Genomic DNA, 42,297 nt, shown 5'->3' with positions numbered 1-42,297 from the left:
CCCACGCCAGCCGGGTCGAGCCCTTGCGCCCGGAATGGCCGATCTGCGCGCAAATCTTGGCTTGGGTTTCTTCGTGAACAAAGTCGGTGAGGCGCGTGTAGGCTTCGACCTGGTCGGGCCCGATGCAGGGACAGCCGGGGGTGATCCGGCCTTCCTTGCTGACGCAGAGCATTTCCGTGAACACCATCCCCGCGCCGCCCTTGGCACGTTCGGCGTAATGCACGAAATGCCAGTCGGTCGGCATCCCGTCCTTCGCCTTGTACTGGGCCATGGGCGAGACGACGACGCGGTTCACCAGTTCCATCCCGCGCAGCCTGAACGGCGCGAACATCGGCGAGCGATTGGAATTGCCGCCCGCCTTCTTCTGGAACCACGCTTCGGCCGTGGCCAGCCACTCCGGGTCACGCAGGCGCAGGTTCTCGTGGCTGATCCGCTGCGACCGGGTCAGCAGGGCATAGTTGAACTGCATCATGTCGAGGTCGAGATACCGCTCGATCTCCTCGAACCACTGGGTAGAGTTCCGCGCGGCCGAGGTCACCCGCAGCACCTGCAGCTTCCGCTCTTCCTGGTAGTCGTGCAGTGCCTGATCCAGCGGCTTCGGCGACGACAGCTTTTCCGCCAGCGCGATGGCCGACTCCATTCCCAGCTTGGACCCGGACCCGATCGAGAAATGCGCCGTGGCCGAGGCATCGCCGAGCAGCACGACATTCTCGTGATACCAGCTCTCGCAGGTCACGCGCGGGAACTGGATCCAGGCCGACCCGCGGATGTGCGCGGCGTTGGTCATCAGGGGATGACCGCCAAGGTGATCTTCGAAGATCTTCTCGCAGAGCGCGATGCTCTCCTGCTGGCTCATCGTGTCGAAGCCGAAGGCCCTGTAGGTCTCGGGCCCGCATTCCACGATGAAGGTCGCGGTGTTGTCGTCGAACTGGTAGGCGTGGGCCCAGATCCAGCCGTGCTCGGTCTTTTCGAAGATGAAGGTGAAGGCATCGTCGAATTTCTGATGCGTGCCGAGCCAGACGAAGTGGTTGGCCCGCATGTCGATCTCGGGCTGGAAATGCGCGGCATAATGGCTGCGGGTTTTCGAGTTCAGCCCGTCCGAGGCCACCAGCAGGTCGTTGTCGCGCCGCAGCTCTTCGATCCGGTCTGGCGTGATGTCGGTTTCGAACTCGATCGTCACGCCGAGGTCGCGCGCCCGCTGTTGCAGCAACAGGAGCATCTGCTTGCGCCCGATGCCGCAGAATCCGTGGCCGGAGGAGGTCATCGCCTCGTCCCCCCGCACCACCTTGACGTCGTCCCAATAGGCGAAGTGGTCGCGGATCATCTTCTCGCTGACGGGATCGTTCTGGTCGAAGTTCGACATCGTCTCGTCCGACAGCACGACGCCCCAGCCAAAGGTGTCGTCCGGCCGGTTGCGTTCATAGACCGTGATGTCATGCGCCGCGTCGCGCAGCTTCATCGAGATGGCGAAGTAGAGGCCCGATGGTCCCCCGCCCAGAACAGCGATCTTCATGGCCGAGTCTCCCTGATTTTCGAGGTCAGGGTATCGTCCCGGACAGTTATTTCAAGTATAAAATATTTAGACCTAAGGTTTGACTTCGGCGACGGGAGCCGCGCACGGGACACCGGCCCGCGGAGGATCCTTCCGGGTTCGGGTCGGGGTGTTCGGGGGCGCGTGGCGGGCCGCTCAGAACGCCTTGAAGGTCAGCGTTGTGTAGCTTCGGACGATGCCGTCGATGCCGCTCAGGTTGACATCGACGAAGCGGCCGATGTCGTCGCCGTCCGGGACGTAGGCCTTGATCAGCAGGTCGAAATTGCCGCTGGTCGAATAGATTTCCGAATGGAACTCACGAAAGACGATTGCCTCGGCCACGTCGTAGGTCTTGCCGATCTCACACTGCAACTGGATGAAAACGCACTGCATGTCGGGCTCCTTCTTGATGGGCGTGGCACTGCCCCTTTGTGCCGGGGCAGGGGCGCACGGTAAATACTCAAAACGCATGAGGTGGGGGGACGACATGGCAGCGTCGTTGTCACCTGCCTATCCTGCGTCCCGCCCGGTGAATGCGCCGGACGGCTCGTGTGATATCGCACGGCCTCCGGCTCCGCAGCACGTCACATCTTCAGCCGGAACCGCTGGATCTTACCCGAATCCGTCTTCGGCAGCGCCTCGGTGAACACCACCGAGCGGGGATATTTGTACGGCGCGATCTGTGCCTTGACGTGTTCCTGCAGCGCCTTGACCAGCTTCTCGCCCGCCTCGTGCCCCTCGGCGACGACGACATGCGCCTGGACGATGGTGCCGCGATCCTCGTCCGGCTGGCCGACGACGGCGCATTCGACCACGGCGGGATGCGAAAGCAGGGCCGCCTCGACCTCGGGACCCGCGATGTTGTAGCCCGAAGAAACGATCATGTCGTCGTTCCGCGCCGCGAAATGCAGATATCCGTCCTCGTCCATGACGAAGGCGTCGCCAGTGATGTTCCAGCCGTCCAGAACGTAGCTCTTCTGCCGGTCATCCGCCATGTAGCGGCAGCCGGTCGGACCACGCACGGCCAGCCGCCCGACCTGGCCCGGCGGGACCTCGTTCCCGTCGTCGTCGATCACCTTGGCCTCGTAGCCGGTAACCGGCTTGCCGGTGCAGGCGGGGCGGTGATCGTCGAAACGGTTGGTGATGAAGATGTGCAGCATCTCGGTCGCACCGATGCCGTCCAGCATCGGTTTGCCGGTCTTGGCCATCCACTCTTCATAGACCGGCGCGGGCAGGGTTTCCCCGGCCGAGACGGCAGCGCGGAGCGAGGACAGGTCTGCCCCTTCCTCCATCGCGCGCAGCATGGCGCGATAGGCCGTCGGGGCGGTGAAGCTGACCGTCGCCTGATACTTCTGGATGATCTCGATCATGTTGGGCGGGCTGGCGTTTTCCAGCAGGGTCGCCGCCGCGCCGAAGCGCAGGGGAAAGACAGCGAGGCCGCCGAGCCCGAAGGTGAAGGCGAGGGGCGGCGAGCCGACGAAGACATCCTCGGGCGTGACGCCCAGCACCTCTTTCGCGTAGCCATCCGCGATGATCAGGATGTCGCGGTGGAAATGCATCGTCGCCTTGGGCGATCCGGTCGTGCCCGAGGTAAACCCCAGAAGCGCCACGTCGTCCCGGCCCGTCTTCACGGCATCAAAGCGGACGGGCTTTTCCAGCGCCAGCCGGTCAAGTTCGGCGTCATGGTTCGAGGTGCCGTCGAACCCCACGACCTTTTCCAGGTATTCCGATGTCTTGGCGCAGGTGGCCATCTCGTCCATCAGCCGCGTGTCGCAGAAGGCGAACTGGATATGCGCCTTGTCGACAATGGCGGTGAGTTCGCGCGCGCGGAGCAGGGGCATGGTGTTGACCACCACCGCGCCCGCCTTGGTCGCCGCCAGCCAGACCGCGACCATCGCCGGGTTGTTGGCCGACCGGATCAGAACCCGGTTGCCTGGCTGGATGCCCAGGTCGGCGACCATCGCGTGGGCAAGGCGGTTGGTCCAGTCGGCAAGCTCCTTGTAGGTCCTTCGCCGACCATTGCCGATCAGTGCGGTGCGGTCCCCGAACCCCTTGTCCACCATCGCATCGGTCAGCTCCACGCCGACGTTCAGGTAGTCGGGATAGTCGAACCCGTCCAGACGGATGTCCGGCCACTGGTCCGCAGGGGGCAGGTTGTCGCGCGTGTAGGTGTCGACATGGGCCGAGGGGCCGAGGTCGATGGTCTGATGTGCAGTCATGCTTCCGGTCTCCCTGTGGCCCGACGTTGTGCCGGTCGTTCTTTCAGCCCGCCGCCGCGTCCAGCGTCTGGCGGGCGATGATCACCTTCTGGACGTCCGACGCGCCTTCGTAGATCCGGAGCGCCCGGATCTCGCGGTAGAGACGTTCGACCGTGTTGCCGGACCGGACGCCGTCCCCGCCGTGCAGCTGGACGGCGGCGTCGATGACCTTCTGCGCCTCGTCCGTGGCAAACAGCTTCGCCATCGCGGCCTCGCGGCTTACACGCGGTGCGCCACTGTCCTTGGTCCATGCAGCGCGATAGATCAGCAGGGCCGAGGCATCGACGCGCAGGGCCATCTCCGCGATATGCGCCTGCACCATCTGCAGATCGGCCAGCGGTTTGCCCTGCACTTGCCGGGCGGTGACACGGAACGTCGCCTCGTCCAGCGCGCGGCGCGCAAAGCCGAGCGCGGCGGCGGCCACGGTTGTCCGGAAGACGTCCAGCACCGACATGGCGATCTTGAAGCCCTGACCCGGTGCGCCGATCAGCGCGGACTTGGGCAGGCGCGCGCCGGTGAAGCGCAGCGTGGCCAGCGGGTGCGGCGCGATCGTGTCGAGCCGCTCCGCGATCTCGAAACCAGGCGTGTCGGCGGGCACGACGAAGGCCGACAGCCCCTTCGCGCCCGGCCCTTCGCCGGTGCGGGCAAACAGCGTGTAGACATCCGCGATCCCGCCGTTCGAGATCCATGTCTTTTCGCCGTCCAATACCCATGCATCGCCGTCGTCGCGGGCGGTCATGGTGGAGTTGGCGACATCCGAGCCGGATTGCGGCTCGGTGAGTGCGAAGGCGGAAATCGCGCGCCCGGAGCGGGTCAGGGGCAGCCACTCGGCCTGCTGGTCGGGCGACCCGAAGAGCGAGATCGCGCCGGTCCCGAGCCCCTGCATGGCGAATGCGAAATCGGCCAGCCCGTCGTGACGGGCCAGCGTTTCGCGCGACAGGCACAGGGTGCGCACGTCCAGCGGCCTGGGGTCTGCCGGATCGACCGCACTCGGGTCCAGCCAGCCGTCCGCGCCCAGTTTCGCGACCAGCGCGCGGCAGGCGTTGTCGGTGTCGTGATGGTCGATCTCGCCCAGCCCCGCGCACCAGTCGTCCAGCCCGAGGGCATGGTCCTTGTGGGCGGGCGTCAGGAACGGCCAGTTGAGATAGCTGCGATCCGCCATCAGTTGCCCTCGAACACCGGTTTCTGCTTCGCGACGAAGGCGTTGTAGGCGCGGGTGAAATCCTCGGTCTGCATGCAGATCGCCTGCGCCTGCGCCTCGGATTCGATCGCCTGCTCCAGCGACATGGACCATTCCTGCTGCAGCATGGTCTTGGTCATCATGTGGCCGAAGTTCGGACCCTCGGCGATCTTCCGGGCCCATGCCACGGCTTCGGGTTCCAGATCAGCGGCCGGGACCAGACGGTTCCAGAAGCCCCATCTCTCGCCCTCGTCGGCATTCATGGCGCGGCCGGTATAGAGCAGTTCGTTCGCACGCCCCTGTCCGATGATCCGGGGCAGCATGGCGCAGGCGCCCATGTCGCAACCGGCCAGACCGACGCGGGTGAAGAGGAAGGCGCATTTCGCCTCGGGCGTCGCGATCCTCAGGTCCGAGGCCATGGCGATGATCGCCCCCGCGCCGACGCAGACGCCGTCGGCGGCGGTGATGATCGGCTTGCCGCAGTTGATCATGGATTTCACCAGATCGCCGGTCATCCGGGTGAACTGCAGCAGCTCTTTCATCGACATCTTCGTCAGCGGGCCGATGATGTCGTGCACGTCGCCGCCGGACGAGAAGTTGCCGCCGTTCGAGGCGAAGACCACGGCCTTGACCTCGTCATCGAAGCGCAGGTCGCGGAACCAGTCGCGCAACTCGGCATAGCTGTCGAAGGTCAGGGGGTTCTTGCGGTCCGGGCGGTCCAGCCGGACGGTCGCGATACCGTCCTCGATGTTGCACAGGAAATGTTTCGTGTCGGCCCTCATGGGGTCTCCTCCTCGTCGTCGTGGCGGCGGATGCCGTCGAAATGGTCCGAGAACATGCGCGCCTCTTCCGGTGTGAAGCCGGCGAGCAGTTCGTTGATCCAGGTCTCGTGCGCGGCGGCCTGCGCGGCAAAGACCTCCTGTCCCTTCTGCGTCAGCCGGACGAGAGAGGCGCGGCGGTCGCCGGGCACCTGCACCCGGATGACCAGCCCTTCCTCGGCCAGCCGGTCCACGATGCCCGTGACATTTCCGTTGGAGACCCGCAGCACGCCGGAAAGCGCGCTCATCTTCAGGCCGTCGGCATAGCGGGCCAGGGCGGCCATGACGTCGAAGCGGGGCAGGGTGGAGGCGAACTCCGTCCGCAGCCTCTCGCGCAGCTGCGCCTCGACGTTGCGGGTGGTCTTGAGCATTCTCAGCCACATCCGGAGACGCTCTTTCGAGGCGGCGTCGGGGGCGGAGGCGCGGTCACTCACGATGTCGGATTTCTGTTCGGCCACCTGTCGCTCCGCCATGGTTTCCGGGGTGATTGCGAACAGGCTAGGCAGCGCCAAAAAATATTTCAAGCAAAAAAGGTTTTAGCTTGAAATACATTTCGAGCCGCGTAACGATGGCTTCAAACAGGGGCGTCCGCGCCGGCATGATTGGCCTGATCGCCCTGTAAAACAAGACCGAATTGGGAAGTATGCGATGGTGGCCTTCGCTGTGACAGACTGGGATGACGCCTATGAAAACGGCGCCAACATCCCCGGCGGCTCCAACTACCCGGCCGCGTGGGAAGAGCCCTCTGCCTCTTTCCGCGCCACTTCCGACAACCGCCTCGATATCGCTTACGGTCAGGGCGAGAGGCATCGCTACGACCTCTTCCTGCCCCAGGGCGAGCCGCTCGGCCTGTTCGTCTTCGTTCACGGCGGATACTGGATGGCGCTGGACAAGTCCTACTGGTCCCACCTCGCGGCCGGGCCGGTTGCGCGGGGCTGGGCGGTGGCGATTCCGTCCTATGATCTGTGCCCCGCGGTGACGATTGCCGAGATCACCGCACAGGTCGGCGCCGCGATCGCCCATGCGGCCGGAGAGGTCGCCGGCCCGGTCGTCCTGAGCGGCCATTCGGCGGGCGGACACCTCGTAACCGCCATGATGTGCCATGACACGCCGCTGCCCGGCGCCGTGCGGGACCGGATGGCGCATGTGCTCTCCATCTCGGGCGTGCATGACCTGCGCCCGATGACGCAGATGTGGCGGCGCGAGGCGCTGCAGCTCGACATGGAGTCCGCGGCGGCACAGAGCCCGGTGCTCAAGCGGCCGCTGGACGGCGTGCAGTTGACCACATGGGTCGGCGGCGGCGAGCGACAGGAATTTCTGCGTCAGTCGGCGCTGCTGTCGAACATCTGGCACGGGCTGGGATGCCTGACGCAGGATGTCGTCCAGCCGGACCGCCACCACTTCAATGTCATCGACGGCCTCGCCGATCCTGACAGTCCGATGCTGCGCACCGTGCTCGGCGCGGCGGAGGAAAAGTTGATCAGAAAATAACTTGCATGTGCAGTGCGATGCGCCGCTCAATGCTGGGTGTCGCGCTCACCAAACAGGCCAGGCGCAATAACAGACGGCAAAGCCGCAGACTTCAACCAGGGAGTTCGTAATGAACCACAAGACCAAACTGCTTGCCTCCACACTGCTGGCCATGGGGATGACCGCCCCGGCCTTTGCACAGGACGTACCCGCATCCGCCAATGACGGCGTGCTGAAGATCGGCCTCGTCTACACCCTCTCCGGCCCGCCCGCGGCGCTCGGCACGCAGGCGCGTGACGGCTTCATGCTGGCGGCCGAGAAGATGGGCGACATCGGCGGGATGAAAACCGAGATCATCATCATCGACGACGAAGGCAAGCCCGACCTCGCCGCCGAGAAGGCTCGCGAGCTGGTCGAACGCGAAAGCGTCGACTTCGTCGTCGGCCCGATCTTCTCGAACATCCTGATGGCGATGGTGCAGCCCGTCACCTCGACCGGCACGATCCTGATCTCGACCAACGCCGGCACCTCGACCCTTGCGGGAGAGTCCTGCAACCCGAACTTCTTCACGACATCCTATCAGAACGACCAGAACCACGAAGTGATGGGCGCCTATGCCGAGAAGATGGGTTACAAGAACGTCTTTCTGATGACGCCGAACTATCAGGCGGGCAAGGACAGTCAGGCGGGGTTCAAGCACTCCTACACCGGCGCCACCGCGGGCGAGGTCTATACCGAGCTGGGGCAGCTCGACTTCTCGGCCGAGCTGGCGCAGATCGCGGCCTTCCAGCCTGACGCCGTCTTCACCTTCATGCCCGGCGGCATGGGCGTGAACCTCGTCAAGCAATACGCGCAGGCGGGGCTGACCTCGATCCCCTTCCTGTCGGCCTTCACCGTGGACGAAACCACGCTGCCCGCCACGCAGGACGCGGCCGTCGGCATGCTGGGCGGCGCGAACTGGGCGCCCGACATGGACAACGAAGCCAACAAGGCCTTCGTCGATGCCTATATCGCCAAATACAACGCCGTGCCCGGCACCTACGCGATGCAGGCCTATGACGCGGCCCAGCTGATCGACAGCGCCGTCAAGAAACTGGGCGGCGACCTCAAGGACCGTGACGCCCTGCGCGCCGCGATCCACGAGGCGGACTTCGAAAGCCCGCGCGGCGACTTCTCGTTCGGGTCCAACAACTTCCCGATCCAGGACTTCTACCTGGTCGAAGCGGTGAAGCGCGACGACGGGATGTATGGCACGTCGATCAAGGAGAAGATCTTCGACGACTACGTCGATAACTACGCCGCCTCCTGCAAGATGTGATCTGAGACTGCGGCCGGGAGATCACGACCATGATGAACCTGTTTGTCCTGCAACTGCTCAACGGGGTCCAGCTGGGTGTCCTGCTGTTCCTCATCGCGGCGGGACTGACGCTGGTGTTCGGGATCATGGACGTGATCAACCTGGCCCATGGCGTCCTCTACATGGTGGGCGCCTACCTGATCGCCACCTTCGCGGCGGCGACCGGCAGCTTCTGGTGGGGTCTCCTGCTGACGTTGCCGGCCGCCGTCGTCGTCGGTCTGGTGGTCGAATTCGTCGTAATGCGACGATTATATGCCCGCTCGCACCTCGATCAGGTGCTGGCGACCTTCGGGCTGGTCATGATCGCCAACGAGGCGGTCAAGATGATCTGGGGCACCTCGCCACTGTCGGTGCCCATGCCCGAGATCTTCTCAGGCTCCGTTCCGCTGATGGGGCCGCTGAAATACCCGGTCTACCGGATCGTCATCATCGCAGCGGGCCTCGCCGTCGCACTCGGCCTGTTCGTGATGGTCAATTACACCCGTGTCGGCATGCTGCTGCGCGCCGGGGCCACCAACCGTGACACCGTCTCGGCGCTTGGCGTCGACATCAACCGGCTGTTCGCCATCGTCTTCACCCTCGGCGCCGTGCTGGCCTGCCTTGCGGGGGCCATGGTGGCGCCGATCCTGTCGGTCGACACCGGCATGGGGGAATCCGTCCTGATCCTGACCTTCGTGGTCGTGGTCATCGGCGGCATAGGGTCGATCAAGGGGGCCTTCCTCGGCGCGCTACTGGTCGCCACTGTCGATACCATCGGCGGGGTCTTCGGTCCGATTTGGCTCCGCAGTTTCCTCGACCCCTCGGCCGCCGGCCAGATGGGGCGCGTGCTGGCGCCGATGCTGGTCTACATCCTGATGGCCGTCATCCTGTTCGCCAAACCCGCCGGCCTCTTCGGGAGGCGCGCATGACCGAGCTGACCGCAACCGCGACGCCCGCCAACCGGCCCGCGCTGTCGGGCAGGGTCAAGGCCGCGCTGGTGCTGTTCGTCCTGTTCGCGCTGATGCCGCCGGTGGCCTCGGCCCTCGACGACCCGTTCTACGTGCTCATCGGCACCCGCATCATCGCCTATGCGATCGCGGCGATGGCGCTGGACCTGATCCTGGGCTACGGCGCGATGGTCAGCTTCGGCCATGCCGCCTATCTCGGCTTCGGAACCTACGCGGTGGCGATCCTGTCGCGCCACGGGATCAATGACCTGTTCCTGCAGATTGTCTTCGCCATGGGGATCTCGGCCGTCTTCGCCTTCGTCACAGGGGCGATTTCGCTGCGCACGCGGGGCGTCTATTTCATCATGATCACGCTGGCCTTCGGGCAGATGGCCTTTTTCTTCTTCATCTCGCTTTCCGCTTATGGCGGGGACGACGGGGTGGCGCTGGCGCAGCGGTCGACTGTCCTCGGGATGGACCTGCTGGAGACGAACTTCGGGCTCTACTACGTCTCGCTGGCCCTGCTGATCGGGCTCTTCTTCCTCTGCCACCGCATCGTCGGCTCGCGCTTTGGCCGCGTGCTGACCGGGGTCCGGGAAAACCCGACCCGGATGGAAGCGATCGGCTTCTCGCCGTTCCGCTACCAGTTGACCGCCTTCATCATCTCGGGCTGCATCACGGGCGTCGCCGGCGTCATCCTGGCCAATCAGGCGCAGTTCGTCTCTCCGGCGTTCATGTCCTGGCACAAGTCGGGCGAACTGATCGTCATGGTCGTGCTCGGCGGTGTCGGCACCCTTGCCGGTCCGATCGCCGGGGCGGTCGCGGCACTGATGCTGGAAGAATGGCTGGGCCATTTCTCGGACAACTGGAAACTCTATTTCGGCATCTTCCTCGTGCTGATGGTCCTGTTCTCGCCCCACGGGATCACCGGTGTGCTCAGAAAGATGGGTCTCGTGAGGGGGCAGGAATGACATCGCTCACCGTCACCGGCCTGAACAAGAGTTTCGGCGCACTGAAGGTCACCGACGACGTCTCGCTCTCGGTCGAGCCGGGAGAGTTCCACGCCATCATCGGGCCGAACGGGGCGGGCAAGACGACGCTGATCTCGCAACTGTCCGGCCAGTTGCGCAGTGACAGCGGCGCCGTCCGTCTCGGCGATCACGACGTGTCGCGTCTGAGCATGCCCGAGCGCGTCAGGCTGGGGCTGGCGCGGTCGTTCCAGATCACCTCCGTCCTGCCGGGCTTCACGGCGCTGGAAAACGTCGCGCTGGCGGTGCAGGCGCGCGACGGTTCGTCCTACCGGTTCTTCGGGCGGGTCTCCGACGAGTCACCGCTGAACGGCGAGGCCATGACCGCGCTGCGCGAGGCGGGGCTGGATCGCCGGGCGCATGTGTTGGCGAAATCGCTCAGCCATGGCGAACACCGGCGGCTGGAACTGGCCATCGCGCTGGCGACACGGCCCAAGGTACTGCTGCTGGACGAACCGCTGGCGGGCGTGGGTGGCGAAGATGCCGAGGCCTTCATCGAGAACCTCCGCAAGCTGAAGGGCCGCTTCACAATGGTCCTGATCGAACACGACATGGACGCCGTCTTTGCGCTGGCGGACCGGGTGTCGGTGCTGGTCTACGGCCGCATCATCGCCACCGGCGCGCCTGAAGAGATCCGCAATGACCCCGAAGTGCGCGCCGCCTATCTCGGCGAAGAAGAAGGGGAGGCCGCCTGATGCTGGAGGTCAACGGGCTGGAGGCCGGCTATGGCGAAAGCCAGATCCTGTTCGGCATCGACTTCCGCGTGGGTCAGGGCGAGGTCGTCACGCTTCTGGGCCGCAACGGCATGGGCAAGACCACGACGATCAAGTCGATCTTCGGCCTGGTCAAGCCGCGCGCGGGCAGCGTCAAGGTCGGGGGCAAGAACCTGACCGGCGCCGATCCGCACCGGATCGCGATGGCCGGTCTGGGCTATGTCCCCGAGGGGCGTCAGATCTTTCCGACTCTCTCGGTCGAAGAGAATCTCCGCGCGACGGCCCGCCCGGGCAAATGGACAATAGACCGGATATACGAGTTATTTCCCCGCCTGCGTGAACGACGCCGGAACATGGGCAATCAGTTGTCAGGTGGTGAACAACAGATGCTGGCCATCGGTCGCGCCCTCATGACCAACCCCCATTTGGTCGTTCTGGACGAGGCGACAGAGGGTCTTGCGCCCCTCATCCGAGCTGACATCTGGCACTGCCTGAGGCGCCTCAAGGACGAGGGCGAGGCCATTCTTGTCATTGACAAAAATGTGGATGCGCTAACCAAATTCGCGGATCGCCACGTGGTGATCGAGAAAGGCCGTGTCGTCTGGACCGGGACGACCGCCGAAATTCTCGCGACCCCCGAGGTGAAGGACCGCTTTCTGCATGTCTGATCTGATAGGAGCCCTTGAGATGAAACCCGGCGTCACCCGTTCCAATTCCGGCATCGAAGATATCAGCTGGAACATCCTCGGCCAGACCTACGTGCCGAAGCAGAAATCCAAGAACTCGATGGCTTGGCACGCGACCCTGCCAAAGGGCACCTTCGTGCCGCCGCACATCCACCCGACGCAGGACGAATTCATCTACGTGCTCGAAGGGCGCTTCGACGTGATCCTCAACGGTGTCGAGGCCTATGCCGAACCCGGCGACCTGATCCGCCTGCCGATGAACGTGCCGCACGGCATCTACAACAAGACCGACCAGACCATCAAATGCCTGTTCTGGGTCTCTCCGACCCGGCGGCTCTACGACCTGTTCTGGGCGCTGCACAACCTCGGCCCCGACGCCAACCCGGCAGACGTTGTCGCGGTCTCCGCCCAGCACGAGGTCGACTTCCTCCCGCCTGAGGAGGACTGATCCCATGAAGGTCCTGATCGCAGGGGCAGGGATCGGCGGGCTGACCACGGCCCTGATGCTTCACGCCCGCGGCATCAAGGTGAAGATCTACGAGACCGCCCGCGAGGTGCGCGAGGTCGGCGTCGGCATCAACGTGCTGCCCCACGCGATCCGGGAACTCGCCCAGCTCGGTCTGCTCGATGCGCTGGACGATGTCGCGGTGCGGACGCGCAAGCTCACCTACCTCAACAAGCAGGGGCAGGAGGTCTGGTCCGAACTGCGCGGGATGCATGCGGGTCATGACGTGCCGCAGTTCTCGATCCACCGGGGGCGGCTGCAGAAGGTCATGTACGACGCCGTGATCGACCGGCTCGGAAAGAAAGCGGTCAAGACCGGCCGCCGGCTGGCCGGCTTCGTGCAGGACGAGGCGGGCGTCACCGCCCATTTCGCCGACAGCGTGACGGGCGGGCCGGGCAAGTCGGTGCGCGGCGACGTGCTGATCTGCGCCGACGGCATCCATTCCGCCGGCCGCAAGGTCTTTTACCCCAACGAGGGCGCGCCCTCGTGGCAGGGCGTTGCGATGTGGCGCGGGGCCACCATGATGCCGGTCTGGGAGGATGGCGAGAGCATGGCCATCGGCGGTGGCCTGGGCGGCAAGTTCGTCCTCTATCCGATCGCGCCCGCGAAGAACGGCAAGCAGCTGATGAACTGGGTGGTGAACGTCCGGATCAAGGACCCCGCCATATCGTCGCCGCCGCCCGACAACTGGTCGCGCAAGGCCCCGCTGTCGCTGGTTCTGCCTCATGCGCTGCGCTTTCACGTCCCGGGGATGGATATCGGCAAGCTGGTGCGCAAGACGACCGAGATCTTCGAATATCCCATGGCCGACCGCGATCCGCTGCCGCGCTGGACTTTCGGGCGGGTCACGCTTCTGGGCGATGCCGCGCATCCGATGTATCCCGTCGGCTCCAACGGTGCCTCGCAGGCGATCCTGGATGCCCGCTGCCTCGCCGATGCACTGGCGCGGGCGGAACACCCCCGCGCCGCGCTCTATCAGTACGAGAAGGAGCGCCTGCCCAAGACGGCAGAGGTCGTGCGCACCAACCGCATCGGTGGACCCGAACGGGTGATCGACGAAGTTGAAAAGATCGCGCCCGCCGGGTTCGAGTCGATCGACGACGTCCTGTCCTACGAGGACCGCAGGGCGATTGTCGGCGGCTATGCCAACATGGCCGGTTTCTCGCGGGTCACGGTGATCCGGCGGGCCTCCTGACAGGCGACATAGGGCCCGCGACGCATCAGGGGGAGGGCGTCATGAGCAGTTACGATCCGGGCGGGGAGGGCGCGAAGATGTCCTTCGCGCAGGACATGAGCTATATCGACTACCTCGGTCTGGACCCGATCCTCGGGGCGCAGGCTCCGCGGTCTGATGCCCATGACGAGATGCTGTTCATTATTCAGCACCAGACCTCCGAACTCTGGATGCGGCTGGCCCTGCACGAACTGTCTTCGGCGCGCGAGGCGCTGAACCGTGGCGAGGTCCGCCAGGCGTTCAAGATGCTGACCCGTGTCGCCCGCATCTTCGACCAGCTCAACGGGGCGTGGGACGTGCTGCGGACCATGACGCCGAGCGAGTACACCAAGTTCCGGTCGGAACTGGGCGCATCCTCGGGGTTCCAGTCGCACCAATACCGGCTGATCGAATTCATCCTCGGCAACCGCAACCGCGCGATGATGAAGGTGCACGAACACCGGCCCGAGCTGCACGCGATGCTGGAGCAGGAGCTGCGCACGCCCACGCTTTACCACGCCGCCCTGCACATGCTCGAGGCGGAACTCGACGTGCGGTTCGACCCTGCGGTCTACCGGATGGAAGACCCGCACAGTGCCAGCGAGGCGGTCACCGAGGCATGGCTGACCATCTACCGCGCCCCCGACGACCACTGGACGCTCTACGAACTGGCCGAGAAGCTGGTCGACCTCGAAGACTACTTCCGCCGCTGGCGCTTCAACCATGTGACCACGGTCGAACGCATCATCGGCTTCAAGCGCGGCACCGGCGGGACGTCGGGCGTTCAGTACCTGCGGCGTATGCTCGAAGTGGAGCTCTTCCCCGAACTCTGGTCCCTGAGAGGTGCCCTGTGACCAAGCCCGTGAGCCTGCCCGTGAAGGAGCGGTTTCATCTGCCCGAGGGCGTGATCTACCTCGACGGCAATTCGCTCGGGCCGCTGCCACGCGGGGTGGAGGACGCGGTATCGAAGATGATCACCGACGAATGGGCCGCGCATCTGATCAAGGGCTGGAACGTCGACGACTGGATGGCGCAACCGATCCGTGTCGGCAACCGGCTGGCCGCAATGCTCGGCGCGCCGGACAACGCCATCGCGCTTGGCGACACCCTGTCGATCAAGGTCTACCAGGCGCTCGCCTCGTCGGTCGAGATGCGGCCCGATCGGCGCGTCATCCTCTCCGACAGCGGCAACTTTCCGTCCGATCTCTATATGGCCGAAGGGCTGATCCGGCTGCTCGGCAACCGGCACGAATTGCGCATCGTCGCCCCCGAGGAGGTAGAGGCCGCGATGACCGACGAGGTCGCTGTCGCCATGATCACGCAGGTCGACTACCGCACCGGGCGGATGCACGACATGGACCGGATCACGCGCGCGGCCCATGCGGCCGGGGCCGTCATGCTCTGGGACTTGGCGCACAGTGCCGGTGCCGTGCCGGTGGACCTGACGGTCTGCGAGTGCGAATTCGCGGTCGGCTGCACCTACAAGTATCTCAACGGCGGTCCCGGCGCCCCGGCGTTCATCTATGTCCGGCCCGACCTCATCGAGACCACGAAACCCGCGCTCAGCGGCTGGCTGGGTCACGACGCGCCCTTCGCGTTCGAGCCGTCCTATCGCCCCGCCGTCGGGATCGAACGGATGCGCGTCGGAACGCCGCCCGTCATCGCTCTGACCGCGCTGGAGCGCGCGCTGGATGTCTGGGAGGGCATCGAGATGGCCGATCTCCGCGCGGCCTCACTCCACCTGTCCGAGGTCTTCATCGCCGGGGTCGAGGCGCGCTGCCCGGATCTTTCCCTCGTCAGCCCGCGCGACGGGCGCGAAAGGGGGAGCCAGGTCTCCTTCGCATTCGAGCATGGCTATGCCACGATGCAGGCCCTTATCGCCCGCGATGTCATCGGCGACTTCCGCGCACCCGACATCATGCGCTTCGGCTTCACCCCGCTTTATCTGGACGAGGCGGACGTGCGACGCGCCGTCGACATTCTGGCGGAGGTGCTGGACCGGCGGCTCTGGGATCGCCCGGAGTACAGACAGACGAACAGGGTCACCTGATCCGACGGTCACCGGCGGCCGCGGCGCGGCTCGACTGGGACGTCTTTTGGTCGGAGCGGGCTCTGCCTCAAACTGGAGGAAGATACGGGTCTCGGGTCAAAAAGTCGGGAATCGAGCGACTGGCACAGCTGGTCAGTTACATAATCAGGGTTATGGGTCGGACGGAATCTCCGGTGATCATTCCTCTAGTGAACTCGTCGGACCAAGCTCTGCCGGGGGCGGATAATGCGTCCGCGGGCTGATCCATTTCAGGGTCGTGAGGTCAGAGAGCGCGTTCAGCTGCGCCGCCGCGCTGAAGCACCAAACGGGGGCGCATGGCCCTCCGGTTGCCGTCAAGACGGACAAGCAGATGGTGCTGCGGGCTACACCCTGTTCAAAGAAACGATGTTCCCCTTTGCTTTGGCGTGAACCGCGTCCGTCGAAACCCCGAGGGCAGGCTGCACGGAGCCCCGGCACTGTGCCGTTGTAATAACGTAAACGTTATCATCCGGGATTCATACAGCTCTGCCATCCGACACCGGCCACGCGGAAGGCGACTCCGGCCAAGAATTACGGTTCCAAACCCGTCAATGCGACCCTGCGTCACGCGAAGAAATGGCATCGGACGATACGGAAAAATCCCCACAAACTTTATCAATCTGCTGGAATCATCTGCCGTCGTTGCGCATGAATGATGACCAAACATTCAAGTGGGCTGCCAACGTGTCACTCTTCCTTATCGTCGCCCTGCCTTTCCTCGGCGCGCTCCTTCCCGGAGTGATGAATTCGGCCGGCCGGTCGGCATGTGCCGGGGTGACCTTCACCGTCACGCTGGCGGCCTTTGTCGGCCTTCTCACCAACCTGCCGGCGGTGCTGGCAGGCCGCGTCGTGACCGCCGGCATCGACTGGATGCCCGCGCTCGGGCTGAACGTGACACTGATGCTGGACGGGCTGGGCTTTTTCTTTGCGCTGCTCATCCTCGGCATCGGTCTGCTGATCATCGCCTACGGGCGGCACTACCTCAGCCGCGAAGACAACATGGGTGAGTTCTTCACCTACCTCCTGCTGTTCCAGGGCGCGATGGTGGGGATCGTCCTGTCTGACAACATCCTGCTGCTGCTGGTGTTCTGGGAACTGACCTCGCTGTCGTCCTTCCTGTTGATCGGCTACTGGAAGCACCTGCCCGAGGGCCGTCAGGGCGCGCGGATGGCGTTGACCGTGACCGGCATGGGCGGACTGGCGATGATCGGGGGCATGCTGATCCTCGGCAATATCGTGGGCAGCTACGATCTGAGCGTCATCCTGCAGAACCGCGAGATGATCCAGGCCAGCCCGCTCTACCTGCCCGCGCTGATCCTGATCCTGCTGGGCTGTTTCACCAAGTCGGCGCAGTTCCCTTTCCACTTCTGGCTGCCGCATGCGATGGCCGCGCCGACGCCAGTCTCGGCCTATCTGCACTCCGCGACCATGGTGAAGGCGGGCATCTTCCTGATGGCCCGCATGTGGCCGGTGCTGTCGGGCACGCCCGAATGGGTAGCCATCGTAACCACGGCGGGGCTGATCACCATGGTGCTGGGCGCGGTGATCGCGCTGTTCAAGCATGACCTCAAGGCGCTGCTGGCCTTCTCGACCGTCAGCCACCTCGGCCTGATCACCATGCTTCTGGGCACCGGCACGGCCTTCGGAGCCATGGCGGCGGTGTTCCACATCCTCAACCACGCGACGTTCAAGGCCGCGCTCTTCATGTCCGCGGGCATCGTCGACCACGAGGCACACACGCGCGACATCCGCCGCCTTGGCGGGCTGCGCGCGCTGATGCCGGTGACCTTCGTCATCGCCACCCTCGCAGCGCTCTCAATGGCCGGGATCCCGTTCCTCAACGGCTTCCTGTCGAAGGAGATGATGCTGGAAGAAGCCCACCACACGGTGCTGTATGGCAGCCATTGGCTGGTGCCGGTGCTGGCGACCGCAGGCTCGCTCTTTTCGGCGGCCTACTGCTTCCGCTTCATCGGCCACACCTTCCTGGGGCCGGTGCGCGACGACTATCCGCACAAGCCGCACGATCCAGGTCCGGGCATGTGGCTGCCGCCCGCGATCCTCGTCGTGCTCGTGGTCGTCATCGGCGTGGCGCCTTTCCTCGCCGAGCCCTTCGTCAAGATCGTGACCGCCTCGGTCCTCGGCATGGCGGGCGAAGTGCCCGAAGCGCATTTCAAGATCTGGCACGGGCTGGTCCCGGCGCTTTACATGTCGATCATCGCGGTTGTCGGTGGCCTGTTGCTGATGACCGTCTTCAAGCCCCTCCTGCGGCTCTGGGAGGCGACACCGCGCCCCGAGGCGAAGGTGATCTTCGAAGCCATCGTCGAGGCCGCCGCGCGCGTCTCGCAGGTGGTCATCCACGGGCTGCACAACGGGTCGTTCACCCGCTACGCCATGATCGCCATGGTGACGATGATCGCGGCCGGCTACCACGCATGGGTCACCGGCGCGGTCGGCGAGGCCACGCGCACCATGCAGGCCGCGGGCCCCGTGCCGATCGCAGGCTGGGCGATGCTCGTGGCCGCGACCGTGGCGCTGGTGATACTGCATCGCAACCGCCTGCTGGCACTGATCCTGATCGGCATCGTCGGCCTGATGGTCTCGGTCGGCTTCGTCTACCTCAGCGCGCCCGACCTCGCGATGACCCAGTTCACGGTCGAGGTCGTGACCATCATCCTGCTGCTGCTGGCGCTGAACTTCCTGCCCAACCGAACCCCTGTCGAAAGCACCACGCTGCGCCGGGTGCGCGATGCGGCCATCGCGGTCGCCGGGGGCCTCGCGACCTTCGCCCTGTCCTGGCACTACCTGCTGCGCGACGCGGTCTCGACCCCGATCTCGGAATTCCACCTGGCAAATTCCTACAAGGGCGGCGGCGGCACCAACGTCGTCAACGTGATCCTCGTCGACTTCCGGGGCTTCGACACCTACGGCGAGATCATCGTGCTCGGCATCGCCGCGCTGCTGATCTACGCCCTGACTGAGACGCTGCTCGACGGGCCGGTGCGGCGCAGGCTGCTGAACCGCGAGCCGGACCAGCCGCAGGCCGGGGACCGGCATCCGATGATGATGGTCGTTGTGACGCGCGTCATCATGCCGGTGGTCATCATGGTCGGGTTCTACATCTTCCTGCGCGGCCACAACGAACCCGGCGGCGGCTTCATCGCCGGTCTGATCGTGTCGATCGGCGTGGTGATGCAGTACATGGCCAGCGGCTTTGCCTGGACCTCCGCCCGGCTGAAATACCCCTATCACGGGGTGATCGGTGCGGGCGTGCTGGTCGCGGGCTTTACCGGGATGGGGTCGTGGTTCGTGTCCAAGCCCTTCCTGACCTCGGATTTCACCTATGTCCGGATCCCGCCCTTCGACAAATTCGAACTGGCCACCGCCGCTCTCTTCGATCTGGGCGTGTTCCTCGCGGTCGTGGGCGCGGTGATGCTGTCGCTGGAAAGCTTCTCGCGGCTGGCGCGCCGGACGGATACGCCGGACACCGAATACCCGATGGACATCGACCCGTCGCGCACCGAGGGTCCGCTCGAGAACGTCACGGCACTGAAGGAGGGCAACTGACATGGAACTGATCGTTGCCTCCGCCATCGGCGTGCTGACCGCGGGGGGTATCTACCTCGTCCTGCGTCTGCGCACCTTCCCGGTGATCCTCGGGATGTCGCTGCTGACCTACGCGGTGAACGTCTTCCTCTTCGCCTCGGGCCGCCTGACCATCGGCGCGCCGCCGATCCTGTCCGATGACGTGACCGTCTACACCGACCCCCTGCCCCAGGCGCTTGTCCTGACCGCTATCGTGATCTCGTTCGGGATGACGGCTGTCGTGGTGATGATCGGCCTCGGCGCCTTCCTCGGATCCGACGACGACCACGTCGACGACCAGCCGCAGTCCGCCGGGACGGAGCAGCAGACATGAGCCACTGGATCATCCTGCCAATCGTCCTGCCCGCGCTGATGGCCCCGTTCATCGTGCTGGCCGCGCGTTATCACATCGGCATCCAGCGCGTATTCTCGGTGTCGGGCGTCGTTTTCCTGATCGGCCTGTCCGCCGCCCTCGCCTGGGAGGTGTCGGACGGATCCGTCATCTACTACCGACTCAGTGACTGGGCCGCGCCCTTTGGCATCGTTCTCGTCGGGGATCGGCTGTCGACCATGATGGTCCTGCTGACCTCGGTGCTGGCGCTCTTCGTGCTGCTCTATGCCATCGGCTCGGGCTGGGACAACCGGGGCCGCCATTTCCACGCGCTGTTCCAGTTCCAGCTGATGGGGATCCTCGGGGCCTTCCTGACGGGCGACCTCTTCAACCTGTTCGTCTTCTTCGAGGTCCTGCTGATCGCCTCATACGGCCTGATGATCCACGCCGGTGGCAACGACAGACTCAAGGCTGGCGTGCAGTATGTGCTGTACAACCTGATCGGCTCCACGCTGTTCCTCTTCGCGCTCGGTTCGATCTATGCCGAGACCGGGACGCTCAACATGGCCGACCTCGCACAGCGCGTGGCCGCCATCGGGCCCGAGGAGACGGTGGGCATCCGCGTCGCCGCCGTGCTGCTGCTGCTGGTCTTCGCGATCAAGGCGGCGCTGGTGCCGCTGCACTTCTGGCTGCCGTCGAGCTATGCCGAGGCCCCTGCCCCGGTCGCCGCGCTTTTCGCGATCATGACCAAGGTCGGCGCCTATGCGATCATCCGTGTCTACACGATGATTTTCCCGCCTGATCTGGAGGTCACGTCGAACCTGCTGGAAACCTGGTTCATGCCGGCGGCGCTGATCTCCTGCGGGATCGGTGCGGTCGGGGTGCTGGCGGCACGCCGGGTGGACCGCCTTGTGGCGTTCGCGGTCGTCGGCTCCATGGGCATGGTGATGATCGCCATCGCGCTGTTCAGCCCGGCGGGCATCGGCGCGGCGCTCTACTACATCGTCCACTCCACTCTTGCGGCGGCCGTGCTGTTCCTGATCTCGGACCTCGTCCGCACCGGGCGCGGCAATGTCGAGATCACGGCGCAGATTCCGATGGCGGGGACCTTCCTCACCGCCGGCATGTTCTTCGTCGGCGCCATCGCGATGGCCGGCCTGCCGCCGCTCTCGGGGTTCCTCGGCAAGCTGCTGGTCCTGCAGGCCTCGGTCGGGGACGACCTCGTGGTCTGGATCTGGGCGGTCGTGCTGGGCTCCAGCCTCGTCAGCGTCGTCGGCTTCGCCCGCGCGGGCAGCACGGTCTTCTGGAAGTCGCACGGCACCACGGACGCAGAACCCGCGGCCGAGGACGCCGTCCGCCCCTCGGTCCTGTCCTACACGGCCGTCGGCGGGCTCTTCGCCCTGCTGGTGGCGCTGACCTTGTTCGCGGGCCACGTCCACGCCTACACCACCGCCATCGCGACGGATCTGTTCGCGCCCGAGGCCTACACCTCGACGGTCCTCGACACGCCGGGCAAACTCAGCACGCCGAAAGAGGGGCACTGACATGTTGATGCGCGCCTACCGCTGGCTTCTGCCGCACCCGCTGCTGACCATCGTCCTCGCCCTCGTCTGGGTCATCCTGCAGAACGGGATCAGCGCGGGCATGGTCGTCTTCGGCATCCTGCTGGGGATCATCATCCCCTGGATGACCTCGATCTGGTGGCCCGACACGCCCAAGGGGTTCCGGATGGGGCGGATGGTGACCTACACCTTCCTCGTGATGTGGGACATCGTCGTGGCGAACATCCAGGTGGCGTGGATCGTCCTGACCGTGCCGAACGCCAAGCTGAAGCCGGCATGGATCGTCGTCCCGCTGGAACTCAAGCAGCCCGAGGCGATCACCGTTCTGGCGGGCACCATCACCCTGACGCCGGGCACCGTGTCCTCGGACCTGTCGGACGAGGGGCACAGCCTGCTCGTCCACGTGCTGCACACCGACGACCCCGACGCCGTCCGCGACGACATCAAGACCCGCTATGAACGCAGGCTGCTGGAGATATTCTCATGACCTCCGCCTCCGGATTCCTCGACATCGCCCTTGGCGTTGCGCTCGTCACCCTCGTGGTCGGCCAGGTCCTCTCGATGGTGCGGCTGGTGCTGGGCCCGACGACCGGCGACCGCATCCTCGCGCTCGACACCATGGTCATCAACGCGCTCGGCCTCGTGGTCGTGCTGGGCATCCAGCAGGGCGTGAAGGTCTATTTCGAGGTGACGCTGCTGATCGCCATGCTCGGCTTCGTGTCCACCGTCGCGCTGGCGCGCTTCATCCTGAGGGGGGACATCATCGAATGACACTCGCTGTCGCCTTCACCTACGCCGCCGGCGCGTCGCTGCTGATCGGGTCCTTCTTCATCCTCGTCGGCGTCATCGGCCTGCTGAAGTTCAACGACCCGATGACCCGCCTGCACGCCCCGACCAAGGTCGGCACAATCGGCGTCGGCATGCTGCTGCTCGCCTCGATCTTCGCCTCCGTCGCCGAGGGCAGCGGCACCATGCACGAGCTGCTGATCATGGCGTTCCTGTTTGTCACGGCGCCCGTCTCGGCGAACTTCATCGCCAAGGTGAACATCCACCTGCGCAACTGCGATATCCCCCCCGCGCCGCCGCAGGACGACACCTGGTCGACGCTGGCGGACCAGCGCCTCGGCATCGACAACGCGACGCCCGGGGCGAAGGTCAGCGAAAGTTAGGACCCGTCAGGTTGCCGAGAGACCACGGACGTTGGGGCTGACACGGTATCAGCCCTGATCGGTCGGTCGCGGGCCGTCCAGTTCGATGCGTATGCGATCCAGCGCATCCTGCGTTACCGGTATCCGGGGCAGGTATTCGGGAAGGTACCGGCGCAGGTAGGTGACGGCACAGGCCGTCGCCTCGGCGCGGTAGGCTTCCGTGATCTGTCCGTGATATCCGTAGGACAGCGCCCAGATCCCGTCCATCGCCGCCGCCGACATTTCCAGCCAGTGCGGCAGGTCGGGCATGTTCTGGATGTCGAAATAGGCCTCCAGCATCCGTGCCCGGCTGCGGGCCAGACGCGCGTTCCCGGTGAAATCCGCGCTGCGGACCGCGGCCGAGACACCGGCGCCCAGAAACAGGCGCAGGGCGGCCGGGCGGCTGTTCTGGAACGCGGCTGCCGCCTTGTGCTTCCTCTCCAGAAGCTCCTGCCAGGATTGCGGCTCCGGATCGCTGAGCGGCAGGATGGACCGTTCGTAGATCTCGTCGTTGAAGCGCAGCGCAAGCGCGACGTAGACGGAATTGCGGTTCGGGAAGAAGTAATAGACCGAGGCGAGCGAGATCTCGGCCTGTTCCGCGATCTGGGCCAGACTGATGTCCTCGTCGCCGCTGTCCGACAGCAACCGTTCGGTCGCGTCGAGGATCAGGTGATACCGCTCGATCCCCCGTCGCCGCATCGGCCGGTTCTGGGTCAGTTCGGCCTGCAAATTTCTTGATGTGTTCAAAACCCGGCTCCCTGCGGACGCGGCGCCAATCTAAAGGGCAAGATCCCGCGTCACAAGTTTGCGGTCCTCCTTGGGCCAGGGGCGGATTGTCGCCGCCCCCGGCATGGCGGCTGCGCTTATTGCAGCAGCCAGTTGGTCCAGCGCTCGCGCAGCTCGTCGCGGTTCGCGCCGATCCATTCGAAATCGGGATCGACCAGCAGCTCGTAGTTCGCCGGGTAGGTGGCGTAGAGCTTCTGCTCTTCCTCCGGCAGCTGGCTGAGGCCGATGGTCGAGGAGGTTGCGTAGCCGACCGCCTGGATGAAGCCCGGATGCCCCTCTGCCGCGCCATAGAAGAAGTTGATGAAGTTCATCGCGCCCTCGGGGTTCGGCGAGTCCTTCAGCACGGCGAGGTAGCCGGTGTCGCGGATCGCGCCGTCCCATGCCATCGCGAAGGGCGAGCCGTCCTGGATCACCTTCAGCGCCCGGCCGGAATAGGCCATCGTCATGGCGATCTCGTTGTCGCGCATGATCTGCTGGACCTGGTTGCCGGTCTTCCACCAGACCGCGATATGCGGGCGGATCTCCTCGAGCTTGGCATAGGCGCGGTCCAGGTCGAGCGGGTAGAGATCCTCCTTGGCCACGCCGTCGGCCAGCAGCGCCACGGTCGGCAGCCACCAGTCGCGGTCGCCGGTGTCGGGCAGGCCGCGCGGTCCCGGGTAGGTTTCGACATCCCAGAAATCAGCCCAGCTGTCGGGCGGGTTATCGGCGTATGTCTCGGTGTTGTAGGTCAGGACCATGCCGCCGGTGGTGCGGGCGATGCCCTTGGGCTGGCAGGCGCCGGGCAGCGCGTATTCCTTGACGTTCTCCAGCGTGTCGCAGGGGATGTCGACCAGCATGTCTGCCTTGCCGACAAGGTCGGGACCGGTGGCGGTGACGATGTCGAACTCGACCTGCCCGGTGCGGACCATGCCCTCGGCCCGGGCCCACTGGTCGGGGACCTCGATGTCGAAGGGGATCACCTCGGTGCCGGTCGCCTCGGCGAAGGGCAGGTAGAACCACTGTTCCATCTCGTTGCGCATCAGGCCGCCCGTCGTGGCGATCACGATTTCATCGGCCTTGGCGGCCGTCCCGGCCGTCAGCACCGCGAGGGCCAGCAGCGCGGCCCGTTTCGTCGTCTTCATTTCAACCTCCTTGTCGTTGCCTTGATGGGCCGGATCATGCCTCTTTGGCGGGCATGCTCCGGGATTGGGCCATCCGCCGCAGGATCGCCGCGGAGACCAGAACGAAGATCGAGATGCCGGTGAGCAGCACGGCGATGGCCGGGATCACCGGGGTGAGGTTCTGTTCGATGTTGTCGAACATCATGCGTGGCAGGGTCTTGTCGCGGATGCCCGCCAGGAAGAACGAGATCACCGGTTCGTCGAAGGACAGGATGAAGGCGAAGAGCCCGCCCGACAGCACGTTCGGCAGGATCAGCGGCAGCGTTACCAGCCGGAAGGCATCGAAGCGCGAGGCGCCGCAGCTCATCGCCGCGTCCTCGAGCGTGGCGTCGACCGAGCTGAGCGCGGCGGCGACGGTGAAGACGACGAAGGGCATGGCGATGATGGCATGGGCCATGACGTAGCCGGTGACGGTGCCCGACAGCCCGGTCTGCCGGAAGAAGAGGTAGAGCGCGACGGCCAGCGCGATATGCGGCACCACGATCGGCGCGATCAGCAGCCCCTGGAACAGGGTGCCGAGCCGCCCTGCCCCGCGCATCAGCGCGTAGGTCGCCATGGTGCCGACGACCACCGTCACGACGGAGGTCAGCACCGCGATCTTCAGCGAGAAGACCGAAGCCGCCATCCAGCGGGAATTGCCGAAGAAGGCGCCGAACCAGTCGAAGGTGAAGCCCTCCGGCGGGAAGGTCAGGTAGTCCGGTTCGCTGAAGGCCATCGGCAGGATCACCACGATGGGCGCCAGCACGAAGATCAGGACGAGGTAGACATAGGCCATCAGCAGCAGGCGGCCGGGGGTCGGGCGGTTGCTCATACCTGCCCCCCTAGCATCCGGTCGAACCGGAAGACGCGGCTGAAGACCAGCGTGATCGCGGTGACGAAAAGGGTCAGCACGCCGACCAGGGCCGCGGCAAAGGGCCAGTCGAGGAACTCGCGCAATTGCTGCGAGATCAGCGTGGCGATCATCATCTCCTGCGGCGAGCCGAGCAGCGCGGGGGTGATGAAGTAGCCGAGCGCCGTGAGGAAGACGAGAATGAAGCCGCCGAGGACGCCGGGCATGGCCAGTGGCAGCGTCACCTCGATGAACCCGCGGAGCGGCCCGGCCCCGCAGATCGCGGCGGCGCGGCCGTAATCCTGCGGGATGTTGCGGAGGGCACCGTAGATCGGCAGCACCATGAAGGGCATCAGCACATGGGTCATCGCGACCACGACGGCGCCCTGCGTGTAGAGCAGCCGGACCGGCGCGTCGATGATGCCGATCGCCTGCAGCAGGTCGTTGACGATCCCGTTCCGTTGCAGGAGCACCGCCCAGGCGGCGGTCCGGACAAGCACCGAGGACCAGAAGGGCAGCAGGATGCAGGCGGTGATGAAGACCGCCATGGCACCGCCCGAGGACACCATCGCCATCGCCACCGGGAAGGCGAGGAACAGCGACAGGATCGACACCAGCAGCGCGATCCAGAGCGTCCGCAGCAGGACCTTGCCGTAGACCGGCGTGTCGAGAATGCGCTCGTAGTTCTGGAACCCGAGCTCGGGCTCGGTGACCGAGATCGAGAGCAGGCTGATGAGCGGGTAGAGGAAGGCGATGCCGATCAGCATGAAGAACGGGGCCATCAGCAGCGTGATGCCGGCCTTGGACAGGTTCCGCCCGTCGGGCTGCATGAAGCTGGACAGGCTCATGCGGCGGCCTCTCCGTAGACCAGCAGGGCGTCGGGGTCGAAGGCAAGGCCGATTCGCTCGCCCTCCGACAGCCGTGGCAGGCCGGCCGAGGGGATGCGGGCGCGAATCTCGGTCCCGTCCGCCAGCCGCGCGATCAGCAGGGTGCCGGCCCCGGCATAGACGACTTCCTCCAGCGTGGCGGCAAGGGCGCCGGGCGCGTCGGGTGCGGTGACGCGCAGGCGTTCGGGCCGGATGGCGAGGGTGGCGGCGCCGGTCGGAGCGGTGCCGATCAGCGCAGTGTCGGGCGGGGCCAGCCGGTCGCCCTGTGCCAGCACCAGACCGCTGCCGTCCCATTGGGCGGGGATCATGTTCATCTCGCCGATGAACCCGGCGGAGAAGAGGTTGGCGGGCCGCTCGTAGAGCTCACGCGCGGGCGAGATCTGCTGGATCTTGCCGCCCCGCAGGATCGCGACGCGGTCGGCCATGGTCAGCGCCTCGCCCTGGTCGTGGGTGACGAAGACGACGGTCACGCCCAGCTCGGAATGCAGTCGCTTGATCTCGAGCTGCATCTCCTCGCGCAGGTTCTTGTCGAGCGCGGAAAGCGGTTCGTCCATCAGCAGCAGCCGCGGCTGGTAGACGATGGCCCGCGCCAGTGCCACGCGCTGCCTCTGCCCGCCGGAAAGCTGCGAGGGCATCCGGTCGCCGTAGCCTTCCAGCCGCACCACCTCCAGCGCCTCGGCGGCGCGGCGGCGGCGGGCGGCCTTGGCCTCGCCCCGCATCTTCAGGGGGAAGGCCACGTTGTCGAGCACCGACAAGTGCGGGAAGAGGGAGTAGTGCTGGAACACCATACCGATGTTCCGCTTCTGCGGCGGCATCCGGGTGCAGTCGCGCCCGTCGATGGTGATCGCGCCACCCGTCGGCACCTCGAACCCGGCGAGCATCATCAGGACAGTGGACTTGCCGGAGCCGGAGGGGCCGAGCAACGCCAGGAACTCTCCGCTGGGGATGTCGAGCGAGAGGTCGTCGACGGCCTTGAGCTGGCCGAAGCTCTTCTCGAGCCCGCGCACCGAGATTTCGGCCCCTGCCATCTGCGTTCCACTGTTCGTCATGCGTCCCCGTGTCGATTCTGTGCAGCCTCGTGATGGAAACGTAGACGATGATATAGCAGATAGCCTAATAAAATTCAGCTTTCTCCTCCGCCTCGCCTTGTTGGGCCGGAAAAATCAGCACCCGCCAGAGAAGCGAGTGATGCCACATAGGCCGCTAGAAACGCCGTTATCAGGGGGTTATCGGCAAAAACTTCATTGATTACAGCGATCTGCAAGCTCAACCGCGCCGGCGCCCCATACCTGTATAAATGTGAACTATCTGCAAGTATGTTCCAACAATGCCTTGACGACGCGGGGTCGAGTCGGATTTCTGATATATCGAAACGGCAACATGGCGCACCGATCCATACCCTGAGCGGCGTACTTGAACGGGGCCGGGGCCGAGGCGCATGATCTCTGTCGCCTGCGCGGCGTGCCTGACCTGAAACCCGGATGAAGGGAACCGACGACATGACCCGATCCAAGTTCCGCTTCCCCGAAACCGGCCCCCATGCCGTCGCGCCCTGGGGCGTGCGGAAGGGATACGGGGACGAGCATTTCCTCTCCGACTACCGCTTCCAGGCCCCACGCGAGGACCCGGAGCTGGCCGAGGTCTTCGTCTACACGCCCCGCATGTCCTACGATCCCGGCGAGACGGTGGAGTTCCACGGCTCGACAACCGCCGACACGTGGACGCTGCAGATCTACCGTGACGGCCACGCGCCCGCGATGGCGCACGAGGCGTTCGACCTGCCCGGGACCTTCACGAAGACCTCCGAGACCGCCTACATGGACGGCTGCGACTGGCCGGTCCTGCATTCCTGGAAAATCCCCGAGGGGCAGCGGCCGGGCTTTTACCGTGTTGTCTCGACCTGCATGCGGAAGGACGGCGAACGCTTCGTCCAGCACCATTTCTTCGTCGTCCGCCCGACGCCCGAGACGCGGCAGGGCAAGATCCTCTTCATGCTCGCGACCGGCACCTGGACCGCCTACAACGACTGGGGCGGGGCGAACCATTACTTCGGCACCTGGGGGCCGAACGGGAACGAGGGCTCGCCGCATCTCAGCCTGCACCGGCCCTGGACGCGCGGGATGCTCTGGCTGCCCAAGGGCGCCGCGCGGATCGCGCAGAACCGGATGCCCGAGATGAACGACCTGCCGGGCTATCCCTCCAAGGAATGGGGCTATTCGCACGGGTTCGGCCAGTATTACGCGGCCGCCGGATGGGCCCAGTTCGACCGGCATTTCGCCGTATGGGCGGAACGGCAGGGCTACGGCTTCGACATCATCACCCAGACCGACCTGCACCTGCGGCCCGAGATCCTGGACGACTACACCTGCCTCGTCACCGTGGGCCATGACGAATACTGGTCGTGGGACATGCGCAAGACGGTCGAGGATTTCGTCGAGCGGGGCGGCAACTTCTCGCGCTTCGGCGGCAACTTCCTCTGGCAGATCCGGCTTGAGGACGACGGCGCGCGGCAGGTCTGCTGGAAGACCAAGGCGCCCAAGATGGACCCGGTGCGCGACGATCCGCAGCAGAAGCACCTGCTGACCGCCTCGTGGGAAAGCGGCGGCGTCAGCTGGCCCGGCGCCTCGACCGTCGGGGTGAATGGGTGCCATGGCATGTACGGCTCCTGGGGCGGCTTCGCGCCGCGCGGGTCGCGCGGGTTCACCGTCTACCGGCCCGAACACTGGGCCTTCGAGGGCACCGACCTGCGCTACGCCGATGTCTTCGGCGCCGAGGCCGGGATCTTCGGCTACGAGGTGGACGGGCTGAACTACACCTTCGAGCGGGGGCTGCCCTACCCCGTCGCCGATCCGGGTGTGCCGGAGGGGATCGAGATCCTCGCCATGAGCCCCGCCGTCCTCTTCGAATACGAACACGAGGGGCCTGGCTACCGCTACTATGTCCGGGATTCCGACCTGGTGGGGCTCGCGGAGCTGGCGGCGGAGGACACGCCCGTCGCCCGCAGGAACTACCAGTACGGCTCCGGCATGGTGACCAGCATGAAACGCGGGCGCGGCGAGGTGCTGACCGCCGGGTCCTGCGAATGGATCATGGGGCTGACCCGCCGCGACCCGTTCACCGAGACGATAACCCGAAACGCTCTGGACAGGTTCGGCGGCGAGGCGTGACACTGGCCGCAGGGAGGACGACATCATGACACGCAAGGCGCACCGGGTATGAGCCCGGCCTACGGTATCCTCTCGGACGATTTCACCGGCGGTCTGCTGGTGGCGAGCTATTTCGAGGAAGCCGGGATCGAATGCCCGGTCTTCTTCGACCCCGAAGCCGCGGGCGAGGCCCGGACGCAGGCCCCCATCGTGGTCATCGCCTCGCGCACCCGGCTGGTTCCGGTGGAAGAGGCGAAGGCCGAGATCGCCCGCGCTCTCGACGCGCTCGACGCCCTCGGCTGCGGCACCGTCGCCTACAAGGCCTGCGCCAGTTTCGATTCCACCGAAGAGGGCAACATCGGCCCTGCCGCCGACATGCTGGCCGATCGTTACGGCGATCTGCCGGTCCTGATCAGCGCGGGGTTCCCGGAGTTTCGCTGCACCGTCCACCAGGGCCACCTGTTCTACCAGGGCATGCTGGTGAACGAGTCGGTCAAACGGTTCGATCCAGTGACGCCGATGCCCGATCCGAACCTCGTGCGGTTCCTGTCGCACCAGACCGAAACGCCGCTCGGCCTCGTCACGCATCTGGATCTGTTGAAGGAAGGCACTGCACGCGCCGCGCTCGACAAGCAGGTTGCGGCGGGGCACCGGCATGTCCTTCTCGACTGCTCCGACGCGGGCGATGTCGAGATGAGTACGACCCTCGCCCTCGACCGCCGCAGCATCGTGGCAAGCGATCCGCTGGTGGTGTCCCTCGGCCTCGCCCTCGGGCGCGGGCGGGCGGGGGCCGCAGAACCGCCGCGCCACGCGAAGGGACCGGCGGTGGTTCTGGGCGGCAGCGTCGGCCCGGTGGCGGAGGCTCAGCTGGCGGCGTTCGAGGCAGAGCATCCGGTGCTGCGGCTGGACCTCCTGGCCGGCGACGAGGCGGGGCTGATCGCGAAAGCGCTCGACTGGGCCGCCGCGCGGATCGGCACGCCCTTCGGCATCACCACCTGCGCCGACGAGGCCGGGGTGAAGGCCGCGCAGGCCGAGCTCGGACGGCTGGGGGCCGCCCGGCTGGCGGAGCGCATTCTGGCGGGTGTCGCTCGGGGCCTGCACGACAAGGGCGTGCGCCGCTTCATCGTGGCGGGGGGCGAGACCTCGGGCTCGATCGTCACCGCGCTCGGCATCCGGTCCGTCCGGCCCTTCCCGCGCGGCCCGAACGGTGGCGGGTTCTGCGTGTCGGAGGGGGACGATCCGGTGTCCTTCTTCCTGAAGTCCGGAAAGCTGGGCACGACGGACGTCCTGCTCCGCGCGCTCGAGGAAATCGAAGAGGGAAGCCGATGAAGACCGAAGCAGAGATCCGCAAGGCGCTCGTCCACTACAGCCGTGAATCCGTCGCGCGGGGCCTGTCGAACGCCACCGCCGGGAACCTGTCGGTCCGGTTCGGCGACGGCATGCTGATCACACCCTCGGGTATCACGCCCGACCGGATGGAAGAGGACCAGATCGCCGAGGTCGCCTTCGACGGCACGTTCAAGGGCAACTGGAAACCCTCCAGCGAATGGGCCCTGCACGCGATCCTCTACCGCAACCGGCCCGAGGCGCAGGGGATCGTCCATGCGCACCCCACTTATTGCGTCGCCCTGTCGACCCTGCGCGAGCCGATGCCGTCCTTCCACTACATGGTCGCCTCCTTCGGCGGCAACGAGGTGCCCTGCGCGCCTTACAGGACCTTCGGGGGGCCAGAGCTTGCGCAGGCCGTGGCCGAGACGATGGGCACGAAATACCGCGCCTGCCTGATGGCCAACCACGGGATGATCGCGTTGGCCGGCAGCCTCGGCGGCGCCTTCGACCTGACCGAGAAGCTCGAGGTGCTGGCGCGTCAGTACCAGCTCGCCCGGACCATGGGCGCGGTGAAGATGCTCACGGACGAGGAGATGGCCGAGGTGCACGAGGCCTACAAGAGCTACGGCTACGGCAAACCCGGCGCGGTGAAGGGCTGACGCTACTCCGGGTAGCGTGGCGTCCTCAGCCCCGCCGTCTCGCCGCCGTCGACCGGCAGGACCGCGCCGTTCACGTAGGAGGACTTGTCGGACAGCAGCCAGGCGATGACCTCGCCCACCTCCTCCGGCCTTGCGATCCGCCCGGCCGGAATCCGCAGCTCCAGTTCCCGCCGCCGCCGGTCATCCGACAGCACCCGCCCCATCATCCGCGTGCCGATCTGCCCCGGACAGACCGCGTTGAACCGGACGAGGTGCCCCAGCTCCAGCGAAAGGGCCTGTGTCAGCCCGATCACGGCGGCCTTGGATGCGGTGTAGATCGCCAGCTCCTCCTCTCCCGCCTTCCCGGCGATTGAGGATATGTTGACCACGGCCCCCTGCCCCGCGATCAGCCCGTCGAGCGCCAGCCGCGTCATCAGATAGACGCTGCGCGCGTTCACGTTCATCACCTCGTCCCAGTCGGCCAGGCTCGTCTCCATGAAGACGTGCCGCCGTCCGAGGCCCGCGTTGTTCACCAGCCCCGCGATCCTGCCGCCGCCAAGCTCCATCGCCCGGTCGACCAGCGCCCTGCACTCCGTCTCGACCGAAACGTCGGTCCGCAGGAAGTGCATCCGCTCATGCGCGGCCGCGAGCGCCTCGCCCGTCTCGCTGTCACGGCCCGCGATAAGAACCTCGCGCCCCTCGGCGATGAGTATCTCTGCCGCGGCCCTCCCGATGCCATGCGTTCCGCCCGTCACGATGATCATGTGCTGCCCTCCCGGTTCTCGCAGGTGTGAGCCAGACCCTGCGTCTTAATATATCAAAATGCACTGCCAATATTACCCAGCTTCGGCGTCTGGCGCCCAGGAGGTGGCATTTGCGCGATGTTGATCCGAGTTTTGGCTGGTTTTTTGGCGACGCAGCTAGGATGATCGGCTTCATGATATATCCGAATCGGGGTCAAGCCGGCGTGGCTGGACTTTCGCGGTGATCGGAGGCCGTGCCTCAGGAGCGGCAACGGCTGACTTCGCGGGGCGTCAAAAGTATCAGGCCTGAGTCTGTCTCCGGGGCTTCCGGAGATAGCTGAACATTATATCGCTAAATCGAGCCGCCGAGATGAGATCTCGCTTCCCGCGAGGCTGTCTTCCTTGATCCTGTCGATGCTGATGAGCGTCTCATCGGAAGGCTTTCGATCAAAAATCAAGGCACTTCCAGATTTTTCGAGTTTTAAGTTGCGCCAGAAATTTTCGCTCTCTAGGCTCGGATTAGCTGCAGATAATTCAGAAAACGGGGGCCAGCATGTGGAGCAACGCCAAGGACCGCGCCCTGCGCGAGCGTGCGGCCCAGGTCATCCCCGGCGGCATGTATGGCCACCAGTCGACGCTGCTCCTGCCCGAAGGCTATCCGCAGTTCTTCACCAGGGCCGAGGGCACGCGGATCACCGATGCCGACGACAATACCTACATCGACTTCATGTGCGCCTATGGCCCGAACCTGCTGGGCTACCAGCATCCGGAGGTGATGGCGGCCATCCAGCGACAGCAGGCGCAGATCGACACCTCAACCGGCCCGTCTCCGCTGATCGTGGATCTGGCCGAAGCGATGGTGGGCATGATCTCCCACGCCGATTGGGCGATGTTCTGCAAGAACGGATCCGACGCCACGACGATGGCGCTGATGACCGCGCGGGCCTGTCGTGGCAAGCGCAAGGTGCTGGTGGCGACCGGGGCCTACCACGGGTCACTCCCCTGGAGCACGCCGCGCCCCGGCGGGGTCGTTCCCGAGGACCGCGCGCACCTGATCTACTACACCTACAACGACCCGCAGGCCCTGACCGATGCGGTTAAGCAGGCGGGCGACGACCTCGCCGGTATCTTCGCCACGCCATTCCGGCACGACACGTTCCACGACCAGACCCTGCCCGACGCCGAATACGCCCGGACCGCGCGAAAGCTGGCGGACGAACATGACGCGCTGCTTGTCGTGGACGAAGTCCGTGCCGGCTTCCGCATGTCCCGCGATTGCTCGTGGGAAACGATCGGCGTTCGGCCCGACCTGTCGGCATGGGGCAAGGTCCTTGGCAACGGCCAGCCGATCTCGGCGCTGCTCGGCAACGACCGGGCGCGTGAGGCGGCGTCGAACATCTTCGTCACCGGCTCCTACTGGTTCTCCGCCGTGCCGATGGCCGCGGCCATCGAGACCATGCGGATCATCCGCGAGACCGACTATCTCGAACACATGCAGAAGATCGGCACCCAGTTCCGCACCGGCCTCGTTACACAAGCGCAGGACTTCGGCTTCACCCTCCGCCACACCGGGCCCGAGACGCTGCCGATGGTGCTTTTCGAGGAGGACCCCGACTTCCGCCTCGGCTACGCCTTCTGCGCGGCGGCGATGAAGCGGGGCGTGTACCTCTCGCCCTACCACAACATGTTCATCAATGCGGCGATGACCGAAGCGGACATCGCCGAGACCCTCGAGGCGACAGGCGCCGCCTTCGAGGAGATCAAGCGGAACCGTGACACTCTCAAGCCATCGCAGGTTCTGATGGCCCTGATGGGGGCATAAGCGGTCGAAAATCACGCGCCGACAGGGAAACCCGCAATGACCTACCACCCCCGAAAGGGCCTCGCGGCCCTCTTGCTCGCCGGAAGCGCGCTGATCGCGCCGCCGGCCCTCGCGCAGGACAGCGATACGCTGGTGATCGCGCGCTCGATGGACGTGAACTCGCTCGATCCGAGCCGCGCGTTCTGCGACACCTGCCAGTTTTACCTGACGGCGGTCTACGAGACGCTGGTGACGCTGGCCCCCGACAACCAGTCCCTCGTGCCGAACCTCGCCGAGAGCTGGGAGGTCAACGATGACTTCACCGAGTTCACCTTCATGCTGAAGGACGCGACCTTCGCCGACGGTTCGCCGGTCGAGGCGTCTGACGTGGTCTGGACCTTCAACCGGCTGAAGAACGTCAAGGGCTCGCCCTCGTTCCTGATGGACGGGCTGACCGGGGCCGAGGCGGTGGACGCGAAGACGGTGAAGTTCACCGTGGACGCGCCGAACTCGGAATTCCTGAACAAGGTCTCCGCCCCCTACACCGGCATCATCAACGCCGAGGTGGCCGAGGCGAACGGCGCGGTGTCGGACGAGACCGCCGCCGAGGCCGACAAGGCGGAACCGTGGTTCCTCGCCAACTCGGCAGGCTCCGGCCCGTTCCAGCTGGCCAGTTACTCGCCCGAGGCCGAGCTGCGTCTGGCACGGAACGACTCTTACTACGGCGAGGCCCCGGCCTTTTCCGAGGTTGTCGTGACCCAGATACAGGATGCCGTCAGCCAGGCGCAGGCTCTGGAGACCGGGCAGGTCGACATCGCCATGCAGATCGACCCTGACACGGCGCAATCCATCCGGTCCGGCGACGTGACGACCGAGGTGATCCCGTCCTACAACTTCGTCTACATCGGCTTCATCCCCGGCGCGAAGGGCATGGACGGCAAGCTGACGGCTGAGGTGCGCGATGCCCTCGCCTCCGCCATCGACTACGACGGGATGCTCGACTTCACCGTCGGCGGCAACGGTGAGAAGCAGGCGGCACCGATCCCGAACGGCTTCCCCGGCACCGCAGGCCTGACCCCGCGCTCGCAGGATGTCGAGAAGGCGAAGAAGGTGCTGGCCGATGCGGGCCTTTCGGACCTCAAGCTGGTCGCGGGCTATCCGAACGACAACGTCTACGGCGTCGACTTCAACATCATGATGCAGAAGGTCCAGCAGGACTTCGCCGCCATCGGGGTCGAGCTGGAGCTGAAGCCGCTCACATGGGCCGTCTGGCGGGATGAACTGGGCGCGGGCGAATGGCCGGTGACGGCGATCTACTACGCGCCCGACTACTACGGCTCGGGCCAGTACGTCGCCTATTTCGGCATGATCGAGGGCTTCCCCTGGGTCGGCCGCGCCAGCGTCGGCAAGCCTGAACTGGTGGTGAACCCGGCCGAGGCCGATCTCTACGCCAAGGCGCTCGCGTCTTCGGGCGACGACGCGGATGCAGCCTATCAGGAACTTGGCGAAGCGATGATGGAAGATGCGATCATCATCCCGCTCGTCGCGCCGAACCTCGTGCTGGCCTACCGCAACGACATCGCCGGCGTGCGCTACTCCGCCTGCTGCAACCTGCCGCTGGCCGAAATCACGCGGAACTGAGGACGGATGCTCGCCTATATCGTCAGACGGCTGATCGCTATTCCCTTTCTGCTGCTTGGCGTGGCGAGCGTCTCCTTCGTTCTCTCGCAGATGACCAAGGGCGACCCGCTGGCCGCCCTTGTCCCCGAACGGATGATGTCGAATCCCGAGATCGTCAACGCGGTCAAGGCCCAGTGGGGCCTCGATCAGCCGCTGCCGGTCCGCTACGTGACCTACATCGGCAACCTGCTGCAGGGCGACCTCGGGACGTCCTTCACCACCCGCCGCCCCGTCTCTACCGACATCGCCGAACGCCTGCCCGCGACGCTGGAACTGGTGATCGCCGCGATGATCATCGGGACGGCTTTGGGGCTGACTCTCGGCCTTCTCTCCGCCCGTTTCCGGGGGAGCGCGACGGACGGGATCTCGCGGATCTTCGCGCTGATCGGTTCCTCGCTGCCGATCTTCTGGTCTGGGCTGATCCTGCTCTACATATTCTCGGTCCGCTTCAGCATCGTCCCCGGCACCGGCCGTCTGCCGCCCCGCGTCACGCCGCCGCCGGACGTCACCGGCTTCTACACCATCGACGCCCTTCTGGCGGGGGACCTGTCGCTCTTCGGACAGGCGCTGGCGCATCTCGCGCTGCCCGCCTTCGTGCTGGGCTGGGCCGTCACCGGCATCATCACCCGGATCGTCCGGTCATCGCTGATCGAGGGTCTCAGCCAGGACTACGCCCGCACCGCCCGCGCCAAGGGCGCGCCGGAGCGGACCGTCCTTATCGGCCACGCCCTGCCGAACGCGATGATCCCGCTGCTCACCATCCTCGGCTTCACCTTCGCCTACCTGATCACCGGCGCTGTCCTGACCGAGGCGATCTTTGCCTGGCCCGGCATCGGCTCCTACGCCGTCCGCGCCGCCGCCTCGCTCGACTACCCGGCCATCGGGGGCGTGACCATCGTGGGCTCCGTCGCCTTCCTGCTGGCGAACCTGCTGACCGACATCGCCTATGCCTGGGCGAACCCCCGGATCAAGGTGCACTGACATGGCGATGACCTCTCCCGACACCGCCGGTTTCTCCCCGCGCCGCCGTTTCGAGGGCACGCGCGACATCTGGCGCCGCCTGCCGATCACCGCGAAGATCGGCGCGCTGATGCTGCTGTTCTGGATCCTCACCGTTCTGACCGTCAGCTTCTGGCCCCTCGCCGACCCGCTCGCCATGGTCGGCCGCCGCCTGCAACCACCCTCGACGGCGAACTGGCTGGGCACGGATGCCCTCGGACGCGATGTCTTCGCGCGGACAATGTACGGCGCGGTTTGGTCGATCCCGATCGCCGTCGTGGTGGTGGCCTGCGCGGTGCTCATCGGCTCGACCCTCGGGGCACTGGCGGGCTTCTTCGGCGGCTGGAGCGACAGTATCATCATGCGTCTGGTCGATGTGACCGTCTCCTTTCCGCCGATCCTGCTGGCGATGGCGGTGGCCGCCGTCCTCGGGCCGGGGCTGGCGAATGCCTCCATCGCCATGGTCATCGTCTGGTGGCCGATCTACGCGCGGTTGATGCGCGCGCAGGTGTTGGAGAAACGCGAGAACGAGCATGTCGAGGCCGCCGTCGCGGGCGGGGCAGGCAGCCTCCGGGTGCTCGGCGTCCACATCCTCCCGCTCTGCTGGGCGCCGACCCTGATCAACGCCACGATGGACTTCGGCCAGGTCGTCCTGCTGGCGGCATCGCTCAGCTTCATCGGTCTGGGCGCGACCCCACCCTCGCCTGAATGGGGTTCCATGATCTCGGAAGGGGCCACGAAGTTCTATTCCTGGTGGATCGCCTTCGGCCCCGGCATGGCGATCCTCTCGGTCGTGCTGGCGACCTCCTTCCTCGGCGACGGCCTGCGCGACGTCTTCGACCGGAGGAGCGCATGACGGCCCCCCTCCTCGACATCCGCGACCTGCGCATCTCGTTCCAGGCGCGGGACGGGAGCTGGGCGGATGCGCTCTGCGGCATCGACCTGTCGCTGGAGCCGGGCAAGGTGCTGGGGATCGTGGGCGAGAGCGGGTCGGGCAAGTCCATCGCGATGATGGCCTTCCTCCAGCTTCTGCCCCGCGGGACGCGGGTGCAGGGCAGCGCGAAGTTCAAGGGGCAGGAGCTGATCGGCATGCCCGCATCCCGCATCCAGCGGATCCGGGGCAAGGCGATCGGCTGTATCTTCCAGGACCCGCTGTCGGCCTTCAACCCGGTGAAGACCCTCGGCCAGCAGGTGGTCGAGGCGATCCGCCTGCACGACCGCAGCATCTCGAAACGCGCGGCCCTGAAGGAGGCCGAGCGCCTGTTCGAACTGGTCGCCATCCCCCAGCCGGAACGCCGCGTCCGCCAGTACCCGCATGAATTCTCGGGCGGCATGCGACAGCGCGCGATGATCGCCATGGCGCTCGCCAACAAGCCCGACCTGCTAATCGCGGACGAGCCGACCACCGCGCTCGACGTGACGGTGCAGGCGCAGATCCTCGACCTGCTGGGCGACCTGCGGGCGGAGCTGGGGATCGGCATGGTCCTGATCACCCACGACCTCGGGGTCGTCGCCGGGATCGCCGACGAGATCGCGGTCATGTACGGCGGCAGCGTGGTCGAACGCGGGCCGACGGATCCGATCTTCTACGAAACCTCGCACCCCTACACCGCCGGGCTGATCGGCGCTGTCCCGACGCTCGACGGCACCGGAGCGCTGAAACAGATCGAAGGCACGCCGCCCTCGATCTTCTCGCGCCCCGATGGCTGCGCCTTTCACCCGCGCTGTGGCCGCGCCGGGGATGCCTGCCGGGTCCAGACGCCGCGCCTTGAACCTCATGGCGGCACCGCCTGCGCCTGCCACTTCCCGCTGACAACTCTCCGCGAACCGGTGCCATCATGACCCAGCCCGCCCCGATCACCGGCCGCACGAGGGTCATGTTCATCATGGGCGATCCGATCGGCCATGTCGTCGGCACCGCCGTCCTGAACGCGGCATGGGACGCCGCCGGGCGCGACCTGGTCACCGTGCCGCTGCATGTCCTGAGCGCCGACCTGCCGTACATGCTCGACATGCTGCGCAAGGCCCCGAACGTCGCGGGGACCGGGATCACCATTCCCCACAAGATCAACGCCCTCCGGCTGGTCGAGCATCTGACCGAGGCCGCACGGCTCACCGGGGCAGTGAACTTCATCCGGCGCAACGCGGATGGCACGCTGACCGGACACAATGTCGACGGCGCGGGTTTCCTCGCCGGGCTGGCCGCGCACGGTGTCGATCCCAAGGGCCGGCACGTGCTCCTTGCCGGGGCCGGGGGCGTCGCCCGCGCCATCGCCTTCGCGCTCGCCGGGGCGGGCGTCGCCAGCATGACGATCCGCAACCGGGATGCCGCAAAGGGCGCGGCGCTGGCGGCCGACATCCGCGCGAGCGGTCTCACCACCGCGCCAGTCGGCACCACTGCCGGGCCCGCGCCCGAACTGCTGATCAACGGAACCGCCCTCGGCATGAAGGCGGATGACCCCCTGCCCTTCACACCGGAAGAGATCCCGCCGGGGGCCGTCGTGGCCGAGGTGGTGATGACTCCAGCCGAAACGCCCCTGCTCGCCGCGGCGAAGGCGAGAGGCTGCACGGTCGTGCCGGGCCGGGCCATGATGGATCCGCAGGCGGCCCTAGTCGCCCGCTTCCTCGACGGGGACCCGGCGTGAGCGTTGACCCCGACACCCCCGTCCTGACAGTCCGCGACCTGACAAAGGAATTCCCGCTCCGCACCGGCATCCTCGGGCGGACCACTGGGGCAGTTCAGGCGGTGTCGGGCATCAGCTTCGACATCCGGCCGGGAGAGACCTTCGGACTGGTCGGCGAATCCGGCTGCGGCAAGTCCACCCTTGGCCGCTCGATCCTCAGGCTGATCGAACCGACCTCGGGCAAGGTGACACTGTCCGGCCGGGACGTGACCGGGGCCGGCCCCGACGCCCTGCGCCAGCTCAGGCGCGACATGCAGATCGTGTTCCAGGACCCGATGGCCTCGCTGCATCCCCGGATGACGATCCGCCAGATCCTCGCCGAAGGGTTGCGACTGGCCGCGCTCGACCGCGCCGCCCTGGACGCCCGGATCCGCGAACTGATCGAGCTGGTCCGCCTGCCCGCAGACACTGCGGGGCGCTACTCGTTCGAACTGTCCGGCGGTCAGCGGCAACGGATCGGAATCGCCCGCGCGCTGGCGCTCAGGCCGAAACTGGTGGTGCTGGACGAACCGGTCTCGGCGCTCGATGTCTCGATCCAGGCGGGCGTGCTGAACCTGCTGGAAGACCTGCAGGCCGAGCTGGGCTGTGCCTACCTGTTCATCGCACACGACCTTGGCGTGGTGCGCCACATCTCGCACCGGGTGGCGGTGATGTATCTGGGAAAGATCGTCGAACAGGCGCCGGTCGACGTGCTCTTCTCGCGCCCGATGCACCCCTACACCAAGTCGCTGCTGTCCGCGATCCCGCGCCCGGACCCCCGCATCGAGCGCGCCCGCCGGCGGATCGTCCTGAAGGGCGACCTGCCCTCGCCGCTCGCCCCGCCTGCCGGGTGCCGGTTCCACACCCGTTGTCCGGCCGCCACGGACGTCTGCGCCCGCGTCGAGCCCACGCTCTCCGCATCCGGCAGCGACGGCGGCCTCGTGGCCTGCCACCACGCAGGCGCGGACATCTAGAGCGGGACTGACACCGTCAGAACGTCGTCCGCCCGCCGGTAATGTCGAACGTCGCACCGGTCGAAAATGAGCAGTCGTCGCTGCACAGCCAGCAGACCATCTTGGCGATCTCATGCGGTTGGACGAACCGGCCCATGGGCACACGGCTCAGCAGGGCGCGGGTCAGTGCCTCGTCCAAATCGCCGAAAATGTCGGTGGGGCTGGCCGAGGGAGTGACCGCGTTGACGAGGATACCATCGGTCGCCACCTCCTTGGCCAGCGCCTTGGTAAAGGCGATCTGCGCGGCCTTGGAGCAGGAATAGCCCGAGACGAAGGGATTGCCGTCCTTGCCGGAGGCCGACGACAGGGTCACGATCCGCCCGTATCCGGCGGCCTTCATTGCGGGCACGAGCGCCGAACAGCAGTGGAACGTGCCCATCAGGTTCACCTGCATCACCTGCGCGAAGTCAGCAGTTGAATAGCTGCCGACCGGCGCACTGGGGCCGAGGATGCCCGCGTTGTTGACAAGGATGTCGACCTTGCCGAACAGCCCCAGCGTTGCATCCGCCGCGGCCCGCACATCGGCCTCTGACGCGACGTCCGCGCGGACACACTGCACTTCGGTCAGGGTCGAAAGCTCGGCCGCGGCCGCGTCCATGCGATCCGTGTCCCGCGCCCAGATCGCCACGCGCGCACCGCCTTCGGCCAGCTGACGCGCGATTTCCAGCCCGATGCCGCGGTTCCCGCCGGTCACGACTGCCACCCGTCCTGCAAAGCGTGTGCTGTCCATATGTGGCATAGGCCCCTCCCTTGGCTGAACGAATTGCGGAAACGATTACACTAACCGGCACGCAATGGGAAAGGCTCCCCTTCGACCAATCTGCACGGGGCGACGGGGCATACCCGGCACGTGATCCGCGGATTGAACACAGTTCATTTGAGATGACACGAAACCGCGTGATAATTGGGATATTCACCGCAAGATCGTCCCCCGGCGACCATCTTGCGGCCAGAGACACCAGCGGGCAGCGGCCCGGCTGGAATGGCCGGGAAGGGAGGACATAATGAAATTCGATCTCAAGCTTAGAAATATCGTTTGCGCAAGTGCCGCCGCGCTGGCGCTCCTGGCGCCTGCAGCCATGGCGCAGACCAAGCTGGTCTATGCCGGCTACATCTCGGAGCGGTCCATCGCCACCACGCTCGACACCTGGTTCATGGACCAGGTCGAGGAACGCAGCGGCGGCGACATCGTGTTCGAACGCTATCCCGGCGGCGCGCTGATGAAGGCGCCGGACCTTTATCCCGGCCTCAGCCAGGGGGCGGTCGATTTCGCCACCGCCACGCCGCAGGCCTACAACCCCAAGGAATATCCCCTGTCCAACGTGGTCCTGCCGTGGATCACCGAAAAGGCGGATGCGGTCGTCTACGCGTTCAAGGATCTCTACGAGTCGAACGCCGACCTGTAGAATGAATTCTCGTCCCACGGGGTCAAGATGATGTGGGCGCTGCCCTTTCCCGACGGCGGCATCTGGGGGAACTTCCCGATCCGCAAGCCCGAGGACATGGCCGGCAAGCGTATCCGCGCCGTGGCCGCGATCGCATGGGGCGTCGAGGCCGGCGGCGGCTCGCCTGTCCCGATGAGCTTCGCCGACGCCGTCGAGGCCGTGAACCGCGAGGCGCTGGACGCCATGGCGAACGCGCCCTTCGACAGCGCGGTCAACAACGGCGTGCCCAAGGTCGTCGGCTATGCTTCGGACGCGGGACGTCTGGGGATCAACTCGGTCTCCATCGCCTCCTTCAACCAGTCCTCCTACGACCGGCTGAGTGACGAGCAGAAAGCCGTCATCGACGCCGTCGCCGCCGAGATCCCCGGCAAGTATGTCGAGCTGATCAACGATGCGATGGCCAAGGCCGCGCAGCGCTTCATCGACGAGGCGGGGGACATCGAGGTGATCCTGGCCACGGACGAGGAAGCCGCCGCGTGGAAAGAGGTCATGGGCCCGCTGATGCGCGAGAAGTTCATCGAGACCGCATCGGCCGTGACCGACAAGGGCGGCGAGCTCTATGACCAGTTCGTCGAGCTGGTCGGCAAGTACGAGGCCGACGCGGTCTACACGCCGGGCCTCGCGACCTACGTCAAGATGAAGGGCGGCAACTGAGCCGCATTTCGAACGGCCACGGCGGCATCCGCCGTGGCCCACCTGTCCTGCAAACGAAAAGCGGTCCAATGAAGTTCTTCATCGCGATGTCCCGGATCAGCATCGTCAT

The 42,297-nt window shown here is 66.0% G+C and carries 42 protein-coding genes (1 of these 42 running past the window's edge); 29 read left to right on the top strand and 13 right to left on the bottom strand.

Annotated features, from left to right (window positions below; translation table 11 throughout):
• The 6 genes from ATO6_RS21045 to ATO6_RS21020 form a co-directional block, all read right to left on the bottom strand.
• Positions 1 to 1,513 (bottom strand): FAD-dependent monooxygenase (locus ATO6_RS21045; protein ID WP_088626018.1); only part of this gene is annotated, 1,513 nt, incomplete at its 3' end.
• Positions 1,514 to 1,687: 174 nt separating this feature from the next.
• Entirely contained in the window at positions 1,688 to 1,924 is a 237-nt protein-coding gene (locus tag ATO6_RS21040; protein ID WP_088626017.1) for an Lrp/AsnC ligand binding domain-containing protein, read from the bottom strand.
• Between the two features lie 191 nt (positions 1,925 to 2,115).
• On the bottom strand, positions 2,116 to 3,750 hold the full coding sequence (locus ATO6_RS21035; RefSeq protein WP_088626016.1) for an AMP-binding protein: 1,635 nt from the start codon (positions 3,748 to 3,750) through the stop codon (positions 2,116 to 2,118).
• Positions 3,751 to 3,793: 43 nt separating this feature from the next.
• Positions 3,794 to 4,951: an acyl-CoA dehydrogenase family protein gene (locus tag ATO6_RS21030; protein WP_088626015.1), complete on the bottom strand. Its 1,158-nt coding sequence runs from the start codon at positions 4,949 to 4,951 to the stop codon at positions 3,794 to 3,796.
• Positions 4,951 to 5,751, bottom strand: coding sequence for an enoyl-CoA hydratase family protein (locus ATO6_RS21025; protein WP_088626014.1), 801 nt, complete (start codon positions 5,749 to 5,751; stop codon positions 4,951 to 4,953). Before ATO6_RS21025 ends, ATO6_RS21030 begins: the two co-directional genes overlap by 1 nt.
• On the bottom strand, positions 5,748 to 6,170 hold the full coding sequence (locus ATO6_RS21020; protein ID WP_254919229.1) for a MarR family winged helix-turn-helix transcriptional regulator: 423 nt from the start codon (positions 6,168 to 6,170) through the stop codon (positions 5,748 to 5,750). The genes ATO6_RS21025 and ATO6_RS21020 overlap by 4 nt, the downstream gene beginning before the upstream one ends.
• A gap of 265 nt (positions 6,171 to 6,435) precedes the next feature.
• On the opposite strand from ATO6_RS21020, the gene ATO6_RS21015 reads away from it, so the two are divergent.
• The 16 genes from ATO6_RS21015 (at position 6,436) to mnhG (ending at position 22,397) form a co-directional block, all read left to right on the top strand.
• A complete protein-coding gene (locus tag ATO6_RS21015) occupies positions 6,436 to 7,278 on the top strand; it encodes an alpha/beta hydrolase (RefSeq protein WP_088626012.1) in 843 nt (280 codons plus the stop codon).
• Between the two features lie 109 nt (positions 7,279 to 7,387).
• Complete coding sequence (locus ATO6_RS21010) at positions 7,388 to 8,575, top strand: ABC transporter substrate-binding protein (protein ID WP_088626011.1); 1,188 nt, start codon at positions 7,388 to 7,390, stop codon at positions 8,573 to 8,575.
• Between the two features lie 29 nt (positions 8,576 to 8,604).
• Positions 8,605 to 9,522: a branched-chain amino acid ABC transporter permease gene (locus ATO6_RS21005; protein WP_088626010.1), complete on the top strand. Its 918-nt coding sequence runs from the start codon at positions 8,605 to 8,607 to the stop codon at positions 9,520 to 9,522.
• Positions 9,519 to 10,511, top strand: a complete 993-nt coding sequence (locus ATO6_RS21000) for a branched-chain amino acid ABC transporter permease (RefSeq protein WP_088626009.1) — start codon at positions 9,519 to 9,521, stop codon at positions 10,509 to 10,511. Before ATO6_RS21005 ends, ATO6_RS21000 begins: the two co-directional genes overlap by 4 nt.
• Positions 10,508 to 11,263, top strand: coding sequence for an ABC transporter ATP-binding protein (locus ATO6_RS20995; protein WP_088626008.1), 756 nt, complete (start codon positions 10,508 to 10,510; stop codon positions 11,261 to 11,263). Before ATO6_RS21000 ends, ATO6_RS20995 begins: the two co-directional genes overlap by 4 nt.
• A complete protein-coding gene (locus ATO6_RS20990; protein ID WP_088626007.1) occupies positions 11,263 to 11,949 on the top strand; it encodes an ABC transporter ATP-binding protein in 687 nt (228 codons plus the stop codon). The genes ATO6_RS20995 and ATO6_RS20990 overlap by 1 nt, the downstream gene beginning before the upstream one ends.
• A gap of 19 nt (positions 11,950 to 11,968) precedes the next feature.
• A complete protein-coding gene (locus ATO6_RS20985) occupies positions 11,969 to 12,415 on the top strand; it encodes a cupin domain-containing protein (protein ID WP_088626006.1) in 447 nt (148 codons plus the stop codon).
• Between the two features lie 4 nt (positions 12,416 to 12,419).
• Positions 12,420 to 13,667: a flavin-dependent oxidoreductase gene (locus tag ATO6_RS20980; protein ID WP_088626005.1), complete on the top strand. Its 1,248-nt coding sequence runs from the start codon at positions 12,420 to 12,422 to the stop codon at positions 13,665 to 13,667.
• A 41-nt stretch (positions 13,668 to 13,708) separates the two neighbouring features.
• Positions 13,709 to 14,539: a tryptophan 2,3-dioxygenase gene (locus ATO6_RS20975; RefSeq protein WP_088626004.1), complete on the top strand. Its 831-nt coding sequence runs from the start codon at positions 13,709 to 13,711 to the stop codon at positions 14,537 to 14,539.
• Complete coding sequence (kynU, locus tag ATO6_RS20970; protein WP_254919228.1) at positions 14,536 to 15,735, top strand: kynureninase; 1,200 nt, start codon at positions 14,536 to 14,538, stop codon at positions 15,733 to 15,735. The genes ATO6_RS20975 and kynU overlap by 4 nt, the downstream gene beginning before the upstream one ends.
• 702 nt (positions 15,736 to 16,437) lie before the next feature.
• Positions 16,438 to 19,317 (top strand): monovalent cation/H+ antiporter subunit A, encoded by a 2,880-nt coding sequence (locus tag ATO6_RS20965; RefSeq protein WP_088626028.1) that lies wholly within the window; start codon positions 16,438 to 16,440, stop codon positions 19,315 to 19,317.
• 1 nt (position 19,318) lies between these two features.
• Positions 19,319 to 19,669: a Na+/H+ antiporter subunit C gene (locus ATO6_RS20960; protein WP_088626003.1), complete on the top strand. Its 351-nt coding sequence runs from the start codon at positions 19,319 to 19,321 to the stop codon at positions 19,667 to 19,669.
• Positions 19,666 to 21,210, top strand: coding sequence for a monovalent cation/H+ antiporter subunit D (locus ATO6_RS20955; protein WP_088626002.1), 1,545 nt, complete (start codon positions 19,666 to 19,668; stop codon positions 21,208 to 21,210). The genes ATO6_RS20960 and ATO6_RS20955 overlap by 4 nt, the downstream gene beginning before the upstream one ends.
• 4 nt (positions 21,211 to 21,214) lie before the next feature.
• A complete protein-coding gene (locus ATO6_RS20950) occupies positions 21,215 to 21,715 on the top strand; it encodes a Na+/H+ antiporter subunit E (protein ID WP_088626027.1) in 501 nt (166 codons plus the stop codon).
• Entirely contained in the window at positions 21,712 to 21,999 is a 288-nt protein-coding gene (locus tag ATO6_RS20945; RefSeq protein WP_088626001.1) for a K+/H+ antiporter subunit F, read from the top strand. Before ATO6_RS20950 ends, ATO6_RS20945 begins: the two co-directional genes overlap by 4 nt.
• Positions 21,996 to 22,397 carry a monovalent cation/H(+) antiporter subunit G gene (gene mnhG / locus ATO6_RS20940; RefSeq protein ID WP_088626000.1) on the top strand — a complete coding sequence of 134 codons (402 nt, stop codon included), beginning with the start codon at positions 21,996 to 21,998 and terminating at the stop codon, positions 22,395 to 22,397. Before ATO6_RS20945 ends, mnhG begins: the two co-directional genes overlap by 4 nt.
• Positions 22,398 to 22,445: 48 nt before the next feature.
• Here mnhG and ATO6_RS20935 read toward each other — a convergent pair whose 3' ends face one another.
• The 5 genes from ATO6_RS20935 to ATO6_RS20915 form a co-directional block, all read right to left on the bottom strand.
• The gene (locus tag ATO6_RS20935; protein WP_141102049.1) at positions 22,446 to 23,162 is read right to left on the bottom strand and encodes a TetR/AcrR family transcriptional regulator; all 717 of its coding nucleotides are present in this window, start codon (positions 23,160 to 23,162) and stop codon (positions 22,446 to 22,448) included.
• A 116-nt stretch (positions 23,163 to 23,278) separates the two neighbouring features.
• Positions 23,279 to 24,322, bottom strand: a complete 1,044-nt coding sequence (locus tag ATO6_RS20930) for an extracellular solute-binding protein (RefSeq protein WP_088625998.1) — start codon at positions 24,320 to 24,322, stop codon at positions 23,279 to 23,281.
• Positions 24,323 to 24,356: 34 nt separating this feature from the next.
• Positions 24,357 to 25,172, bottom strand: a complete 816-nt coding sequence (locus ATO6_RS20925) for an ABC transporter permease (protein WP_088625997.1) — start codon at positions 25,170 to 25,172, stop codon at positions 24,357 to 24,359.
• Complete coding sequence (locus ATO6_RS20920) at positions 25,169 to 26,038, bottom strand: ABC transporter permease (protein WP_088625996.1); 870 nt, start codon at positions 26,036 to 26,038, stop codon at positions 25,169 to 25,171. The genes ATO6_RS20925 and ATO6_RS20920 overlap by 4 nt, the downstream gene beginning before the upstream one ends.
• Positions 26,035 to 27,126, bottom strand: a complete 1,092-nt coding sequence (locus ATO6_RS20915) for an ABC transporter ATP-binding protein (RefSeq protein WP_088625995.1) — start codon at positions 27,124 to 27,126, stop codon at positions 26,035 to 26,037. The genes ATO6_RS20920 and ATO6_RS20915 overlap by 4 nt, the downstream gene beginning before the upstream one ends.
• Positions 27,127 to 27,576: 450 nt before the next feature.
• Here ATO6_RS20915 and ATO6_RS20910 point away from each other — a divergent pair, with 450 nt between their 5' ends.
• From ATO6_RS20910 to ATO6_RS20900, 3 genes are read left to right on the top strand one after another with little or no spacing between them, the layout of a single operon-like run.
• Entirely contained in the window at positions 27,577 to 29,244 is a 1,668-nt protein-coding gene (locus ATO6_RS20910) for a N,N-dimethylformamidase beta subunit family domain-containing protein (protein ID WP_088626026.1), read from the top strand.
• Between the two features lie 48 nt (positions 29,245 to 29,292).
• Positions 29,293 to 30,552, top strand: coding sequence for a four-carbon acid sugar kinase family protein (locus ATO6_RS20905; protein WP_088625994.1), 1,260 nt, complete (start codon positions 29,293 to 29,295; stop codon positions 30,550 to 30,552).
• The gene (locus tag ATO6_RS20900; RefSeq protein ID WP_088625993.1) at positions 30,549 to 31,211 is read left to right on the top strand and encodes a class II aldolase/adducin family protein; all 663 of its coding nucleotides are present in this window, start codon (positions 30,549 to 30,551) and stop codon (positions 31,209 to 31,211) included. The genes ATO6_RS20905 and ATO6_RS20900 overlap by 4 nt, the downstream gene beginning before the upstream one ends.
• 2 nt (positions 31,212 to 31,213) lie before the next feature.
• Here the strand turns inward: ATO6_RS20900 and ATO6_RS20895 are convergent, their stop codons facing one another.
• Entirely contained in the window at positions 31,214 to 31,954 is a 741-nt protein-coding gene (locus tag ATO6_RS20895) for an SDR family NAD(P)-dependent oxidoreductase (protein ID WP_088625992.1), read from the bottom strand.
• Between the two features lie 532 nt (positions 31,955 to 32,486).
• On the opposite strand from ATO6_RS20895, the gene ATO6_RS20890 reads away from it, so the two are divergent.
• Genes ATO6_RS20890 through ATO6_RS20860 form a run of 7 tightly spaced genes read left to right on the top strand, consistent with a single transcriptional unit; the run spans position 32,487 to position 40,050 of the window.
• Entirely contained in the window at positions 32,487 to 33,755 is a 1,269-nt protein-coding gene (locus tag ATO6_RS20890) for an aminotransferase class III-fold pyridoxal phosphate-dependent enzyme (protein ID WP_088625991.1), read from the top strand.
• Positions 33,756 to 33,791: 36 nt separating this feature from the next.
• A complete protein-coding gene (locus ATO6_RS20885; RefSeq protein ID WP_088625990.1) occupies positions 33,792 to 35,375 on the top strand; it encodes an ABC transporter substrate-binding protein in 1,584 nt (527 codons plus the stop codon).
• Positions 35,376 to 35,381: 6 nt separating this feature from the next.
• Positions 35,382 to 36,395 carry an ABC transporter permease gene (locus ATO6_RS20880; protein WP_088625989.1) on the top strand — a complete coding sequence of 338 codons (1,014 nt, stop codon included), beginning with the start codon at positions 35,382 to 35,384 and terminating at the stop codon, positions 36,393 to 36,395.
• 1 nt (position 36,396) lies between these two features.
• Positions 36,397 to 37,269 (top strand): ABC transporter permease, encoded by an 873-nt coding sequence (locus ATO6_RS20875; protein ID WP_217899044.1) that lies wholly within the window; start codon positions 36,397 to 36,399, stop codon positions 37,267 to 37,269.
• Positions 37,266 to 38,255, top strand: coding sequence for an ABC transporter ATP-binding protein (locus ATO6_RS20870; protein ID WP_088625988.1), 990 nt, complete (start codon positions 37,266 to 37,268; stop codon positions 38,253 to 38,255). Before ATO6_RS20875 ends, ATO6_RS20870 begins: the two co-directional genes overlap by 4 nt.
• Positions 38,252 to 39,058: a shikimate dehydrogenase gene (locus tag ATO6_RS20865; RefSeq protein ID WP_088625987.1), complete on the top strand. Its 807-nt coding sequence runs from the start codon at positions 38,252 to 38,254 to the stop codon at positions 39,056 to 39,058. Before ATO6_RS20870 ends, ATO6_RS20865 begins: the two co-directional genes overlap by 4 nt.
• Positions 39,055 to 40,050 (top strand): ABC transporter ATP-binding protein, encoded by a 996-nt coding sequence (locus ATO6_RS20860; protein WP_088625986.1) that lies wholly within the window; start codon positions 39,055 to 39,057, stop codon positions 40,048 to 40,050. The genes ATO6_RS20865 and ATO6_RS20860 overlap by 4 nt, the downstream gene beginning before the upstream one ends.
• 16 nt (positions 40,051 to 40,066) lie before the next feature.
• Here the strand turns inward: ATO6_RS20860 and ATO6_RS20855 are convergent, their stop codons facing one another.
• Positions 40,067 to 40,828 (bottom strand): SDR family NAD(P)-dependent oxidoreductase, encoded by a 762-nt coding sequence (locus ATO6_RS20855; protein ID WP_217899043.1) that lies wholly within the window; start codon positions 40,826 to 40,828, stop codon positions 40,067 to 40,069.
• A gap of 265 nt (positions 40,829 to 41,093) precedes the next feature.
• Between ATO6_RS20855 and ATO6_RS20850 the strand changes: the two genes are divergently transcribed.
• The 3 genes from ATO6_RS20850 to ATO6_RS20840 form a co-directional block, all read left to right on the top strand.
• On the top strand, positions 41,094 to 41,495 hold the full coding sequence (locus ATO6_RS20850) for a hypothetical protein (RefSeq protein WP_088625984.1): 402 nt from the start codon (positions 41,094 to 41,096) through the stop codon (positions 41,493 to 41,495).
• 27 nt (positions 41,496 to 41,522) lie between these two features.
• On the top strand, positions 41,523 to 42,188 hold the full coding sequence (locus ATO6_RS20845) for a hypothetical protein (protein ID WP_088625983.1): 666 nt from the start codon (positions 41,523 to 41,525) through the stop codon (positions 42,186 to 42,188).
• 68 nt (positions 42,189 to 42,256) lie between these two features.
• On the top strand, positions 42,257 to 42,297 hold the 5' portion of the coding sequence (locus tag ATO6_RS20840) for a TRAP transporter small permease subunit (RefSeq protein ID WP_088625982.1). The gene runs 484 nt beyond the window's last position; the window shows 41 of its 525 coding nt (coding positions 1–41); the start codon lies at positions 42,257 to 42,259; its stop codon lies off the right edge, out of view.

Origin of the sequence: Oceanicola sp. 22II-s10i, from assembly GCF_002210105.1 — a bacterium.
Taxonomy (GTDB): Bacteria; Pseudomonadota; Alphaproteobacteria; order Rhodobacterales; family Rhodobacteraceae; genus Pseudooceanicola.
Note: the sequence above shows the minus strand (reverse complement) of the source record. Positions and strands in the feature narration are given on the sequence as shown.

Excerpts from the sequence above, each read along its gene's own strand:
- ATO6_RS21030 (WP_088626015.1), bottom strand. The coding sequence starts at position 4,951 with ATGGCGGATCGCAGCTATCTCAACTGGCCGTTCCTGACGCCCGCCCAC.
- mnhG (WP_088626000.1), top strand. The coding sequence starts at position 21,996 with ATGACACTCGCTGTCGCCTTCACCTACGCCGCCGGCGCGTCGCTGCTG.
- ATO6_RS21025 (WP_088626014.1), bottom strand. The coding sequence starts at position 5,751 with ATGAGGGCCGACACGAAACATTTCCTGTGCAACATCGAGGACGGTATC.
- ATO6_RS20995 (WP_088626008.1), top strand. The coding sequence starts at position 10,508 with ATGACATCGCTCACCGTCACCGGCCTGAACAAGAGTTTCGGCGCACTG.
- ATO6_RS20870 (WP_088625988.1), top strand. The coding sequence starts at position 37,266 with ATGACGGCCCCCCTCCTCGACATCCGCGACCTGCGCATCTCGTTCCAG.
- ATO6_RS20900 (WP_088625993.1), top strand. The coding sequence starts at position 30,549 with ATGAAGACCGAAGCAGAGATCCGCAAGGCGCTCGTCCACTACAGCCGT.
- ATO6_RS20975 (WP_088626004.1), top strand. The coding sequence starts at position 13,709 with ATGAGCAGTTACGATCCGGGCGGGGAGGGCGCGAAGATGTCCTTCGCG.
- ATO6_RS20955 (WP_088626002.1), top strand. The coding sequence starts at position 19,666 with ATGAGCCACTGGATCATCCTGCCAATCGTCCTGCCCGCGCTGATGGCC.
- ATO6_RS21000 (WP_088626009.1), top strand. The coding sequence starts at position 9,519 with ATGACCGAGCTGACCGCAACCGCGACGCCCGCCAACCGGCCCGCGCTG.
- ATO6_RS20925 (WP_088625997.1), bottom strand. The coding sequence starts at position 25,172 with ATGAGCAACCGCCCGACCCCCGGCCGCCTGCTGCTGATGGCCTATGTC.
- ATO6_RS20915 (WP_088625995.1), bottom strand. The coding sequence starts at position 27,126 with ATGACGAACAGTGGAACGCAGATGGCAGGGGCCGAAATCTCGGTGCGC.
- ATO6_RS20850 (WP_088625984.1), top strand. The coding sequence starts at position 41,094 with ATGAAATTCGATCTCAAGCTTAGAAATATCGTTTGCGCAAGTGCCGCC.
- ATO6_RS20960 (WP_088626003.1), top strand. The coding sequence starts at position 19,319 with ATGGAACTGATCGTTGCCTCCGCCATCGGCGTGCTGACCGCGGGGGGT.
- ATO6_RS20990 (WP_088626007.1), top strand. The coding sequence starts at position 11,263 with ATGCTGGAGGTCAACGGGCTGGAGGCCGGCTATGGCGAAAGCCAGATC.
- ATO6_RS20895 (WP_088625992.1), bottom strand. The coding sequence starts at position 31,954 with ATGATCATCGTGACGGGCGGAACGCATGGCATCGGGAGGGCCGCGGCA.
- ATO6_RS20945 (WP_088626001.1), top strand. The coding sequence starts at position 21,712 with ATGACCTCCGCCTCCGGATTCCTCGACATCGCCCTTGGCGTTGCGCTC.
- ATO6_RS20890 (WP_088625991.1), top strand. The coding sequence starts at position 32,487 with ATGTGGAGCAACGCCAAGGACCGCGCCCTGCGCGAGCGTGCGGCCCAG.
- ATO6_RS20885 (WP_088625990.1), top strand. The coding sequence starts at position 33,792 with ATGACCTACCACCCCCGAAAGGGCCTCGCGGCCCTCTTGCTCGCCGGA.
- ATO6_RS21010 (WP_088626011.1), top strand. The coding sequence starts at position 7,388 with ATGAACCACAAGACCAAACTGCTTGCCTCCACACTGCTGGCCATGGGG.
- ATO6_RS20875 (WP_217899044.1), top strand. The coding sequence starts at position 36,397 with ATGGCGATGACCTCTCCCGACACCGCCGGTTTCTCCCCGCGCCGCCGT.
- ATO6_RS21015 (WP_088626012.1), top strand. The coding sequence starts at position 6,436 with ATGGTGGCCTTCGCTGTGACAGACTGGGATGACGCCTATGAAAACGGC.
- ATO6_RS20845 (WP_088625983.1), top strand. The coding sequence starts at position 41,523 with ATGATGTGGGCGCTGCCCTTTCCCGACGGCGGCATCTGGGGGAACTTC.
- ATO6_RS21040 (WP_088626017.1), bottom strand. The coding sequence starts at position 1,924 with ATGCAGTGCGTTTTCATCCAGTTGCAGTGTGAGATCGGCAAGACCTAC.
- ATO6_RS20985 (WP_088626006.1), top strand. The coding sequence starts at position 11,969 with ATGAAACCCGGCGTCACCCGTTCCAATTCCGGCATCGAAGATATCAGC.
- ATO6_RS21020 (WP_254919229.1), bottom strand. The coding sequence starts at position 6,170 with ATGTGGCTGAGAATGCTCAAGACCACCCGCAACGTCGAGGCGCAGCTG.
- ATO6_RS20865 (WP_088625987.1), top strand. The coding sequence starts at position 38,252 with ATGACCCAGCCCGCCCCGATCACCGGCCGCACGAGGGTCATGTTCATC.
- ATO6_RS21035 (WP_088626016.1), bottom strand. The coding sequence starts at position 3,750 with ATGACTGCACATCAGACCATCGACCTCGGCCCCTCGGCCCATGTCGAC.
- ATO6_RS20980 (WP_088626005.1), top strand. The coding sequence starts at position 12,420 with ATGAAGGTCCTGATCGCAGGGGCAGGGATCGGCGGGCTGACCACGGCC.
- ATO6_RS20905 (WP_088625994.1), top strand. The coding sequence starts at position 29,293 with ATGAGCCCGGCCTACGGTATCCTCTCGGACGATTTCACCGGCGGTCTG.
- ATO6_RS20910 (WP_088626026.1), top strand. The coding sequence starts at position 27,577 with ATGACCCGATCCAAGTTCCGCTTCCCCGAAACCGGCCCCCATGCCGTC.
- ATO6_RS20880 (WP_088625989.1), top strand. The coding sequence starts at position 35,382 with ATGCTCGCCTATATCGTCAGACGGCTGATCGCTATTCCCTTTCTGCTG.
- ATO6_RS20920 (WP_088625996.1), bottom strand. The coding sequence starts at position 26,038 with ATGAGCCTGTCCAGCTTCATGCAGCCCGACGGGCGGAACCTGTCCAAG.
- ATO6_RS20930 (WP_088625998.1), bottom strand. The coding sequence starts at position 24,322 with ATGAAGACGACGAAACGGGCCGCGCTGCTGGCCCTCGCGGTGCTGACG.
- ATO6_RS21005 (WP_088626010.1), top strand. The coding sequence starts at position 8,605 with ATGATGAACCTGTTTGTCCTGCAACTGCTCAACGGGGTCCAGCTGGGT.
- ATO6_RS20855 (WP_217899043.1), bottom strand. The coding sequence starts at position 40,828 with ATGCCACATATGGACAGCACACGCTTTGCAGGACGGGTGGCAGTCGTG.